The sequence below is a fragment of the Deinococcus carri genome, assembly GCF_039545055.1.
Classification (GTDB): Bacteria; Deinococcota; Deinococci; order Deinococcales; family Deinococcaceae; genus Deinococcus; species Deinococcus carri.
Map to the genome: position 1 here is coordinate 162,358 of NZ_BAABRP010000001.1, position 54,821 is coordinate 217,178.

Consider the following 54,821-nt stretch of genomic DNA (forward strand, 5'->3'; position numbering starts at 1 on the left):
GGGGTACGGGAACATGGTCAGGGCGTAGTGCTTGGTCTTGGTGGGGTCCTCGTGGAAGGTGTACAGCCCTTCGCGTTCCCACGTTTCCTGCCATTTCGGTTCGATGGCGTGCGGGTTGTAGCGTTCGGCGCGCGGTTCGGCAATCTCGGGTTTCGTCATATCCGTCACTCCTTGAAAAAGAAAAAGCCCCGGCCACACACAGCCGGGGACACACGCACGAGCTTCTGGAAGCTAGGCGAGGCGTCCCCGGGTGGTAAGCGCAGAGCGGATCACGGAAGACAGTATAGAGGAGTGAGGGGTCAGGCGTTAGGCATCAGGGCCAGGGTGCCGACGAGCAGCACGGCCAGGGGCGCACACCACGCCAGGCCGAAGGACGTGCAGAGGAACGCGCCCATCGCGGGAGCCAGGCCCGCCGCGAAGCGGAGCTGGCCCTGCGTGACCTGTCCACCCGGCGCGGCGGTGCCCAGCCAGCCCAGGCAACACAGCGCCGCCCAGGGCAGGAACAGGGCCACCAGCACGGCCACGGGCGAGGCGAGGCCGAATGCGGCGGCAACGCCAGACCCCAGCCCCAGCAACAGGCCCAGCGGTACCCCGCCCGGCAGCGTCCGCACGGCCCGCCGCGCCAGGCCGGTCAGCGGGAGGGCGGCCGGGACCGGCGGCGCGAGCAGCACCAGCAGCGGCTCCAGCACGAGCGCGAGCAGCAGCGGCGAGCCGACCGTCACGCTCAGGCCCAGCAGGGGCGCGGCCAGCAGACGCCAGGGATGCCGGGAGACGTGCAGCAGGCCTCGCCACACGCAAGCGGCGAAGGGGCCGGAACCGCGCAGCCGCGGCCGCCAGCGGCGGGGAAAGGGCAGACCGTCCGGGCCGACCTCCGGAACGGGCAGACCCAGCCGCCGCGCCCCCTGCCGCACGCCCTCGACCTGGGCGTGGAGGAGGGGGACCGCGTGAACCTCCCCTTCCCAGAAGCGCCGCCAGACCAGGAGCAGCCCGCCCAGCCCCAGCGCGCAGGCCACCGGCAGGGCGACAGGGTGCAGGCCCCCCAGCAGCGGCAGGACAGAGAGGGCCAGCGCCCCGTTCCGCGCCGTCTCCTGCCCGGTCAGCCGCGTGTCGTGCCCGAGCGTCTGAACGAGCGGGCGGCCTGCCCCGAGCAGCGGCAGCGCGAGCGCGAGCGGCCACCATGCCGGGAACCAGGCGAGGACGAGCAGGCCCAGGCCGATGCCCACGGCCAGCGGAAGGGCCAGCGTGTGGAGAAGCGGCCAGGCCAGCACGGCCCAGGGGGGGACGGGGGCGCGCAGAAGCCACTCGTCGGTGCTGTCCACCCCCAGCGTGGGACGGCGGACCAGCCACGCGGAGAGCCACCACACCGCACTCAACCCGGCGACCGGACCAGGGGCCAGCGGGGGCACCGGAAACCGGTACGTTTGCCACAGGCCCACCAGCACCAGCAGGGCAACGCCGCCCAGGTAGCCCGCCATCCAGAAGAGGCCCGAGTGCCGCCATGTCTGCCATGTCCGTCGCGCGGCCCGCTCCAGGGTGAGGCGGCGCAGCTTCCAGACCACCTCCGCACCGGACCTCACGCGGCTTCCCCCGCAGAAGGAACGTGCAGCACGCCGCCCTCCAGTTCCAACACACGCTGGGGCAGGGCGTCCAGCTCCTGACCGTGGGTGGTGACGATGACCGCGCCACCCTCCGCACACCGCTGGGCGATGGCTTCCCGCAGGACATCCCGTGAAGCCGTGTCCAGCGTGGCGAAGGGTTCGTCCAGCAGGGTCAGCGGCAGGCCCAGGCCCAGACCTAGAGCGAGCGCAACCTTCTGCCGGGTCCCGCGCGAGAGGGTCATGGGCCAGGCATCCAGCCACGCCCCCAGGCCGAAGTGTTCCGCGAGGGCCAGTAGGGGCGCTTCCGGCACACGCCACGCCGCCGCCAGGAAGGTCAGCCCCTCTGCCACTGTCAGGTCGTCCGGGAGGTCCGCGTCGGTCGGGACGAAGGCCGTCGCCTGGCGCGCACCCACCGAGCCGGGAGGATGGCCCTGCACGCGCGCCCTGCCTGTGTAGGGCAGCACGCCAACCAGCGCCCGCAGCAACGTCGTCTTGCCCGCGCCGTTCTTGCCGCGCAGGTGCAGCAGTTCACCCGGTCGCGCCTCCAGCGTTTCCACCCGCACCACCTCCCGGCCTCCCACGGCGACCCGCAGGCCAGAGAGACAGAGAGGGAACCCGTCGGCATGTGTCATGGTTAGCGGTACGGCTCCCGCCGGCCGGGCGTTCCCCGCAGGCGCATCATGCGCCCATGAACAACCTGCAATGGATAGCCCTCGGTCTGCTGGCCGCGCTCGGTGGGGCAGGGGTCACGGTGTTCGGGAAGCTGGGGCTGGAGGGCGTCAATTCCACCCTCGCCACCACGCTGCGGGCCGTCATCATGGCGCTGGTGATGCTCGCGGTCGCGCTGGGGACCGGGCAACTCGGGGCGCTTGCCAGTGGCAAGGTGCACCTCAGCGGGCGGGCGTGGCTGTTCATCACGCTGGCGGGCCTCAGCGGGGCGGGGTCGTGGCTGGCGTACTTCGCGGCGCTGCGGGTGGGGCCGACGGCGGGGGTGGCGGCGCTGGACCGGCTGAGCCTGGCCTTTATCTTCCTGTTCAGCGCGCTGGCCCTGCGCGAGCCGCATACCTGGCGCGGCTGGGTCGGGCTGCTGGTGCTGCTCGCGGGCGTGTACCTGCTGGCGAGCGACCGATAGATTCCCGAAAGGCTCGGCCTGCTACGTTGGTTTCCGGCGCACCCCGCGTCCGCACGCCCCCCAGCCATGCCGGATTATGTCCTCACCCCAATCATCACGCCTCTGCTGCTGGCACAAGTCGTGACGCTGCTGATGATCGGCACGGTCCTACCGCGGGTGGGCCAGCCGGTTCACCGCGCGTTTCTGGTGCTGCTGCTCGGCAACAGCGTGTGGCTGCTGGGCAACACCCTCACGAACATGGCGGCTCCCCCGGCCCTGAGGTGGCACTGGGGGTTGGTGGAGTTTTTCGGCATCCTCACCATGCCGGTCGCGTGGGTGGCGCTGGTCGAGCGGTATCTGCGCCCGCACCCCGAGCCGCTGCCCCCGCGCAGGCTGCTGGCGCTGCTGGTCGTGCCCGCCGTGACGCTGCTGCTGATGTGGACCAACGACGCCCACCGGCTGGTGTGGTCGTACACCACCGAGCTTCCGCAGTGGGGGATGGTGCGGCGCAACGTGGCGTACTGGCTGGGGGTGGTGGTGTATGCCAACGGGCTGCTGGTGTGGGGGGCGCTGCAGCTGCTGCTGGCCTGGCGCTCGGCGCGCGGGACGGATCGGGCGCAGCTTGCGGTGATGCTGCTCGCGGCGGTCGTGCCGTTCGTGACCAATACGTTGCACCTGCTCGGCTTCCAGCCTCTGCCCGGCATCAACTCCACCCCCGTCAGCTTTGCGCTCAGTCTCGTGCCGGTTGCCTGGGGCATGGTCCGTTATGGCCTGCTGCGCGTCGCGCCCCTCGCGCATCGGCAGGTCGTGGAGCAACTGGCAGACGCCGTGTTCGTGCTGGACACGCGGGGCCGCATCGTGGAGACCAACGTGCGGGCCGCACAACTGGCGGGGCGGCCACCTGCCGACCTGCGCGGCCGCCACCCCCGCGACCTGTTCCCGACCTGGCCGCTCCTGACCGAGCAGGCCCCCGCCGAATGGCGCTTCGGGAAAGAGGTCTGGGAGGTGCAACCGTCCACGGTGCACAACGCGCAGGGGGGCCGGGTCGGCCAGGCAGTCGTGGCCCGTGACGTGACCGCCCGCGCCCACGAGCACGCCCGCGTTCAGCGGCTCGCCCACGAGGACGCCCTGACCGGCCTGGGGAACCGCCGGGCCTTCGAGGCCGACCTGGGGCGGGAGCTGGCGCGGGCGGCCCGGCATGGCCTCTGCCTGGGCATCGTGATGATCGACCTCGACGGTCTCAAGAGCGTGAACGACCACCAGGGCCACGCCTCCGGGGACGAGCTGCTCGCGGCCTTCGGGCGTTCCCTGGCCGCGGCCTTCCGCTCCGGGGACCGCGCCTACCGGCTGGGCGGAGACGAGTTCGCGGTGCTACTCGCGCAGTCCACGCTGGCGGGCCAGCCCTCGGTGCAGGAGCGGGTCGCGCGCAGCGCCGCCGCCGTGCGCGACCGGGGCTTCCCCGGCATAGACGCCAGCGTGGGCATCGCGTACTTTCCCCGTGACGGCACAGGGGAAGACCTCGTGCGGCTGGCGGACCTGCGGATGTACGAGGACAAGGCGCAGCGCCGGGAGCGGCGCGACGGGCCTCCCGGCGTGGAGTCTTGACTGCCTGGTCATACCAGCTTGCGCCCTTTTGCGAGCATCGACTGGGTGGCCTGGCGCAGCTTTTCAGGAGAGCGGGAAGCAAGAAGGACCGGCTGGCGGCGAGGGGCCGCCCTTAAGCCTGAGGCTACGTGAACATCCGTTGCTTTCCCGTAAGGTCTGGAATCAGACGGTCTCAGCCCAGCAGATTCGCCACGCCGCCCACTGTCAGCGCGACCACCACCGTCCCGAACACGTAGGAGAGGGCCGCGTGCTGAAGCAGCAGCCAGCGCATCGGGCGCGAGTTGATGTTGGTGTCGCTGACCTGATACGTCATGCCGATGGTCAGGCCCAGGTACAGGAAGTCGCGGTAGTCGGGGTCTTTCAGCGTGCCGTCACCGTCCAGGAACAGCACGCCGCCGCCATCCGTGTAGTAGCGCCGCGCGTAGTGCAGGGTGTACTCGGTGTGTACCAGCAGCCACGACAGCACGGTGGTCAGGGCCGCGAGCGCGGTCAGGTCGAGCTGCCAGCCCTTCTGGAGATGGGCCAGGCCCAGGGTCCAGCCCACGCCCCCCAGGCTCATTAGGGACGCTGTCACGGTCAGCAGCAGCGCCAGCGCCCGCGTATCGTCCTCACGGGTGGCGAGGGCGCGTGTCTGCTCGGGCGTGGCGTTGAGCAGCGTCGGCCAGATGCGGCTCAGCACGACCACGCAAAAGGCACTCCAGCCCAGCAGCACCCGCGCGACCGGGGGCCAGTCCGCCGGGGCCAGCAGGCCCACCACCAGCCCCGCCGCGGTCCCCAGCACGAGTCTGCGGGCGGCGAGGTGGGGCTGGGGGCGCGAGACGGCCATAGGCGCAGGATAGAGGCTGCCAGGCCCTACACCCCCAGCCTTGCCACCATATCCACCCGGTCCAGCCCCGGACCGTAGCCGCCGGGCACGCGCCGCACCTCCCGGAAGCCGCAGCGGGCAAAAAAGGGCGCGCTGTGCTGGCTGGTGTCCAGATGAACCTCCCGCGCCCCCAGCGTCCGCAGCCGCGCCAGCCGGAAGGCCAGCAGCGCCGAGCCGTACCCCCGCCGCTGGGCGTCCCGCGCGACCATGCCCCAGCTCAGGCCCGCCGGACGTTCGCTGTTCCCCGCAGCCAGCCACACGCCGCCGCACGCCACGACCCTTCCGGCGTCCTCCAGCACAAAGTATTCGCCGGACTCGCCGGGGTCGAAGGGCTGACCCAGAAAGGCCGCGAACTCCGCCCGTTCCTCCGGCAGAAAGAACTCCGGCACGTTCGAATCGAAAAGGGCCAGGCAGGCGGCCCGGTCGGCGGGGCTGTAGGGGCGGATGGACATGAAAGCAGGATAGGGGTGCCCCCTCACCCCTTGCTCCGCAAGGCCCTCTCCCACCAGCGGAGAGGGCCGAACAAACGAAGCCACCTTTGACGACAAATGCCCTAAACCCTAATCCCTCACTCCCAACCCCTTCAGTACTGCCGCCCGAACAGCACCCGCTTGTCATACCCGCTCGGCTGGCCGCACTTCACGCACACGCCTTCCTCGCGCTCGCTGAAGAACTCGGCGTCGTCGAGGGGAATGTTGCGGGCGGTGGCCTTGGTGTCCTCCTTGATGCTGGCCTCGCACGCCGCGTCGCCGCAGTGGAAGGCGCGCACCCAGTTGCCCTGTTCGATGGCGTTCTTGAGGTCCTCGTAGTTGTCCACCGACACGGTGTGCGACAGCAGGAAGTCGGTGGCGCGGTTCAGCAGCCAGTCGTGGATGCCGTCCAGGCGGGCCGCCATGCCGCCGATGGCTTCCTCGCGCGCCAGTGTTTCCTTCTCCTGGGCGTTGCGGTTTTTCACCACCACCACGCCCTGCTCCAGGTCGCGGGGGCCGAGTTCGATGCGGACGGGCACGCCCTTGAGTTCCCAGTCGTTGTACTTGAAGCCGTTGGTGACGCCCTCGCGCCTGTCCACCTTGACGCGAATGCCCTGCGCGCGGAGTTCGGCGGCCAACTTCTCGCCTTCCGCGACCATCTCGTCAAAGTTCTCCTTGCGGCCCACCGGAATCACGACGACCTGAATGGGCGCGATGCGGGGCGGCATGATCAACCCGAAGTCGTCGCCGTGCGTCATGATGATCGCGCCGATGATGCGGCTGCTGATCGCCCAGCTGGTGGTGTAGGCGTACTCCTCGCGCTGCTCGCGGGTCTGGAACTTCACGTCGAAGGCTTTGGAGAAGTTCTGCCCCAGGTAGTGCGAGGTGCCCGATTGCAGCGCCTTGCCGTCGCGCATCATGCCCTCGATGGAGTAGGTAGCGACGGCCCCGGCGAAGCGCTCGCTGGCCGTCTTCTCGCCCCGCACCACCGGCAGCGCGAGGATGTCGCGGCAGAACTCGTGGTAGATGTCGAGCATCTGCCGCACCTCGGCGCGCGCCTCCTCCTCGCTGGCGTGGGCGGTGTGCCCCTCGTGCCAGTAGAACTCGGAGGTCCGCAGGAAGGCCTTGGTGCGCAGCTCGGCGCGGAACACGCTGCCCCACTGGTAGTGCAGGAAGGGCAGGTCACGGTAGCTGTTGAGCCACCCGCTCCACATGTGGCCGATGATGGTTTCGGAGGTGGGGCGCATCACGTACGGCTCGGCCAGTTTCTCGGTGCCGATCTTGTCCACCGTGAACAGCTCGGGCGCGAACCCCTCCACGTGGTCGGCTTCCTTGGTGATGAAGCCCATCGGGATCAGGGTGGGGAAGATCAGGCTCTCGTGCCCGGTGGCCTTGAAGCGGTCGTCCAGCCAGCGCTGGATGTTCTCCCACAGCGCCGTGCCGTAGGGCCGCACCACCATCGCGCCCGCCACGGGGCTGTTGTCGGCCAGGTCGGCCTTTTTCACGACCTCGTTGTACCAGTCGTTGAAATCCACGCTCTGGGGCGTCACCCCGTACTGCTGCGCCTTCTTGTCCTGCTTGCCGTCGCCCTTCGTCATGGGGGGCATCATAGCGGGGCCGGGTGGTGAACGAATCCGTTGCCCGTCCGCTTTGGCGTAGGCCAGGTGGCGGGCCGGCTACCGGGGGCCTCCAGGTGCAGTTGGCCGAGTACAGTCTGGCATGACGCCCGTTCCTGCCCTGGCCCGGACCATCGCCGCCCGCGCTGCCCGGATTCCCGGCGTGGTCGCCGTCGCCCTGGGCGGCTCCCACGCGCGCGGCACCGCCCGGCCCGACTCCGACCTCGACCTGGGCCTCTTCTACCGGGCAGACCTTCCCTTCGACCTGGGGGCGCTGAATGCCCTGTGCCGTGACCTCGACGACAGCGGGGCAGCTTCGGCCACTCCGCCCGGCGGCTGGGGGCCGTGGGTGGACGGTGGCGCGTGGCTCACCGTGGAGGGGCAGCGGGTGGATTTCATCTACCGCGAACTGGGCCGGTTGGCGCAGAGTGTGGAGGACGCGCTGGCCGGTCGGGTCACCCTGCACGCGCAGCCGGGGCACCCCCACGGCATTCACGGCCACCACTACGCGGCGGAACTGGCATGGGGCGTGCCGCTGCATGACCCGTCCGGGCATCTGGCAAGGCTGCGTGCCCGGCTGGGAGGGTATCCGGTATCATTGGCGCAGGCGCTCGAAACGCATTACGGCTGGCAGCCGGACTTCTGGCTGGACGCGGCGGAAAAGGGGCTGAAACGCGGGGACCGGCATTACGCGCAGGGCTGCGTTTATCAGGCCGTGATGGCGCTGGTGCAGACCCTCTGCGCCCGCGAACGCGCCTGGCTTCTGAACGAGAAAGGGGCGGTGGCGCTCGCCGGGGCGTTGCCGGGTGTCCCGCCGGACTTCGCCGTGCGGGTGAATGCCGCCCTTGCCACGCTCGATCTACCCGGCCTCCGGGCGCTGAGCGCGGAGGTGACGCAGGGGAGGCCAGATGGAGGTTCTCCCAATATTGGGTAATGGTTTTCTCCAGGGGGTTGTCATCGGCAGCGCGGGGGAGGCCCCGTAGGCTACCGGCATGACGCAGAACAACGGACAGAACGACCAGAACGCCGCCGACCAGATTGACAGCCGCATCCAGCAGGACCTCCGCGACCGCCTGAGCCGCGAGGGTGATCACATGCAGGTCAAGGACAAGAACGGCGACTACGTGGGCACCGTGGACCACATCGAGGGCGACCGGCTCAAGCTCACCAAGAGCGGCAGCGCCGACGGCCAGCACCACTACGTGCCCCTCTCCAGCGTCGAGAGCATGGATGACGTGGCGGTGTACCTGAACGTCACGCAGGACCAGATTCAGTAAACCCGGCGCGAGCTGGCACACGCTGGGGCGATGGGGGAGAACCTCACCGCCCCCTTGTCCTGCCCTGACTGGAAACGGTTCCAACTCCTCCTCCCACGCCGTATGCTATGAGGCGTGCTGACTTCCGAACTGGCGGCGCAGGTGCGGACCGCCTTCGATGACGACCGTGATGCGGATACCTTCCTGCTGCGGTTGCAACGCTACGGGGACGACCTCTGGGAGAGCCTGCGCGCGGTGTATGGGGACCGGGCGGACGCGCTGCGAGACCGGTTGCTGGAAGTCCTGCTCCATGCCCACCACGCCCGCCCCGCCGACCTGAAGCGGCTGGACGAGGCGCGGCTGCTGCGGCCCGACTGGCTGCAAGCCCCGGAGATGGTCGGCTACGTCGCCTACGCCGACCGTTTCGCCGGAACCCTGAAGGGTGTGGGCGAGCGCCTGGACTATCTGGAGGGTCTGGGGGTGAAGTACCTGCACCTGATGCCCCTCCTGAGGCCCCGCGAGGGCGAGAACGACGGCGGATACGCGGTGCAGGACTACCGCGCGGTGCGCCCCGACCTGGGCAGCATGGACGACCTCTCGGCGCTGGCGCGGGGGCTGCGGGGCCGGGGCATCAGCCTGGTGCTGGACCTCGTGCTGAACCACGTGGCACGCGAACACGAGTGGGCCGAGAAGGCCAGGGCGGGCGACCCCAGATACCGCGCCTACTTCCACCTCTTCCCCGACCGCCACGGGCCGGACGCCTTCGAGGCCACCCTCCCCGAAATCTTCCCCGACTTCGCGCCGGGTAACTTCACCTGGGACGAGGAGGCCGGTGAACAGGGCGAGGGGGGCTGGGTCTGGACTACCTTCAACCGCTACCAGTGGGACCTGAACTGGGCAAATCCGGACGTGTTTCTGGAGTTCGTGGACCTCATCCTGCACCTGGCGAACCGGGGGGTGGAGGTGTTCCGGCTGGACGCCATCGCCTTCATCTGGAAGCGGCTGGGCACCGACAGTCAGAACCAGCCAGAGGTGCATCACCTGACGCGGGCCTTGCGGGCCGCCACGCGCATCGTCGCGCCCGCCGTGGCCTTCAAGGCAGAGGCGATTGTCGCGCCCGCCGACCTGATTCATTACCTCGGCACCCGCGCCCACCACGGCAAGGTCAGCGACATGGCCTACCACAACAGCCTGATGGTGCAGGTGTGGAGCAGCCTCGCCAGCCGGGACACGCGGCTGTTCGAGGAGGCGCTGAAGGCCTTTCCCCCCAAGCCCACCAATACGACCTGGGGCATGTACGTCCGCTGCCACGACGACATCGGCTGGGCCATCAGCGACGAGGACGCGGCCCGCGCGGGGTTGAGCGGTCCCGGCCACCGGCACTTCCTGAGCGACTTCTACAGCGGCCAGTTTCCCGGCACCTTCGCGCGCGGGCTGGTCTTCCAGTACAACCCGGCCACCGGCGACCGGCGCATCAGCGGTTCGGCGGCCAGCCTCGCGGGACTGGAGGCGGCGCTGGAAACGGGGGACGCCGGGCAGACGGACGATGCGGTGCGCCGCCTGCTCCTCCTCCACACCGTCATGCTCGGCTTCGGCGGCGTGCCGCTGCTGTACATGGGCGACGAACTGGCGCTGCTCAACGACTACGCCTTCGAGGACGTGCCCGAACACGCGCCCGACAACCGCTGGGTGCATCGCCCGCGTATGGATTGGGCGCTGGCCGAGCGGGTGCAGCAGGAGCCGTCCTCGCCCGCCGGAAGGGTGAACCTGGGCTTACGTCACCTCCTGAGCGTGCGCCGCGAAACCCCGCACCTGCACGCCAGCATCGAGAGCCAGGTGCTGCCCAGCCCCGACCCGCGTGTGCTGCTGCTGCGCCGCGACCATCCCCTCGGCGTGATGGTGCAGGTCTACAATTTCAGTGAGGAGACGGTGATGCTGCCCGCCTCTGTCCTGCGGGACGTGCTGGGGGACCACGCCGAGGACCGGCTGAGCGGGAGCGTGTTTAGCCTCGACAGGCCTACCGTGCGGCTGGAAGACTACCGGGCGCTGTGGCTGGTGGCCGGAGAAAACGCCGTCTAGGCCGTCTGGCCTGCCTTCTCGCGGGGAGGGTGGGCGGGTAAGCTGCGGCCACCTTGCCCCCCTACAACATTCAGCCCGCGACCCCCGAAACCCTCGCCGACCTGTACGCCCTGCACGCGGACCCGGCCGACGTGGCAAAGCGCCTCCCAATGCTGCGGGAGAACATCGCGGCGGGCAGGGTCAGCCTCGACCGCATCCTGTTCCTCCGTTCTGACCGGGGCATGGAGGGAACGGTTCTCCTGCCTGGCCCGGTGCGGGTGCCTGCCTTCCCCTGTTTCCGCCCCGACGTTCCCGCCGACGCCATGACGGCTTTCGCGCGGGCCATCCGCGAGAAGGTGGAGCCTCAGCGCCTGCTGGTGCTGCAAGACGACCTCGCGCCCCTGAACGCCGCAGCGGTGGAGGCCGCCGGGTGGGTGCTGGACAGCCAGCACGTCATGTACGAAACCGACCTGCAAGCGCGGGCCTACCGCCGCGAACCGCAGGCGGTGGAAGGTGGCCCGGACTGGCTCGGCCGCCCCGAGGTGCGGGCGCTGCTGGAAGGGGGCGGGCACACGGACTACGAGCTGGCCGAGGAGGCTACGCTGGTCGCACTCGAAGAGGGCGGGCGACTGGCCGCTTTCGGCACGGTCGGTCCCAGTGGCCGCCCCGGTTACGCGAGCATCCACCTGATTGGGGTCCTCCCCGCAGCGCGTGGGCGGGGTCTGGGCACACGCCTGCACGCACACTTGCTCGCCCTCGCCGCCGCGCGGTCCACGCGGCACGCTGGCGGGACGGCTGCCGACAACGGGCCGATGCGCTGCATCTACGAGAAGAACGGCAGCCAGCTCCAGGCCACGCAGATGTATTTCAGGCAGCCCTGACCCCTTGCCCTGCCCCCGCCCCCTCGCGTATAGTTCTCTCTTGGTCAAGTGGGGCAGGGCGACCAACGGTTCAGCGCCGTGACAGGCGCGGGGAACGGCCCGCACCCCAGACAGGAGCCGCCAGAGGCGTGCGACTGGACTACGAAGGAGGGCATTCCATGCCTAAGATGAAGACCAAGAAGAGCATGACCCGCCGCGTGAAAGTCACGGCGACCGGCAAGGTCATGGCGTTCAAGAGTGGCAAGCGCCACCAGAACACCGGCAAGAGCGGCGACGAGATTCGCGGCAAGGGCAAGGGGTTCGTCCTCGCCAAGAGCGAGTGGGCACGCATGAAGCTCGGCCTCGTTGCTGGGAGGAAGTGATTTAGATGCCACGCGCCAAGACCGGGATTGTCCGCCGCCGCCGTCACAAGAAGGTGCTCAAGCGCGCCAAGGGCTTCTGGGGCAGCCGCTCCAAGCAGTACCGCAACGCCTTCCAGACGCTGCTGAACGCCGCCACCTACGAGTATCGCGACCGCCGCAACAAGAAGCGCGACTTCCGCCGCCTGTGGATTCAGCGCATCAACGCGGGCGCGCGCCTGCACGGCATGAACTACTCCACCTTCATCAACGGGCTTAAAAAGGCCGGGGTGGACCTCAACCGCAAGACGCTGGCCGACATCGCCGCCCGCGAACCCGAGGCCTTCCGTGCCCTGGTGGACGCCGCCAAGGGTGCCCGCAACCCGTAAGCCGCGAGCTTGCAGAGGCCGCCTCCCTGGTGGGGGCGGTCTTTTTTTAGCGGTCAGCCGTCAGCAATCAGCCAAAAAAGCTGAGCGCTGACGGCTGACCGCTGAAGGCTGTTACCCTGTCCCCCATGAGCGTGATCCTCGGCATCGACATCGGCGGGAGCGGCATCAAGGGGGCACCGGTGGACACGGACACCGGGAAGCTGGTGGCCGAGCGCTGGCGCATACCCACGCCGGAGGGCGCGCAGCCTGATGCGGTGAAGGACGTGGTGGCCGAGCTGGTGCGTCACTTCGGGCACGAGGGGCCGGTGGGCGTGACCTTTCCCGGCATCGTGCAGCACGGCAAGACGCTCAGCGCGGCGAACGTGGACAGGGGCTGGATCGGCCTGGACGCAGACGCCCTGTTTACCCAGGCGACCGGGCGCGACGTGCACCTCATCAACGATGCGGACGCGGCCGGGCTGGCCGAGGCGCGGTTCGGGGCAGGGGCGGGCGTGCCGGGCGTGGTGCTGGTGCTGACCTTTGGCACCGGTATTGGCAGCGCGTTGATTCATAACGGGGTGCTGGTGCCCAACACCGAGCTGGGGCACCTGTGGCTGCGCGGCGACCGGGAAGCCGAGGCCTGGGCCTCCGCCCGCGCCCGCGAGCAGGAAGATCTGAGCTGGAAGGACTGGGCCAAGCGTGCGAGCAAGTACCTCCAGCATCTCGAACTGCTGTTCAGCCCCGACCTCTTTATCATCGGCGGCGGTATCAGCAAGAAGGCTGACAAGTGGCAGCCCCACATCGAAACCGGGCGGACCCCGCTCGTCCCCGCCGCCCTCCAGAACGAGGCCGGGATCGTCGGGGCCGCGATGAATGCCGCTCGCCCCACGCAGGCAGGCTGACCCCGCAGGCCTCTAAGGCGGCAGAATGCGGCCCATGACGGCCCAGCCCTCCCCGGACCTCCTCACTCCCGAACTCCTCACCTGTGACGTGCTGTTTACCGGCGTCGGTGGGGGCCATGCGCCGGGCGGCGTGGTCGTGGCGAACGGCGTGATCGCGGCGCTCGGCGACCCCGCCACCCTGCGCGCCAGCTACCCCCAGGCCCGCGAGCGCCGCGCCGGGGCGGTGATTGCGCCCCCGCCCGTCAACGCCCACACGCACCTCGACATGAGCGCCTACGCCTTCCAGGCACTGCCGTACTTCCGCTGGCTGCCCGAGGTGGTGATCGCCCAGCGGGAGAAACGCGGGGTGGCGGGGGCGCAGGCCGGGGCCGACGAACTCGTCCGCCTGGGTTCGGGGGGCGTGGGCGACATCGTGTGGGCACCCGAGGTGATGGACGCCCTGCTGGCCCGCGAGGACCTGTCCGGCACCCTGTACTTCGAGGTGCTGGGGCCTTTTCCCGAACAGGCCGACGAGATTTTCCGGGTGGCCCGCGAGCGCCTGGAACGCTGGCGCAGGCTGGAGCGGCCCGGCGGCCCGCGCGTGGGCCTCTCGCCCCACACTCCCTTCACGGTCAGCCACCGCCTGATGCGCCTGCTCACTGAGTACGCGGCGGGCGAGGGTCTGCCGGTGCAGATTCACGTCGCGGAACACCCCGCCGAGGTGGAGCTGTTCCGCACGGGGGGCGGGCCGCTGTGGGCCAACCGAATGCCCGTGCTCTACCCGCCCACCTTCGCAGAGGTGATCGGCCGCTCGCCCGAACCCGAGCTGACCCCGGTGCGCTACCTGGACGAACTCGGGGCGCTGGCGGGGCGGCCAACTCTGGTCCACATGGTCAATGTCACCCCGGACGATATCGCCCGCACGGCCCGCGCCGGTTGCCCCGTCGTCACTTGCCCGCGTTCCAACCGGCATCTGGAGTGCGGCACCTTTCCCTGGGCGGCCTTTGCGGCGGCGGGTGTGGAGGTGGCCCTCGGTACCGACTCGGTCGCCAGCGGCGAGAGCCTCGACCTGCGCGAGGAGGTCGCCTTTGCCCGCGCGCTCTACCCGGCCCTCGACCCCCGGCTGCTGGTGCGTGCCGCCGTGAAGGGCGGGCACCGCGTGATAGGAACTCCCACACCGCTGCTGCGCCGGGGCGAGGCCTGGCAGGCGCGTTACGTCTGGTGATGTGCTATGATTTCAGGGTTGCCCGTCACGCACCGAGACGTGACGGAGGAGGCAGAACATGAAGAAAGACATCCACCCCAAGGCTGTGCCCACCAAGATCATCTACCAGGGCAAGGTCGTCATGGAAACCCTCAGCACCCGTCCCGAGATTCACGTGGACGTGTGGAGCGGCGTTCATCCCTTCTGGACCGGCGAGGAGCGCTTCGTGGACACCGAGGGCCGCGTCGACAAGTTCAACAAGCGCTTCGGCGACAGCTACCGCACCAAGAAGAAGTAAATCGCCTTGCCCTGACCGCCCTGCCTGCTGGTGGGGCGTTTTTCTTTGCGGATGGCAGATAGCAGATGGCAGAAGGCCATGGGGGCGGGAGCCTGGGCTTTTGCGGGGTGGCCCTCTGCCCTCTGCTTTCCGCCTTCTGCCATACTTCCCCCCGTGCTGAAGTCTCCCTACCACGGCGGGCATCTGGAAGTGATCGTCGGGCCGATGTTCAGCGGCAAGAGCGAGGAGCTGATTCGCCGGGTGACGCGCGCCCTGATTGCCCGCCAGCGGGTCGCCGTGTTCAAGCCGGCCATCGACGACCGTTACCACGCCACGCAGGTCGCCAGTCACGCGGGCCGCAGCATCGAGGCGGTCGCGGTGCGCGGCGCGGTGGATATCCGCGCGCACCTGGCGGGCGAGGGACCGCTGCTCTCCTCGCCGGAAGCCGAGCTGCCCGAGGTGGTGGGCATCGACGAGGCGCAGTTTTTCGGCTCCGACCTGGGGCCGCTGGTGCTGGACCTGGCGGAAGCGGGTGTGCGGGTGATCCTCGCTGGCCTGGACCTGGATTTCCGCGCCGAGCCGTTCGGTTGCATCCCCGACCTGCTGGCCCGCGCCGAGAGCGTCGAGAAGCTCACGGCCATCTGCACCGTCTGCGGCGCGCCCGCCACCCGCTCGCAGCGCCTGATTGGCGGCCAGCCCGCCCGCTTCGACGACCCCGTGGTGCTGGTCGGTGCCCAGGAAGCCTACGAGGCCCGCTGCCGCGTCCACCACGAAGTGCGGCGCTGAAGCACACCTGTCGATCCAGAGCAGGATTGGCGATCAAAAGAGTGTCGCAGGCACGAAAAAGCTCCTCCCCATTGCAGGGACGGGGACAGCCCACGCCATGGGAAGCCGGGTTGGCGTCAGCAGAGAGACGTAGATGGTCTTTTGGCGAGCAAATGATGAAAGCAGCTTCATCCTTTTCAGTGGGTAGAATAAGGCTCTCCCCGTCAACCGGTCATCCGCACATTCTTGTCCGCCCTCTGGTGCCGGCAGTTAAGATGGAAACAGCTCCAAGTCGTGGAGGGCCTTTGAAGACTCCGTCCCTGTCTCATATAAACCAGCTCCCGGATGCTGTCCCCTGGCTAGCCACGCAAAAGCGTATGTTCTTTGCCCTGGTCTGTCTGGGGATGGCGGCGGCAGTGCTGGCGCTGTGGATGCAGGCCCCCAACTTCGACCCGCTGGACCGGGTGGCGTTGCCGCTGCTGAGCGCCCTGCTGCTGGGCCTGCAATTCGCGTTGGGGCGGGGGTGGCTGTCGCTGCACGCGGCGGTGAGCGTCACGTATGCCGGGGCGTCCCTGTACTTCCTGCTGGCGCTGGGGCACCAGTTTCAGGTCTTCGCGCCGCAGATGCATATGCTCAGCGAGAGCGCGTACTGGTTCCCGGTGCTGTACGCGATTGCGTTTCTGCTGTATCCCCCCCGGCAGGCCCGGTGGCTGGCGGGCAGCACCTTCCTGCTGACCCTGCTGCTGTGTGTGTACCACCTGACCCTGGGGCCAGGGGCGGGGGACATGCAACTGGCCGGGGCCGCGCTCCAGTTTCTGCTGGTGAATGCCTTCATGATCATCTTGCAATCGACGTTTTCCAAGCAGCGGGTGCAACTGCTGGCCGCCCGTGAGGCCGCCTACCGTGACGCCCTGACGGGACTCGCCAACCGCCGCGCCGCCGAGGAACGGCTGACGGCATTCGCGCAGACGGGCGAGCGCTTCACGCTGGTGCTGTTCGACCTCGACCACTTCAAGGCCGTCAACGATGTCCACGGCCATGCCACCGGCGATCTGGTGCTGCGGGGGGTGGCGCAGGCTGTCCAGAGCCTCGTGCCGCGCGGCGGTGTGGCGGCCCGCTGGGGTGGGGAAGAGTTCCTGCTGATCCTGCCGGTGATGCCGGGGTGGCAGGTCCGGGAAGTGCTCGATACGCTGCGTGCCGAGCTTCTGGGCCAGCGTCACGGTGCCGTTACCGGCGTCACTGCCTGTTTCGGGGTGGCGACCGCCCGCGACGGTGAACACCCCGACGACGTGCTGGGGCGCGCAGACGCGGCCATGTACGCCGTGAAGCGCCAGGGCCGCAACGACGTTCTGCTCGCCGATGCCCGCCGCACCTTCTACACGCAGGTCGTTCCCGCCGAGCAGGTGGTCGGCCGCCGATAATCGCTGCCGCGACGCTTGCCGGCAGCGCCTGAAGTCCATCCAGGGGTCACCCCGGTGGCGTCGCTTGCCCTGGGGACGGCGTGGCTCAGGCCGTGTCGCGCACCACCAGCCGGGGTTCAAACCGGCGGGCGCGGGCCGGTCCCCGGTGGCCGCCCAGGCGGGTCAGCAGAAGCTGGGCGGCCTCGTAGCCCATCTGCTCGACCGGCTGGTGCAGGGTGGTCAGGCCGCGCGCGGCGGCCCAGGGCTGGTCGTCGAAGCCGATGACGCGCACGTCCTGGCCGGGCGTCAGGCCCCGCCCCCGCGCCTCGTCCAGCAGGGCACCCGCCAGCAGGTCGGCAGAGGCGAAGACCGTGCAGGGAAACTGGGCCGTGTCCAGCAGGGTCACGGCGGCGTTGCGGGCGGCCAGCGCGTCGAAACTGGCGGTGTACTCGGCACGCACCTGGCGGCCCGCCGCCTGCACCGCCCCCAGAAAGCCTGCCCGGCGCTCCTCGAAGACGCGGGTGGTGAAGAGCTGGTCGAGTTCCGTCTCGACCCAGACGGCGTACAGCTCGCCGGGCAGGGTGGCGGCATACTCGCCCGCCAGCCGTCCCCCCAGCACGTTGTCCATAAAGGCGCAGTCCACGCCCTCGGCATAGGCGTCGACCAGCACGGTCGGTTGCTGGTTGCGCAGGCGGCGCTCGTTGAACAGCTGCGTGAGGTTGTACGTCACCATGACCAGCCCGTCGGCCTGGTACGCCAGCGTATGCGACCCCAGGTAGCGTTCCAGGCGCGAGCGGTCGAGCAGCGGGAAGATCGCCACGTCGTACCGCGCCTCCTGAAAGGCACTTTCCAGCCCGTCGAGCAGGCGCACGTAGAACTCGGTGGTCACGACCGGCAGCAGCACGCTGATGGTGTAGCTCTTGCCACCCGCGATACGCCGGGCGTGGGGGTTGGGGGTGTAGTCGAGGTCCGCGATGGCCTTGAGGACCAGGTCACGGGTCGCGCCCTTCACGGCGGCGTGGTTGTTCAGCACGCGGGACACGGTGCCGACTCCCACCCCGGCCCGCTGGGCCACATCCTGAATCGTGGGTTTACGCATAACTTTTCGCCGCCCACCATACCCCGCGGCATGGAACCTGTTCCACAAGAGGTGGGGAGGAGGGGACCTCTCTCGACCGAGTTCAAGTGGCCCTGTCCGGCCTGCCGTGGCGGCGAAGGGGACAATCCGGCCCGGCCCGCGCGCCTAGACTCCGGGGAACCGGGCCAGACCGCCCTTCAAGGAGGCTCCCCATGACCACACCCACCCCGCTCCTGGCCGCCCTGGCGCTTGCCGCCGTTCTGCTTCCCGCCACCGCCCAGCATGCCGGAATGCATCAGCCTGCCCCCACAGCGCCCCAGTCAGCGCCTCAGCCCAGCCGCGCCCCCCTTCCCCTGACCGTGCAGAACGCGACCGTGGTGGCCGTGCCGCCGGGCGCGACCGAGACGAGCGCCTTCCTGACGCTGCGGAACACCGGCCAGGCCCCCGTGGTCCTCACGGGAGTCCAGACCGCCCTGGCCCGCCACGCCATGCTGATGACCACCCGCCGGGACGCGCGGGGCATGACCGGCATGAGCATGGTGCAGACCCTGACCGTTCCCGCCGGGGGAACCCTGCACCTGAGCGCGGGCGGCGACCACGTGATGCTGATGGACCTGACCCGCGCGCCGAAGGTGGGGGAGAAGGTGCGCCTGACGCTGACCACGCGGGATGGCCGCACGCTGAAGGTGGACGCTGTCGTCCGCAAGCCCTGATTCCGGCCCTGCTCCTGAGAGGAACTCTATGACCGACCTGCCCCTTCCTGCTCCTGCCCCTGCCGCGCGGCCCTGGTACGTGTCGGCCCTGCTGGCCCTGGTCGCGGTCGCGCTGCTGCTGGGGGGCGTGTGGGTGTTTGCGCGGGTCAGGAGTCCCTTTCCCTTCTACGGCACCGCCTACACGCCCCCGGTGGCGGCCGGAGCGTTCAGCGGCACGGACCAGAACGGGCAGCCCTGGACCTTTCATCCCGGAGGCACGGGCCGCACCACCGCCCTGTTTTTCGGCTTCACGCATTGCCCGAACATCTGTCCCCTGAGCCTGGCCTACCTGGACAAGGCCCGGCAGGCGCTCCCGCCGCAGGAACGCGCCCGTTTCGACATCGTGCTCGTCAGTGTGGACCCGGAGCGCGACACGCCCGCCCGGCTGAAGGAGTACGTGGAGTTTTTCGGCCAGGCGACCGGCGTGCAGGTGCCCGAGCCGGCGCTCTCGCAGGTGGCCCGCGACTACGGCGTCGCCTATCAGAAGGCGGACGTGAAGAGCGCTACCGATTACCAGATGAACCACACCACCGCCACCTACCTGATCGACGCCTCCGGGCATCTGCGCGTGCTGTGGGACTACACCCAGCTTCCGCAGGTGGACCGGGTCGTGCGCGACATCCGGCACGTTCTGGAGAACCCCGTCCCATGACTGCTCCTGTCTCCAACATTGCCCCCACCCTGAACCCTGGCCTGACCGACCTGCTGGCCCTGCACTTCGACCCGCTGGTGTGGCTGCCGGTGCTGGCCGTCACCGGCTTTTACCTGTGGCGCTTCGTCCGGGCGCGGCAGACTCCGGCGGGGCGGGCACGTTGGCCGGTCTGGAAGGCCGTGCTGTTTGGGCTGGGCATGGTGCTGCTGCTCCTGGCGACGCAATCTGCCGCGACCGCCTGGACCCTGAACAGCATGGCGCTGTACATGGGCCGCCTGATGGTCCTGGCGGAAGTCGTGCCGCCGCTGCTGGTCCTGGGCCTGCCGCGTGATATTCAGATTGACCCGCGCTGTCCGCTGGGCCGCCTGCTGGGTGTGCTGCTCGACCCCTGGGTGGCGCTGGCCGTCTGGGCCGCCGTCATCATCTTCTGGAACGTGCCCGCCGGATTCAACGCCTCGGTGGTCACGAACACCGCCGCCGCGCTGCTGCCCACGCTGTATCTCCTGAGCAGCCTGCTGGTCTGGGGCGTCGTGCTGCGGCCCCTGCCCAGCGTGCAGCCCGCCCATATCGGCTCGCGGGGCTGGTTCGGCCTGCTGGCGGCCTTCCCGATGATGGCCGTCGCCGCCGTGTGGCTGTACTCGCGGCAGGTGCTGTATACGCCTTACGTCTCGGCGCTGTGTCTGTGGGACCTGACGCCGCTGCAAAACCAGCAGATCAGCGGCTGGATCATGATGCTGGCGGGGCTTCCCGCGATGGCGCTGGCGTTGGTGCAGCTGATGGCGTGGCTGGTTCAGCTGGCCGATGGCGGGACGCAGCCTCCCCAGGCGAAGGGATAGCGGCTGCCTCAGCTTGCCTGGGTTGAAAGGAAAGATATTTGGGGGCAGGTTATCTTGTAGCGAGCTTCCCCCCGCCCCCCCAGCCCCCCTACCCCCCACCGGGGGACGTCTCCGCCGCACGGGGCGGCCCGCGCGTTGACGCCAGGCTTGTTGATGTGTCTCTCCTCTGGGTGGAGGGGGGAGCTTTTCGCTGCGCTCGGCAAGGGGGTTCCTTGCGGTGGAAGGGTTGCCAGGCTTCGCCCCGGTTTCCCACTGGTCGCCATGCCAGGCCCAGCCCGCCAGGCGGCCTCGGGCCCGGCGGCCCGAACGGCTCCTCTTCCAGGCCTGCCCGCTTGAGGGGTGGAACTTGGGCATCGGCTCCAAAGTTTGAAAAGACAGGGAGGCGAGAGCTTCTGCTTGTCGGGGTGACGCGGGAAGGGCGTTTGGGCAGGCTTATTGCTCCCCTGGGAAGTCTCCCACGAAGAAAAACGCCGTCTAGAACAACAAAAAAGCCCTTCCCCCTTGAGGGGGGAGGCCGGGTGGGGGTGAACAGGCCTGGCATCAGGGGCCACTGGAAAGGCGACTCAACCTGTGAAGGACTGGGACAGCCTGGCTCGCTTTGCCCTCACTGTGTCGTCATCCCCTACACCCCCTGCTCCCCATCCCCTTCCAGCACGGCCTCCTCCAGCACTTCCAGCGTCGCTTCCGGATGGGCCTCCGGTGCCTCGGGCGTCAGGCGGCTCTCGATGGCGCGGGCGTGGGCCTCCAGACCCTCGGCGCGGGCGAGGAGGGCGGCGGGGGGGCCGATGCGGCGCAGCGCTCCCTCGTTCACGCCGACCACACTGATGATGTTCTGGAAGTCGCGGACGTTGACCGGACTCATGAAGCGGGCGGTGCCGCCGGTGGGCATCACGTGGCTGGGTCCGGCCACATAGTCGCCCAGGGCCTCCATGCTCGCCTCGCCTACAAAGACGCCGCCCGCCCGCCGCACCTGCCCCAGCAGGCTCCAGGGGTCGCGGGTCAGCAGGCAGAGGTGTTCGGGGGCGTACAGGTTGGCGAGGTCCAGGGCCTCCGCGAGGTCGGCGGCCAGCACCACCTTCATGCGGCTCACCACGCTGTCGCGCGCCCAGGTGCGGTTGGGTTCGGGCAGGGCTTCGAGCTGGCCGTTCAGCCTGTTCTGTACCTCCACCAGCAGGTCGCGGCTGGTGGACACCAGCACGGGTTCGGCCCCCAGGTGTTCGGCCTGGGCGAGCAGATCGGCGGCCACAAAGCGGGGGTCGGCGCTGTCGTCGGCCACCACCAGCGTCTCGGTGGGGCCGGGGAGGCTCTCGATGCCCGCCACGCCGTACACCATCCGCTTGGCGATCACCACGAAGAGGTTGCCCGGCCCCGCGATCTTGTCCACGGCGGGAATGCTGGCCGTGCCGTAGGCCAGCGCGCCGATGGCCTGCGCCCCGCCTACCCGGAACACGCGGTCCACCCCGACCTCGCGCGCGGCGACCAGAATCGCCGGGTTCACGCTGCCGTCACGGGCGGGTGGGGTGGTGACGATGATTTCCGGCACCCCCGCCACCTGCGCCGGGACCGCGGTATGAATCAGCGTGCTGATGAGGGGCGCGAGGCCACCGGGCACGTAGACCCCGACCCGCCCGAGCGGGCGGACCAGTTGCCCCAGCGCCCCGTCGGGGCCGTGGTCCAGAAAGCCGTGCGCGGGCTGCTGCTCATAAAAGGCCCGGACGCGCGAGATGGCGAGGCGGATGGCGTCGTGCAGCGCCGGGTCGATCCGCGCCGCCGCGATGTCCTCCCGCGTGACTTCCAGCGCCTCGGGGCGGGTGCCGTCCAGCCGCTCCGTCCAGTCACGCAGCGCGTCGTCGCCGCGCGCCTGCACGTCTGCCAGGATGCGGGCGACCACTTCCTCCGGCGTGAGGGGTTCGCCGAAGGTGGCCTGGATGCGGGCGAGGACGCTTTCCGGCACGGGAATCTCGCCAAAGGAGCGGGTCAGGGCCGCGCGGGCGGCGTCACCTTGGAGGACTTGCATGGGTATCTCCGGGGAGCTGTCGGCTTTCAGCGATCAGCTTTCAGTTGGAAAGGGGGCGAGCAGAGGGCGACCGGCTGAGGGCTGACCGCTGACCGCTCAAGACGCCCGCCGCCGTCGCCGTTCGGGCTGCGGCTTGCGTGGGGGCTGCAACGCCCCCTCGATGGGGCCGAAGTCGGTGGGCTGAATCAGGCGCAGCAGGCGGTGCGGGGGGGCCTGCTCCACGTACACGTACGCCCCGCCGGGCCGCAGAAAGGAGGCGCGGGCGGGAACCCCGCCGACCTCGGTATCCGCCAGGCGCTGCACCAGGACGTGCCCCCCGGTCATCTGGGCCTGGGCGCGGTCCACCGCGCCAAAGGCGCGCAGCCACAGCAGCAGCGACACGGGGTCGTGGTACTCGGTGGTCAGGGGGGCCGTGGCCTCCTCCTTGCCCTGGCGCAGCGTGATCAGGCCCGCCTTGCGGTCGAAGGTCGTCTCGAAGCTGGCCCGGCCGCGCCCGTCGCCCTCGGCGTAGTGGAGGCTGGTCAGGAAGCGGGGGTGCAGGCGGCTGGTCTGCACCCGCCGCAGCTCCGGCAGCACGCCGCCGAAGTCAGTCTGCACCCGCGCCACCACCGCGCTGCGCTCGCCGTGAATGGCCCACTCCTGCTGCCCCGCGTAGCGCCCCCCCAGCGTCAGGGTCAGCGTGAAGGCCTCCGGCTGCGTGCGGAAGTCCAGCCCACCCGCGTTCAGCCCGCCTGCGTTCAGCTCAGCTGCTTCCAGAAGCTCTCACCCGGCCCCTGCCAGTCGGCCCCCAGCGCCTCGGCGGCGGTCGCGCCCACATCCGCGAAGGTGGCGCGCTCGCCCAGGTCCACCGCGCCCGTCAGCCCGGGGCGGTAGGCCAGCAGCAGTCCGTATTCGCGGGTATGGTCGGTGCCGGGCCAGGTGGGGTCGTTGCCGTGGTCGCTGATGACCAGCAGCGCGCCGTCTGCGGGAACCGCGGCCAGGAGGTCGGGCAGCGCGGCATCGAAGGCGGCCAGGGCGCTGCTGTACCCCTGCGGGTCGCGGCGGTGCCCGTACTTGGCGTCGAAGTCCACCAGGTTGGTGAAGATCAGGCCGCCTTCGCCTTCCGCCGCCGCCTGCCGCATCCGTGCCAGCGTCTTCTGGATGCCGTCGGCGTTGTTGTCGGTGTGGATCTCCTCGGTGAAGCCCCGGTGCGCGTAGATGTCGGGAATCTTGCCGATGCCGACCACCGCGCGGCCCCTTTCCCGCAGCGCGTCCAGCACGTTGTGCGGCGGCACCAGCGAGAAGTCCCGGCGGTGTTCGTTGGCCCGCTCGAAGGGGTATTCACCCCGGAAGGGCCGGGCAATCACGCGCGCCACCGCGTACTCGCCCTGCAGGATCTCGCGCGCCGCCTGGCACCATTCGTACAGCGTTTCCAGCGGCACCACGTCCTCGTGGGCGGCAATCTGGAACACGCTGTCGGCACTGGTGTACACGATGGGAAACCCGGTCCGCAGGTGCTCCTCACCGTAGTCGCGGATCACGTCCGTGCCGCTGTAGGGTTTGTTGCACAGGTGGCCGCGCCCGGTCGCCGCGTCGAAACGGTCCATCACGGCGGGGGGGAAGCCGTCCGGGAAGACCTGGAAGGGGTGCTGGAGCTGCACGCCCATGAACTCCCAGTGCCCGGTGCTGGTGTCCTTGCCGGGGCTGACCTCGCGCATCCGGCCGTAACCCCCCTGCACGTCTCCCGCCGGAACCGTCTGCGGGGAGGTCTGGAGGGTCGGGACCCGGCTCAGCCCCAGCCGGGCCAGGTGGGGCAGCGCCGCCGGGGCGGCCTCCAGCGTGTGGTTGAGGGTGTGCGCGCCCACGTCCCCGAAGTTGGCGGCGTCGGGCAGTGCCCCCGCCCCGACGGAATCCAGCACGATGATGGTCAAGAGCATGGGGGTAGTGTAAGGCGCTGAGCGCCCGTCTGAAGGTCTCACGGTCAAACCGTCTAGGGCGAGGGGAGAACCGTTCTCCTGGGACCCTCAGACGGTTTGACGGTCAGACGGCGGCCTCGGCCGCCTTTCGTCGCCTCTCTCACCCCCGCCAGCGGAGGCCCCGTGCTACGCTCGCTGGCGTGACTGCCCCCGCCGCCATGCCTCCTGTCACGCCGCCCACACGTCCCGAACTGTCCGCGCAGGGCCTCAGCAAGACCTACGGCCGCCGGGCGGTGGTGCGCGGGGTGGACTTCATGGTGCGGCCCGGCGAGATCGTGGCGCTGTTCGGGCCGAACGGGGCGGGGAAGACCACCACCTTCTACATGCTGGTCGGCTTTATCCGGCCGGGTGGGGGGCAGATTCAACTGGGCGAGCGCGACGTGACCCGGCTGCCCATGCACGAGCGGGCGCGGCTGGGCCTGGGGTATCTGCCGCAGGAGCCGAGCGCCTTTCGCAAGCTGACGGCGCGTGACAATCTGCTCGCCATCCTCGAATACCAGAACCTCCCGCGCGCCGAGCAGGAGGCCCGCGCCGACGCGCTGCTGGCCGAGTTCGGGCTGACGCATCTGGCAAATAGCCTCGCCTACCAGCTCTCGGGTGGGGAGCGCCGCCGCCTGGAGCTGGCCCGCGCGCTCACCACCGACCCCGATTACCTCCTCCTCGACGAGCCGTTTACTGGTGTGGACCCCAAGAGCATCCGCGAGATTCAGCGGCTGATCCGCGAGCTGCGCGACCGCCGGGGCATCGGCGTCTTTATCACTGACCACAACGTGCGCGAGACGATTGCCCTGACCGACCGGGTGTACCTGATGTTCGACGGGGAAGTGAAGTTTCAGGGCACGCCGCAGGAGTTCGCGGCCGACGAGGACGTGCGCCGCCACTACCTCGGCGACGACTTCGAACTGTAAGGAGGGAGGAGACCCCGGTGCTGTGGCTCTTTTTGCCGTTCGTGGTCGTCCTGGCGGGCGTCGTGGCCTATGCCGCCGACACCATTGCCCGCAAGGTGGGCCGCAAGCATCTGCGCCTGTTCGGGCTGCGGCCCAAGAGCACCGCTCTGCTGGTGGCGGTGCTGTCGGGGATGGGCATTAGCGCGGCCAGCCTGGCGGCCTTTTTGCTGCTCAACCGCAGCGCCGTGAACACCATCGCGCAGGCCGACCAGCTCCGGCCCCAGATCAACGCGCTGCGCGACGAGGTGCAGGCGGTGCAGGGCGACCTCCGGGGGGTGCAGCGCGAGCGCGACAGCGCCCGCCAGCAGGCCGGGCAGCTGCGCCAGGAGCAGGAGGCGGCGCGGGTCAGCCTCCAGAAGGCCAACGCCGAATTGCAGGCCGCCCAGGCTGGCCGCCGCACCGCCCAGGCCCAGCGCGAGGCGGCCCAGGCGCAGGCACAGGCCCTGCAACAGCGCGTGGCCGAACTCACGGCCCTGCGCGCCCGCCTGGAAAGCAGCGCTGAGGCCAGCCGCGCCCAGCTCAGCGCCTCGGAAGCGGCCCTGGCCGCCAGCCGCGCCCGCGCCCGTGACCTCGACGGCCGCGTGCGGGTGCTGAACGAGCAGGTGGGCACCCTCGATGCCCGCGCGGCCCAGGCCGAGGCCGAAGCCACCCAGGCGCAGAACCGCGCCCAGAACGCCCAGACCCGTGCCGAGCAGGCCCAGGCCCGCGCGGCGCAGCTCGACGCGCAGGTTCACGCGCTGGAGGTGTCGCGCCAGCAGGTGGAAGCCCAGCGCAACGGGCTGGCCCAGGAACGGGACACCGCCCGCGCGGCCCGTGACGCGGCGGTGGCGGCCAGCGCCCAGGCCCAGGCGCAGCGCCTCGCCGCGCAGCAGGCCCGCGACCGCCTGGCCGCCGAGCGCCAGGGCCTGCTGGCCGACCGCGACCGCCTCCGCCGCGAGCGCGACGCGGCGGCCCAGGCCCGTGACGCCGCAACCCAGGTCCGCGACGCGGCCGCCCGCGAGCGTGACCGGGTGCGCGCGGACCTCACGGCCCTGCGTGCCCAGCAGGCCGACCTGCGCGCCGCCAACGAGACGCTCGCCCGCGATCTGGCCTCCACCCGCGCCAGCCTGGGCCGCCTTCAGGACGAGTATTCCAGCGCCCGCACCGAACTCAGCGCCAGCCGCAACGCCGACCTGGCCTTTCCCAAGAACGACCTGGTATATGCGGGCGTGGTGCCCAGCGTGCGCAACCTCGACAGCTTCCTGCGCGAGGCCGCCGCCGCCGCGAGTAGCCGCGGTGCGAAGGGCAATCCCGCCGCCCGCCTGAGCACCCCCGCCCGCTCTGCCCTGGAAACCAAGCTGCGTGGCCTGAACGCCAGCACCTTCGTGCAGTGCCGCGCGGCGAACAATACGGCCGTCGGCTTTCCGGTGGACCTCACCTGCGAGGCCCGGCCCAACAGCGTCCTGTACCGGGGCGGGCAGCCCATCCGCCGCGCCACCATCACGCTGGGGGAGGATACCCGCGCCATCCAGAGCCAGATTCAGAATCTGGTGCAGGACGCGGTCGTGGACCTCACCACCCGCGGCGTGCCGGGCGAGTACATCACCAACCAGGGCCTCGACGTGAACGAGTTCGTGGAGTTGCTGACCCAGCTCAGCAGCCGCAGCGGCCCCAGCGCCAGCGTCGCCATCGCCGCCCGCGAGGATGTGCGGCCGGGGGGACGGGTGGACCTCTACCCGGTGCTGCCGTAGGGGCGGGAAGCTCGCGTCCCGCTCTATCCTCTGACCATGCGCCGCCTGCTGCTGCCCCTGTCCCTGCTGCTCGCCTCCGCCCAGGCTGCGCCCGTGCGCATCGAGTTCTGGCACGCGATGGACGGCGTGCAGAACACGGTCGCCGGGTATGCCCAGGCCTTTAACCGCTCCCAGTCGCAGTACGAGGTGGTGCCCCGCTCGCTGGGCAACTACCGTGAGCTGCTGCCGCAATTCCAGGCGGCGCTGAAGGCCGGGAACCCGCCCGCCCTGGTGCAGGTCGAGTTCACGCAGTTTCCCCGGCTGGTGGAAGGCGGCCAGCTGGCGGACCTCTCGCGCCTCACCGATGCCCTCCCCGCCGCCCTGACGCGCGACCTGTACGCGCCGGTCTGGCGGGCGGGCGAGGTGGGGGGCAAACGCTACGGCCTGCCCTGGAATGTCAGCGTGCCGGTGCTGATGTACAACGCGGGCGCACTCCGCAAGGCCGGAGTCAGCGCGCCGCAGACCTGGGCCGACCTGGAAGCGCTCAGCCGTCAGCTCGCGGTGGGGGGCCGCCGTCCCCTGGTCGCCGCCGCCGACGCCTGGACCTTCGAGGCGAACGTCACCTCGCGCGGCGGGCAACTGGTCGTGAACGGGCAACCTAACCTCAACGGCCCGGAGGCGGTGGAGGCCCTCACCCAGCTGGCCCGCATGAGTGCGGCAGGCCAGGCGCAGCCGCGCCGGTTGTCCGAGGCGACCCGCGCGGCCTTCGACTTCGCCCGCGGGCAGAATCTGTTCGTGCCCGCCAGCGTCGCCAACTGGACCGACGCGCGCAAACTGCCCTTCTTCCAGCTGGGGATTGCCCCCTTTCCCTGCGAGAAGGCTGGGGCCTGCACCGTGCCGCTGGGCGGGGCACATCTCGCCGTGCCGCGCGGGGCGAGTGCGGCCGAGCAGGCCGGGGCGGTCGCCTTCTGGCAGTTCCTGCTGGACCCTGCCCGCCTGGCCGACTGGGTCAAGACCACCGCTTACGCCCCGCCCCGCCGCAGCGTGACGCCCCTGCTGAATGACTGGTACGCGAAGAACCCACAGCTCCGCGCCGCCCACGCCCAGCTCGACCGCGCCGTGCCCCGCCCCACCGTCCCCGACTACGGCGAGTGGACCGCGTACCTCGAAGACGCCATCAGCCAAGCGACCACCGGCAAGCTGAGCGCGAAGGCCGCCCTGGACGAGGCGCAGCGGAGGGCGCAGCGGTAGCAAAGGAAACAGGACCGCTTCACCTGGAGCGGTCCCTGTCTGGGGTAATGAGCTATGAGCGTTGAGCTATGAACGGGCACCCGGAAGCATCTGCTGTGGCATCAGCCCTCTTGTTCATAGCTCATACCAAATTGCGATGATTCCTTTGAATCATCCGAGCGGAGCGAGTGGCAAAAAGGACGGGGTTGCGGCGATGGACGGACATCTGGCGCTTTCCCAGATGTCCGGGAATCAGAGCAATCCCGTATCAGAGCTTACCGCTCACCGCTTTTTTCAGCCCTTGACCGCCCCCGCCGTCAGGCCGGAGACGATGTTGCGCTGGAAGACCAGCACCAGGATGATCAGCGGAATGGTCACGATCACGCTGGCGGCCATGATCTGCCCGAAGGGGTTCTCGTAGATGGTCGCGCCGCTGAAGTTGGCGATGGCGACCGGCACGGTCTTGGCCGTGTTGTCGGACGTGAAGGTGAGGGCGAACAGGTACTCGTTCCAGGCGTTGATAAAGGCCAGCAGCCCGGTCGTGACCAGGGCGGGCGTCATCACCGGCAGCAGCACCTGAAACAGCGTCTGGAGGGGCGAGGCCCCGTCCACGTAGGCCGCCTCTTCCAGCTCGGTGGGAATCTCGCGCACAAAGGCCGTCAGCGTCCAGACCGTGAAGGGCAGCGTGAAGATCATGTACGAGAGGATCAGGCCGCCCCAGGTGTTGTACAGGCTGAAGGTCTTGATCATGGTGTACAGGCCCGACAGCACCGCGATCTGCGGAAACACGCTGACCGCCAGGATGATGTACATCAGGATGCTCTTGCCCTTGAAGCGGAACTTGCCCAGCGCGTAGGCGGCCAGCGCCGAGAGCAGCAGGCTGAGAATCACGGTGCCGCTGGCGACCACCACGCTGTTCAGCAGGTTGCGCCCGAAGGGCTGCCCGGCGAACACGTCGCGGAAGTTCTGCCAGGTCACGTGGGTGGGGAACCACGCCAGCGCCTCGCTCGAAAGCTGCGCCGGGCCGGTGAGACTGGTCTTGACCGCCCAGTAGAAGGGAAACAGCACGTAGAAGAGGACGATCAGCGCGACCACCCATAAGGCGATCTGGGTCAGGGTCCGGACGGTGGGATTCTTGGAATTCATGCCAGCCCCCTCAGTCGAACCTGACCCGCAGGCTGGTGACGTAGATCGCCGTGAACACCATGATGATCAGGAAGATCATCACGCTGATGGCGCTGCCGAAGCCGAACTGCGAGTTCAGAATCAGCTCCTGGCGGGCGTAGATGCTCATGGTGATCGTTTCGGGCGCGTTGCCCTTCACGATGTAGGGCATGTCGAACACCCGCAGCGCGTCCAGCGTGCGGAAGATCAGCGCGACCAGCAGCGCGGGCATCAGCAACGGCAGGGTCAGCCGCCAGAACTGGGTCCAGGGCGACGCGCCGTCCACGTCCGCGGCCTCGTACATGTCGCTGGGAATGGTCTGGAGGCCCGCCAGCAGCAGCAGCGCCATGAAGGGCGTGGTTTTCCACACGTCCACGGCGACCAGCGCGGCCATCGCCGTGTCGGGGTTGCTCAGGAACGACTCGCCGGTGTGCAGGAACCCCAACTTCTGCCCCCACTGCGAGATGATCCCGAACGAATCGTTGTACATCCAGTTCCACATCTGCGCGCTGACGACCGTGGGAATCGCCCAGGGCACCAGAATGGCGGTGCGCAGCAGCCCGCGCCCCCTGATCTTGGAGTTGATGATCAGCGCGAAGGCCAGGCCCAGCACGGTTTCGAGCAGGACGCTGCCCAGCGTGAACCGGACCGTGTTCCACACCGACTGCCACCACTCCGGCGTCTGGAGCACCCCCAGGCCCACGCCCTCGTCGGTGGTGAACCAGTAGTTGCCCAGGCCAATCCACTTGGGGGCGGGGTCTTGCAGGATGTTGTACTCGGTAAAGGACAGGTAGATGGTCCGCAGCAGGGGATACCCGGCGACGGCGGCCAGCACCAGCAGCATGGGCACCAGCAGCAGCAGCGCGACGCGGGTGCGGCTGGCTTGCAGGCCGCGCGTCCGCCGAACGGCCGGCCGGGAGGAGGTGGGGGTGGTGGTCATGCGGGGAAGCCTCCGGGGGAGAGAACAAAAAGTGCCCCCACATCCGGGGGCACCTGAAAGCAGCGGGCACAGCGCCAGAAGGGACGGCCGCCCCCGCGTTTACCAGCCGCGGCCCTTGATGCGCGAGAGCTGGCCTTCCAGCCCCTTGAGGGCCGGGCCGGGGGCGCTCTTGCCCGTCAGCACGCTGTAGACGGCGGTGCTGAAGGCGTCACTGACCTGGTTGTACTTGCCGCCGGTCACGGTGGCGGGGCGCGCGACGGCGTTGGTGAACACGCTGTACAGGCTTCCGAAGAAGGGCACGGCCTTGAGCACCGCCTGGTCCTTGTACAGGGAAGCGATGGTGGGATTGTAGCTCGCCTCGATGGCGCGGCGCTTCTGCTCCTGCGCGCTGGTCAGGTACTGCACCAGGCTGGCCGCTTCCTTGGGGGACTTGCTGTAGGCGTTCACCGCGAGCTGCCAGCCGCCCAGCGTCGCCGCGGGCTTGCCGCCGGGGCCAGCCGGGAGTGCCGCCACGCCCACCTTGCCCTTGATGGGGCTGCCGGGGTCCTGCGCCAGCGAGTAGGCGTAGGGCCAGTTGCGCATGAAGGCCGAGTTCCCGGCCTGCCACACGTTGCGCGCTTCCTCCTCGCCGTAGGTGGTCACGGCCTGGGGCGAGACCGGGCCGACCAGCCCCTGGATGGTCCGCAGGGCCTCCACCGCCTTGGGGTTGTTCACGGTGATCTTGCCGCTGGAATCCACGATGGTGCCGCCGCCGAAGGAGCTGATCCACTCCAGCGCGTCGCAGGTCAGGCCCTCGTAGTTTTTGCCCTGGAAGACGTAGCCCACGAACTTGGGGTTGCTCTTGCGCTCGCCCGCCTGAATCTTCTGCGCCATGGTGGCGAGTTCGTTCCAGGTCTTGGGGGGACCTGCGTAGCCGTACTTCTTCAGCAGGTCGGTGCGGTAGTACAGCACGCCCGCGTCGGTGAAGAAGGGCATCCCCACCAGCTTGCCGCCCACCGTGTTGTTCTGCACGATGGCGGGGAAGTGCTGGTTGATCTCCGCCTGCGGGATGTACTTCTTGAGGTCGAGGAGGTGCTGCCCGATCAGGCCCGGCCACACCACGTCGATCATGTACACGTCCACGTCGCCCGACCTGGCCCCCAGTTGCTGCTGGTAGAGCGCCAGGCGCTGGTCGGTTTCCTTGGGCACCTGCACCAGCTTGACCGTGTTGCCGGTCTGCTTGGCCCAGGCGTTGGCCCCCTTCTGGCACTCGTCGTAGCCCTGGCCCACGCTGTCACAGGCAAAGGTGAGGGTCACGGCCCCGCCGTGGCTGGCGGCAGCAAACGCGGCGGTGAGGCTGACGATGGCGAAGGCTTTCTTCATGCATCCCCCCTATGGCCCATGTTGGGCCTGTTTCAAGCTTGCGGAAGCGTTTCCACCACAAGTTAAAAATGGTGAACGCAGGCTACACCCGGCCCCCAGGCCTGTCAATCTGCGGCTGCCCGGCGGCTGTGGCGTGCGTTCCAGGGCTGGCGGCTGTTCTGTGAGGGCTACTGGCCTCGGGTTGGCGGTACAGCCTCAGATCGTCGTCAGCTCGTAGGCGGCGTCACGGGTGCCGGTGCCGCGTTTGACCAGGTGCCCTTCCAGCACCAGGCGGCGCAGCACCCGCCAGGCCTGCTGGGTGTTCAGGTCGCAGGCGTCCCGCAGCTCGCGGTTGCGGACCCGGCCCCGTTCGCGGGCCAGCGCCAGCGCGACCGCCCGCACCTCGGCGGGGGTGGGGCCGCTGGGGTCGGGTGCCGCGCGGGGGGCGCGGGGCTGGCGGGGAGGCGACTCGGGCCGGAGTGGTGCGGTCGGCTCGGCGGATTCGCTGCTGCGTTCCTGGGAACTGGTGTCCTGCCCCGTGGTAATAGGTGCGCTGCGGCCCAGTGCCCGCCGCACCTCCTGGGCGAGCGTGTAGGCGATGCCGCGCCCCACCCCCGAGCGGGCGATCAGGCCGTGGTCCTCCATGCCGCGCAGCAGCCGGGGCGTGCGGTCCTCGGGGAGTTGCAGGGCGCGGGCGAGGGCGGCGCGGGTGGCCTCCCCCTCGCGGGCCAGCAGCGACAGGACGATCAGCATGTCCAGCGAGAGGGTCTGCATCTCCTCCTGCTTGCGGGCCACGAAGCGCACGAAGTCGGCGTCGAAGCCCGGCGAGTGCAGCGCGAGCGTCACCGCGTCGGGGTAGGTTGTGTACTCGGGCGGTTCCTTGCCGCAGCGCAGCATCAGGCCGTACATCTTGTCCACGCCGACGCCCGCGCGCTCGACCAGCCCCAGGCGGGCCAGCACCTCCGCCAGCAGCGGATTGCGGCGCTTGGGCTGGTGCCGCAGGATGTTGCCCGGCGTGATGCCGCCCGGCAGCCCGCCCGGATTCATGATCTCCAGCCGGTCGGGGTAGTGGTGCACATGCACGGCGTCGCGCAGGGTGTAGTCGCGGTGCGTGAGGGCATTGAGCAGCGCCTCGCGGTACACCGCCTCGTCCTGATCCCACACCTCGATGCGGAAGAGGCCCACCTGCACCGGCGTGAAGCGGTTGCGGGCCTGAATCAGCTCGGCCAGCCGGGTGAGCAGCGCGGGGATGGGCCGCAGCAGGTCCTCCCGGAACTGGAACTCCACGTCGGGCGTCTGGTGGTGGTAGAAGCACACCTCCGCCTGGGGCACGTGCGCCCGCAGTGCCGCCGGGGTCCCGGCCAGCAGGATGCCCGCCAGCGTGGGCCGCAGCGCCCCGTTCGAGGGCAGCAGCAGCCCCAGCTCGCGCAGGAAGTCCAGGTCGGGCAGGTGGCCCATGCCGCCCCGCTGTCCCAGGCCGCGCAGCCGGGCCACCTCGTGTGGGTCGAGGTCGGCCAGCGAGGCGTCAGGCGGCACCACCGCCGTGTAGTCCTGCTGGGGCACCGGCTCGCTCTCGGCGGGCGTGACGGGCACGAGGTGCGCGCCGTCCCAGGCCAGCACCGCGCCGTCGGGGGCGGCCAGCACATAGGGGGCCTGCGGCACGAACACCGCCAGCACCTTCGCCCCGCCGGGCTGGCGGTGGTGCTGCACGTTCACGGTCAGCCGCCCGCCCGACAACTCGAAAATCGCGTGCGTGACCATCAGGGGGTGCAGCTCACCCGCGTCGCGCTCGCCCGTTCCCTCGGGTGCCCCCACCAGGATGGTGCCGCCCCGCGCATTCGCCAGGCCTACCGCGTACCGCGCCAGCTCCTGCGGCGTCACGTCCAGCGGCAGATGCACGCACGCCGGCCCCGGCGGGGGCAGTACCCCCAGTGGGGAAATCGCGTTGCCAGAATCGAGCGTCACAAGAGGGAAGTATAAGGGCAGCGGCCAGTTCTCAGTGGTCAGCTCTCAGCCGTCAGCCCCCGCTCCCACGACCCTCCCCGCCCAGAACCGCTCCAGCCCGGCGACCTTGCCCGCGCCGTCCAGCCACACCAGCGCGACCCGCGCGCCCGTGCCCCACAGCACCGCCGCTTGGCCGAAATCGTTTCCCCAGGCCACGGCCTGAGACAGCTGTGCGCCGGGAATCAGCAGGGCTTCCTCGCGCCACTGGCCCTCGCCGTTATGGGCGGGGAGGGGAGAGAAACCCCCGGCACGGACGCGGGCGAGCAGGTCGGCCGCGTCCTGGGCGTTGGTGGCCTGGAGTGCCCGCGCAGCCCCCGGATTCCAGGCGGTGACGATGGCCCACGGGCCACGCGCCCAGGAGGGAGCCGGCCTCCGCCGCTCCTTCAGCCGGAAGCGCTCCTGGGCGGTGCCGTAGGTGGTGCCCAGAAAGGCGGCGCGCAGCCCGGCGCTCACGGACGGGCGACGGTGGCGTCCACATTGAGCAGTTGCATGTCGCGGAAACGCAGGGTGATCTTCACGTGCTGTCCGGCGCGGAACTCGCCCGCGACGGCGATGCGGTAGGGCGTGTCGGCATTGACCAGCAGGGTGCCGGGCACCGGGATGGTGCTCACGCCCTCGCAGCGCGGCGTGCATTTCAGCAGGCGGGCGCGGCCCTGGCCGCTCCACACGCCGGTCAGCTCGTCGTCCACCCGGGCCAGGATGCGGCCTTCCAGCACCGCCCCCCCGAACGAGGGCCGCAGCCCCACCTGGGCGGCGGGCAGGCGGGCGGCCAGGGCGGCCCCCAGCAGGGCCAGCAGCGCCGCCGGTCCCGCCCACCTCATGCGGCCCCTCATCCGGCGTCCTCCCCGCTGTCTTCCGCACTGTCTTCCGTGCCCGCCGGAATGTCCACCTCCGTCTTCATCAGTTCCCGCAGGACGCTGGTGGCAAAGCTGCCCCTGGGGAGGGTAAAGGCCACGGTGTAGCCGTCCTCCTGGGGATGAACCTCCGTGTCCTCGGGAAACACGCGGGTCAGGCGGCGGTCGCCCCGGCGTGAGGCGAAGACCTCGGGCGAGAGGCCGAAGGCGGCCAGCGCCTCGCGTTCCAGTTCGCCCGCGTCCAGGGTCAGGGGGCGGGCCTTTTTGCCGAACAGCGTGCCGGTGGCGCTGACCTCGCCCCGCTCGGCGCGGGGGGACTCGGCGGCAGCGTCCTCGACCAGAAAGACGCCCCCCGTGTCGTGCTTTTTCGCCATGTCGCCCGCGAGCAGCCGGTCGAAGACGCCGCGTGCCAGGCGCAGGCTCAGAAACTGGTTGAACACCAGACTCTGCACGCTGGTGGTCAGGAAGCGGCGCACGCGCGGGTCGCGCAGGCCCGACTCGCCGCGCAGCACCCGCAGCCCCTCCTCGGCATTCAGGCCGTGCAGGCCGAAGCGCTGCGGCCCGAAGTAGTTCGGCACGCCATGCACGATCAGCAGGGCCAGCGTGGTCCGCGCCCCCTCCGCCGTCCCCGCCGCGTCCCGCACCCGCACCACGAAGCGGTTGCCGCGCAGGTGCCCCAGCCCCAGCTTGTTGCCGTGCCGCCGCGTGTCCAGCACCCGGACGCCATCCATACCGAAGGCGGCGAGGCGGGCCTCGTACTTCGCCGGCAGGCTGATCCATTGGGTCGTCACCGCGTGGCGGTCCTTCAGCCCGGCCACACCCACGTCCCGGTCGCGCACGCCGAGCTGGGCCGACAACTCGCGCAGCACATGGGCGGTGGTGTGCCCCGTCTTTTCCAGATGCACGAAAAGGTGTTCGCCCTCGCCCGAGAGGGGATAGGCGGGCACCTCCTCCACCCGGAAATCCTCCGGCGCGGCCCGCAGACGGCCCCCTGTGCCAGGGGTGTCCGTCAGCGCGGCGAGCGCCGACCAGTCAAAAACCAGACTCACGATGTGGCCCACCATACGCCAGCCCGTGCCGGACGGCGTGAGAGGGAAAAAAGCGGAGGGGCGACCTCCCCGGTGGAAGGTCGCCCCTGGAGGGGGAAAGCGGCTTAGCGGGTGGCCGGTTCCGGCGTGGTGGCCGGGGCGCTGCTGCCGGTCTGGCCGCTGCTCTGACCCGCGCCGGTGCTGCCCTGCTCCGCGCTGCCCTGCCCAGCGCCCCCCGGTGTGACCGGGTTCGCCGGAGCCGGGGTCTTGGGGGTGGCCGCCGCCACGCGCTTCTCCTGGGCGGCCAGCACCTTCTGGAGGTTGTTCACGGGCTTCAGGGCGGCGACTTCCTTCGCCAGGTAGGCGTGGCCGACCTCGCCGCGCTTCTGGGCCAGCACCTGCTCCCGAATCCGGTCACGGACCTCGGCCAGCGGCTGCACGGCGGCGCGCTTGAGGTCGGTCACGTAGGCGACCGAGTAGCGGTTGCCCACCTTCACCACGTCGCTGAGGCTGCCCTCACCGGCGGTGCGCAGGTCCTTGGCGGTGAACACGGCGGCTTCGAGGGCCGGATTGAGGGTGCCGGGGGCCTCGGGCGTGCCCGGCTGCACCTCGCCGCGCTCGCTGACGGTGCCGCCCGCCTTGGACGCCGCCGCCACGAAGTCGCCCTGGCCGTTCCAGCCCTGGCGGAAGGCGAGCGCGGCCGCACGGTCCGCGAAGCTGGCCTCGCTGACGGTGGCGCTGGCGGGCGTCTCGAACAGCTTGGCGTTCTGGAGGTAGAACTTCTGCACATCGGCGTCGCTGACTTTCACGTCACGCGCACCGTAGGCGGCCAGCGCGGCGGCGAGTTCCTGGCGGGTGCCCACCAGGGGCAGCTTCTTTTGCCCCACGATGGTGGGGGCCGCGTAGCCGTCGATCAGCTGCTCCACCACCTGCGGCTTGAGGATGCTGTTGGCGAGCTGCGCCACCTGCTCGGCGGGCACCTGCCCCATCAGGTTGGCGAACTGCTCGTTGCCCGCGACCTGCGCCACCACGTCCGAGTAGGGGACATTCTGGCCGGCCACGCTGGCGACCGCCGGGTTCTCGGTCTTCCAGTTGGGATCGATCACCTCGATCTTGGCCCCGCGCTCCAGGCCCGTCACCCACTGTTCCAGGGCGGCGTCCTTTTTCTGCTTGGTCACGGCGGTCACGGCGTCGGCCCTGGCCTGCGCGAAGGGCTTGGTAGCGGGCGGCAGGTACTTCTCGACCTTCACGATGTAGAACTTGCCGCCGCTGGGCACCACGTCGGTCACGCCGCCCTGGGTCAGGGCAAAGGCCGCCGTGCCGACCTCGCTGGGCAGGGCCACCTGCGCCACGGGGCGGGGGCTGCCGTTTTCGAGGGGACCGAGCGCGCCGCCGCGGTCCTTGAACTCGGTGCTGTTCTGGCCGGCCAGCTGCGCGAAGTCCGCGCCGCTCCGCACCTGCGCGAGCAGGCTCTTGGCCTTGGCCTCGTCGCTGACCACGATCTCGCGGCCCACGATGCGGGCGTCGGTCTGGAAGCCCTGGGGGTTCAGGTCGTAGTACATCCGCGCCTCGGCATCGGTGGCCGGCGGCACGGCCTTCTGGAGCGCCTCGATCTTGCGGTTCACGGCCAGTTGGTCGCGGGTCTGCTGCCGGAAGGCCGAATCGGTCAGGCCCGCCTGTTGCAGTGCGTCCGTCCAGGCCTTGTTGTCGGTGAGGTTGTTCTGCTCGCGGACCTTTTTGACCTCTGCGTTCACGTCGGCGCGGCTCACGTCGATGTCGGTCGCCGCCTGCGTGACCAGCGCCTGGCGCACCTTCTGCGCGACCACCAGGGTCTTGAAGTCGTCGGCCAGCAGGCCACTGTCGACGCTGCTCAGCACCGGGACGCTGCGGCGCACCGCCTCAAGTTCCTCGGCGGTCACGGTCTGGCCGTTGACCTTCAGCGCGGGCGTGCCCTTGGTCTGGCTGCCGAACATGGAGCCGAGATTGGGCGTGAACTGGTAGGCCATCCCGACCACCAGCAGCAGTGCGAGAACGCCCAGCAGGACGTTCACGGCCTTCTTGTTCTTCACTTGATCTCCTTCCGAGTGCGTGCTACGTTACCTGGGCTTTGCGCTCGTAGCTCAGGTGGATAGAGCGTTGGCCTCCGGAGCCAAAGGTCACTGGTTCGAGTCCAGTCGAGCGCGCCACCCACCCTCAAGACGCCACCCGGACGGGTGGTGTTTTTGTTGGCTGCGCCCATGCGGTCAGCACAGGCGCGGCGGGTGTGAGGGACCGGCTCTGAAGGCACACGCGGGCGATTCTAGCACGCGCCCCTGGGGCCGCATGAAGTCAAAAATAGCGTCCTGCGCGAGCTTTTCCGCCTCGTTCTCATCTTGGGCGTGCCGCCGCGCTACCCTGGGGACATGAACCTGCTTTCCCTTCTGGAAGAGCTGCCCGGCAGCTATGCGGGGCCGGTCCAGCCCGAACCCGGTCCCCACGGTCTGATCGGGGTGGGCGAGGGTGCCCTGGCCGCCCACCTGGCCGCCACGCTGGTGCCCGCCACCCTGGTGAGGGGCGGCACGCAGTTCGTGGTGTCGAGTGCCGACGCGGGGGACGCCGCGCGCGACTATGCGGACCTGGCCGAGGTGGCGGGCGCGGCCGTGCGCCGGGTCAGCACCGGCGGCAGCGCGGGGGAGGTGGACGTGCTGGTGCCGGGCGGCGTCACCGTGACGTACCACGCCGCGCAGTACCTCGCGCACGCGAGCGGGCACGCGGACCAGGCGGAGGAGGCCGAACGGCTGCTCGCTGCCCTCCGCGACCGCTGCGCCCCCCACCTCCTGGAAGGCAACCCCGCCCGCGACCTGGCCTGGACACTGTGGGGCCGCGTGCCGCTGCTGCTGGCCGCCGAGGGGGCCGAGGCCCTCCCACACGCCTGGCAGTCGCTGCTGGGGCGGGTGGGCAAGACGCTGGCCGTGCCGCTGCTGGGGGACCCGCTCGCGGTGGTCACCGGGGCCTTCGAGGCGCAGCACGAGAAGGGCGACGCCAAGGTGGCCCTGTTCCTGGGCGACACCGACCCCACGCTCGACGTCGCGCGCGAGGTCCTCGAAACGCGCATCGACGAGGTCCTGCACGTCCCCGCCCCGGAGGGCGGCAACCCCCAGCACCCCAACGGCTACGCCGCGCAGCTCGCCCTGTGGTATTTCGGCGCGTGGGTCGCCGCGTATCTGGCCGAGCGCTACGGCCTGGAGGCGGGCGACCCGCCCATGCTCGCCCGCGCCCAGGCGGCCCTGGCCGGGGACACCGGTCCCGACGCCCTCACGGCTCCCCTGGGAGGCGAGGACGTGCGCCGCACCGAGCTGGTGCGCGACTGGCGCGAGAACCGCCCGGACGAAGGTGAGGAGGAGGACTACGACGAGGACCTGGACGAGGACAACCCCGAGGAGGACTGACACGGGATGGCGTTGATTCCTGGGAACTGACCTAGCGAACTGGACAGCTCCGAGGGAGAGCGAGTGGTACTACCGGTGGCAGGACAGGCAAGCGGCCACCGCTGAGCCTCGGACTACATCAAATCCGGCGCTCTCCCGGATGTTCCGAAATCAGAGCAGGCTGGCGGGGAGGCCGCCGGGCTGCTGCGCTAGCGCCCGCGCCAGCCGGATAACTTCCGTCAGGGCCGCCCCGGAATGAACCGAGGCGAGAAACTGCTCACTCAGGCGCTGGCCCTCCCCGACGGTCCTGGCCTCCTCGGGCAGGCGGAGCAGGGCCTCCGCGACCTCGCGCCGTGCCTGACAGCGCAGCTCGAAGAGATCGGGAAGCGGTCGTTCGGCGGGCAACATCATGCCCTGATCATGCCGGCGAACAACTGACGCGCCTCTGACAGGCCGCGAGGCTCAGGTCAGGCTCAAGGCAGGGTGGCCCGGCATGAGAGACGGCAAGCGCCACACCGGCTCATACTGATTCCGATTGAAGGGGGTTGAGAACACCCGGAAATCCGACCAGAGGGAGAAGGAACAAGGGCGGATTTCGGGAGATGGATGAACAGGCGGTGCCCTCCCGACTGTTCAGGAATTGGACAGAATCCGTATCAGATGAGATTAAGTTGATTCGCTGATATTGAGATGACTTATCTGCCCCCTCTCCCCCTGCGGGAGAGGGCTGGGGAGAGGGGGCGACCGGGCAGCTTGCACGCTTCCCGGATGCCAAGGACTCATTTTAACTCCGTATCAGTCGTCCGCCGCGCTGACTTCCAGGCGCTCGGCCTGCGCCTGCGGCTCCCCCAGCCCCAGCAGGTGCCGGACGGCGGCATTCCACCCGGCGTCGTCCAGCACGCGGTACAGGTGCGCCCACTGCCAGAGGCGGTAGGCGTCGGCAGCCGCCTCCAGCCCGGCTTCCCCCGTCCCGGGGCGTATCTGCGGCGGCGGGGGGCCGAGGTGCTGGCTGGAGAGGCTGCCCTCCAGCTCGGCCAGTGTCTTCGGGCCGAAGGCAAAGGCCACCCGGCCCGCCTCCAGCCAGCGGGTCAGGTCGCTCTCGGCGGGCAGGGCGTACAGGATCAGCTCGCCGCCCGGGTGGGGTGCGCCGGGCGAGAGAAGCGTCAGGCCAGGCACCTGATCGCGCAGGTACGCGGCGACCGGCCCGTCGGCGTAGGCGCTGGCCCCGGCGCGCAGGTGGCTCATCGCCTCCCTGGGGTCCAGGCGGGGGAGGGCCGGGGCGGCCGTGAAGGGGGTGTCCAGGCCCAGGCGAGCGGGAGCGCGCAGGGCCTGCCCGTGCAGTTCCAGGCGGTTCTGTCCGCGCCACTCGCTGCGGACCAGATGGGTGGCGAGGTCCCGTTCGCCGGGGGCCGCGTCCTGCTCGCCGTGCTTGATACCGCGCAGCGCCCCGACCTGAAATTGCAGGCTGTCGCCCCGCTTGCCGACCAGCCGGGTGCCGGTCAGTGCCCCCCGCACATGCCACAGCGGCGGTGTGTGCCCGGTGCCATAGGGTTCGAAGGCCGCAGCCTCCGTGACCAGATCGAGCGTGGCCCCTGGCGTCGGCAGCGGCGCGTCCAGCCGCCAGGCGGGGACCGGGCGCGGAAACTGCCGGGCGTAGCTGTGCAGCCGCTCACGCAGGGCCGGGAAGTTCCCCTCCTCGACCGCGAAGCCCGCCGCGCCGGGGTGCCCGCCGTAGCGCCTCAGCAGGTCGTGGCTGTAGCGCAGACCCTCCACGGCGCTGATGCCGGGGGTGCTGCGCACCGACCCCTTGCCCTGCGCGACGATGTAGACGGGCTTGTAAAAGGCCTCGACCAGCTTGCTCGCCACGATACCCATCACGCCCGCGTGCCAGTCCGCCTTCGTGACCACGATGGCGGGTTCCTCCGGGTCGGCCAGCGCCAGCGCCTCCTCGTACATGCGGTCTTGCAGCACGCGCCGCTCCTGGTTGCGCGCTTCGAGATAGGTGGCGAGGGTGCGGGCCTCGTGGTCGCTGCCGGTGGTCAGCAGTTCCAGCGCCAGGTCGGCCTCGCCCAGCCGCCCGGCGGCGTTGACCAGCGGGGCCAGCAAAAAGGACACGTCCCGTGCCGTGGGGCGCTCGACCTTCTTGGCCCTCAGGAGGGCCTGGATGCCGGGCAGGGACGAGGTGGCCAGCGCGTCCAGCCCTGCCCGCACCAGCGCGCGGTTTTCCCCGATCAGGGGCGCGACGTCCGCGATGGTCCCTAGCGTCGCCACGCCCGTCAGGTCCAGCGGGGCGGGCAACCCCAGGTCCTCACGCACCGCCCAGAGCAGGTGGTAGGCCACCCCGGCCCCGGTCAGGTTGTGGAGGTCGGGGTCGTAGCCGGTGGTCAGGTGCGGGTGAACCACCAGGCAGTTTGGATAGTCCGGCCCCGGCGCGTGGTGGTCGGTCACGATAACCTCCACCCCGCGCGCGAGCAGCGACCGCACCTCCTCCAGGTTGGTCACGCCGCAGTCCACCGTCACCAGCAGGTCGCAGGCGGCGGCGTGTTCCTCCAGCTTGTCGGGGTGGATGCCGTAGCCCTCGTTCAGCCGGTGCGGAATGAAGCCGTGGACCTCGGCCCCCAGCTCGCGCAGCCCCAGGACCAGGGTGGCGGTGGCGCTCACGCCGTCGGCGTCGTAGTCGCCGTGAATGCGGATGCGCTTGCCCGCTCGCACCGCTGCCACGATGCGCCGCGCCGCCTCCCGCAGCGCTGGATTGGGCGTGAGGGTCAGCGGCGGGTCGAGGAGGGCGGGGGTCAGGCCGCGCCCGTGCAGCACCTGCGCCAGCGGCGGCGAGACGCCCCAGCCCCGCATGCTGTCCAGCAGCACCTCCCGGCTGGCCGGGGGGGCCAGCAGCCAGCGGGCCTCGGGCAGATCGGAGCGGGGGCGTTTCATGCGGACTCCGGAGGGGCGGGGGTCAGCTCGTTCGCCGGGGGCACCGGGGTGCCCAGCCGGGCCTGAAGGGCGGCGGTCAGGCGGCGTTCCAGCGCGGCACGTTCGCGCGCGGCCTGGCGGCGGCGGTGGCCGGCCAGCCACAGCGGGGGCAGCAGCAGCAGCCCGGCATACGCGGCTCCCAGGACCATGAACAGCGCGACCGCCTCGCCCACCGGCCATGCCAGTTCGCCCTGCCCGAATGGCAGGGGCAGCCGCACCAGCACAGGGTTCTCCAGCGCGACCAGCAGCAGATAGGTGCCCAGGGCGAGCAGCAGCAGCACCTGAACGAACTGCACGAGTCGCATGGGCACAGTCTAGAGCATTTGTCTGGGAGCGTCCTTCTTTTTGCCCGCACAGCAGGGAGAAAGGGGCCGCTGGGGTGTCTTACCGGCACAGCAAAAAAGGCCCCACGGTGGGGGCCTTGAGGGAGAGGTGAGGGTTTAGAAGTAGAACTTCAGGCCGGCCTTGACGGCGGGCACGAAGCCACGGTCCGTCGCGGTCGTGGAGTTGGTCAGCGCGCCGGTGCCCTTGTTGCTCAGGTAGTAGCGGCCGTTGCCTTCCACGAAGGCGGCGATGCTGTTGGTGACCTGGAAGTCCACGCCCACAAGACCGTTCACGTAGGTGTCGGTCACGTTGTTGGTGGTGTTGGGGGCGCGGTTGGTGCTGCTCGTGAGGCCCAGACCCACGCCCACGTAGGGCTGGATGTTGCTGCCCGTGTTCAGGCCGAAGGTGGCGTTCACGTCCGCCGAGATGGCGTTGCGGCCGGGCTTGTAGTCGGCGGCGATGCGCGCCCCGAGCGGCCCGACGATCTGCGTGCTGCCGATCATGCCGCCGAAGCTGGCGCAGTAGTTCACCGCACGGCCACCGCTGCCCAGCGTGCAGGTGGTGTTGCCCGCGCTGCTCGCGCCGACGTTCACGCCCGCGTACAGGTTGCCGCGGGTCACGCCGTTGGCGACGTTCGTGTTCGTGGTGTTGTCGATCACGACGGTGGTCGGGGTGGTGTCGGTGGTGACGGTCCCGGTGGTGGTCGTCGTGGTGCCGGTCGTGGTGGCACGCTGCTCCAGGGCGGCGATGCGCTGCTCCAGAGCCGCCGTGTTCGCCGCGGCACCCGCCGGGCCAGCGGGGCCGGCAGGACCCTGGGGACCGGCCGGGATGTTGCGCACGGCGGCTTCCAGCGCGTCGATGCGGGCGGTCAGGGCCGTCACGTCAGCGCCGGCGGCACCGGTGCCCAGCGCGGTGATGCGCTCTTCCAGGGCCGTGATGCGGGCCTGCTGGTCGGCGGACAGGCGCTCGAGGTCGGTCACGCGGGTGCTGATGGCGGCCAGCTCGGTGCTGACTTCCTGCATGCCGCGGGTGATGGTGGCGAGGTCGGTCTGCGACAGGCTGCCGCTGCTCAGTGCGCCGGTCTGGAGCAGGCGGTAGAAGATCAGGGCGGCCTGGTAGCGGGTCAGGTTCTCGTTGCCGCGGAAGGTGCCGTCGGGGAAGCCCTGGATCAGGCCGCGCTGCGTAATGACGTCCACGGCGTCCTTGGCCCAGTGGCCCGCGGGCACGTCCGTGAAGGTCGTGACCTGGGTGGCCGCGGTCGTGGTGGTCGCAGGCGTCGTGGTCGCGGGGGCCGTGGTGGGGGTCACGGGGGTGGGCGTCGTGGTCTGGGCGCTGGCGACGCCGAGGCTGAGGGCCAGAGTGGACGCGATCATCAGGGACTTGTGCATGAGGTTCTCCTTCTTTCCGCACAGGTACGGCAGACCGCCCCTGGTGCATGGGCACACCGTAGGCAGGCCGCGTGAGTGCCCTGTGAATCGTAACAGGAGAACCATCTCGCACAGTGCTGCTTTTTTCTCAACCTGACGCCCTTGCCCTATTAGTAAGGAGGCCATGAGAGGCTAGCGAAAGAAGATGAGGAAGAGAAACGGCCACCAACGCGGTATTTTCAAGCATAAGATGAGAAATCCTACCGAACCTTCAGCCTTCAGCTTCATGAGAAAACGCTCATGACCCCTCAGAAGGTGGAGGGAGCGTGTCAGGCGGGTGGAGCTGCGGGGCGGGGGCGACCGGTGTGGGGTTCCGGGGTGCGGCAGGTGGGGAACAGTCCCCGTATACTCGCGCCCATGAGTCAGATTCACGTTCGCGCCCAGCCCGGTGACGTGGCCGAGCATGTGCTGCTGCCCGGCGACCCTAACCGCGCCCGCCATATCGCCGAGACATATCTGGAGGGGGCGACGCTGTACACCGAGCACCGGCAGTTGCTGGGCTTCACGGGCACCTACCGGGGCGTGCGCGTGAGCGTGCAGACGACCGGCATGGGCTGCCCGAGCGCCGCCATCGTGGCCGAGGAACTGGCACGATTGGGAGCGCGCACGCTGCTCCGGGTGGGCACGCTGGGGGGCGCGACACCACGGGTCCAGCCCGCCGACCTGGTGATCGCCACCGCCGCCGTGCCGGGCGACGGCACCACCCGGCAACTGCTCGGCGGCGCGCCCTATGCCCCCGCCGCCGACTTCGAGGTGGTCGAGGCGGCCGTGCAGGCGGCGCGTGCCCAGGGGGTGCCCCACCACGTCGGGCTGGTCATGACGGAGGACGCCTTCTATGCCAGTACGCCCGAACACGCCCGCCTGTGGGCCGCACGCGGTGTGCTGGGCTTCGAGATGGAGGCGAGCGCCATCTTCCTGGTCGCCGCGCAGCATGGGTTGCGGGCCGGGTGCCTGACCGCGTGCAGCAACGACATAGGTGACCCCCAACTCGTGCCCGCCGAGGTGCTCGCCGGCGGGGTGGACCGCATGGTCCGGGTGGCGCTGGACGCGATTGTGGCCCTGGACGGGCGGTGAGGGCTGCCGGCGAAGATGCGGGCTTTCCCGCGTTCCGCCGCCGCCTTCCGTGTCAGGATTGACCCATGACGATGCTCGACGAACTCGAATTCCGCAACCTGCAACTCGACCAGCATGGTCCCCTCGCCGTGCTGACGGTCAACCGGTCCAAGGCGCTGAACGCCCTGAACGCCGACACCCTCAGCGAGATTTCGCAGGCGGTGGAACTGGTGATCGAGAACCCGGAAGTCGGCGCGCTGATCATCACCGGGGGCGGCGACCGCGCTTTTGTGGCGGGGGCCGACATTAGCGAACTCGCGCAACTCGGGGACGTGTACGCGGGGCGCGAGCTGTCGCTGGCCGGGCAGGACGTGATGCACCAGATCAGCAGCCTGCCCATCCCGGTGATCGCCGCCGTGAACGGCTTCGCGCTGGGCGGTGGCCTGGAACTCGCCCTGGCGTGCGACGTGCGCGTGGCGTCCCCTGGTGCGAAGCTCGGCCTGCCCGAAGTCACCCTGGGGCTGATTCCGGGCTTCGGCGGCACGCAGCGCCTCGCGCGCCTGATCGGGGCGGGGCGCGCGCTCGACCTGATGCTGACCGCCCGGCAGGTGGGCGCGGAGGAAGCCCTGGCCCTCGGCCTGGTGAACTACGTGGCCGACGACCCCCTCAGCAAGGCGCGCGAGGTGGCCGAAGCGATGCTGAAAAACGCGCCGATTGCCCTCTCGCTGGTCAAGGAGGCGGTGCGCCGGGGCCTGGACACCACGCTGGAGGCCGGGCTGGAGGTCGAGGCCGACCTGTTCGGCATGACGGTCGCCACCCAGGATTTCCGCGAGGGCACGGCGGCCTTCCTCGCCAAGCGCCGCGCGGCCTTCCGGGGAGAATAGGAGAGCCGCGGTGAGTGACGAGAGGCAGGAGGCCGGACAGAGCGGCGTGTCCGACGAACCCAAGTTCACCCTGAGCGTCGCGGACGGCAACGTGCAGGAGGTGGAGGGCCGCCGCCCCGACGCGGAGATGCCGCCCCCCCTGCTGGAAGCGAAGCGGACGGTGGAGTTCACCACGCCCCGCGCCAAGCTGATCGAGGAGGCGCACCGGGCGATTCACGGTGACCTGGCGGGCTATCCCCGCGCGCTGGCGGCCTACGAGGCCCTGCGCGCCGACCCCGAGGCGCTGGCGTCCTGGGACATGGCGAACTACGTGACCATGCGCAAGCTCGGATACAACGACCACGGGCGCGTGCATGCCTTTATCACGGGTGCGGCCAGCCTGGCGATCACCGAGCTGCTGCTGGAAGCCGGGGTCCGGCCCGACATCATGGAAAGCGGGGTCGGGGACGCCGACGACGTGTTCCTGGCCGTGATCCTGGGCACCATGCTGCACGACATCGGCAACCAGATTCACCGCGTCTCGCATGAGCAGCACGGCGTGATGCTGGCGCTGCCCATCGTGGACCGCATCATCACGCCCATCTATCCCGATCCCTTCAAGCGCACCAAGGTCCGCTCCTTCATCCTGGGGGCCATCGACTGCCACGACCTCAACCCGCCGCCCCTGACGCTGGAAGGCGGCATCACGGCGGTCGCGGACGGCACCGACATCACCAAGGGCCGGGGCCGCAAGGCCTTTGCGCTGGGCAGCGTGGACATCCACTCCATCAGCGCGCTGGCCGTCGATCAGGTCGTGATCGAGAAGGGCCGCGAGAAGCCGGTGCTGATCAGCGTGACCATGAACAACTCCGGCGGCATCTTCCAGGTGGAGGAGGTGCTGGCCCCCAAGGTGATCCGCTCGCCCATGCAGAAGTATGTGGAACTGCGCGCCACCACCCGCGAGGGGGGCGACGAGCAGATTCTGCGCCGCGTACGCCTGGAGGGCGACCACTTCGTGATGGACCTGGAGGACGGCGAGCGTGTCTCGGTCGAGGTGGAGGACCCGCAGAAGCAACTGGCCCAGGCCGCCCTGGAGAACCTGGGCCTGGGGGTCGAGCGCCGCTAGGCGCACCTGCCGGAAAGGCCCCCTCTCCCCTTGCTTCGCAAGGGGAGAGGGTCAAACAATGGGCCGTCTTTACGACCCGCACTCTGACCTCTCAGCAAGGCCCCTCCCCGCACCCTGTTTGACTGGCCGCTGGAGGCTGGGAGCTGGCCGCTCTCCTTCCCAGGAACGTTTCCCCAGCCTCACGCCGTCAAACTGTGCCCAGCCTTCACTTGCTGGCTGGTGAAGTTCCTTACACTGCCGGGTGATGAAGGTCTGGGTGTCTGGTCTGGCTGCCGCCGTCTTGCTCGGCGGCGCACTTGCGATGGGGGTTGCGGCCCAGGACGACGGCAAACTCGCGCCGGGCCTGCGGGTGGGGGGCGTGGAGGTGGGCGGCCTCACCCGCGAGGCGGCGCTCTCGGCCCTGGCGGCCCACGTCCCCACGCCGCCACGGGTGACGGTGACGGCGGGTGGCCGTTCCTGGACGGTGGGGGCGGACGCCCTGGGCTGGCAGGTCGACCCGCGCGCCAGCGTGGACGCCGCCCTGCGTGCAAGTGCCACACGCACCCTGATGGAGCGAATGGAGGGGATGCTCGGCCAGGCTGCCGTGCCAGAGGTCCCGTTCGTGACGCGGGTGGACCTCAACACGACCCTGGCGGGCCTCAAGGCCCTGACCGGCGACGTGAACAGCCAGCCGAAGAACGCGGCCATCCTCTTCGACAAGAACGCCCGCCGGTATGTGGTGACCCCCGACGCGCCGGGCCGCCGCCTGGACATGGCCGCCGCCGCCAACACCTATGCGGCCAGTCCCAACCTGACCACGCTGACCATCCCCGTGACCGAGTGGAAGGCGCAGTACACCGCCCAGGCCCTCCAGGCCCAGGCCGACCTGGGCAACAGGCTGATGCGCCCGCTGACCGTGGGGCTTCAGGGTACGGGGCGTGCCGGGTCCCTGACGCCCCTCCAGGTGGCCGACCTGTACTGGGTGCGCGAGACCGGCATCGTCCCCGACGAGAAGACCATCGCGCGGGCCTTTGCCCGCCTGACCGACGCGGTGGACCGCCCCGCGCAGAATGCCCGCTACGCCGTGGAGGGCGGCAAGCTGGTCAAGGTGAAGGAGCAGGCGGGGCGCGTGGCCGACCGGCAGGCGGCGCTGGCGGCCTTCCGCAAGGCGGTGCTGGACCCCGCCGCGCGCACGGTCACGCTGCCCAGCCGGGTCAGCCATCCCACCCTGACGGCGGCCAAACTCCCCGACCCGGCACAGATGGAGCTGATCGCCACCGGCACCAGCACCTACTACGGCAGCAGCCGTGAGCGCCGCATCAACGTCGCCAACGCGGCGGCCAAGATCAGCGGCGTGGTGGTGCCTGCCGGCGAGAACTTCAGCTTCCTGCAGGCGCTGGGCAGCATCACGCCCGACAACGGCTTCGTGGGGGGCCTGATCATCAGTGGCGGGCGCACTGTGGACGGCCTGGGCGGCGGCGTGTGCCAGGTGTCCACCACCACCTTCCGGGCGCTGTACCAGGCGGGCTTGCCGGTCGTGGAGCGCAACCAACACTCCTACCGCGTGAAGTACTACGAGCCGCAGGTGGGCTTCGAGGCTGCCGTGTACGACCCCGGCGTGGACCTCAAGATGAAGAACGACACCGGCGCGCCCATCTTCATCCGCACCGTCAACAACGACGCGAAAAGCAGGCTGGAGGTGCAGGTGTGGGGCGTGAAGCTCAGCCGGACCGTCACCGTCAGCCCCGCCACCATCCTCTCGCGCACCGCGCACCCGCCCGCCCAGTACGTGTTCAACCCTAACCTCCCCGCCGGGGCGATGCGGCAGGTGGACTGGGCACAGGACGGCTACAACCTCTACATCACCCGCACCATCAAGGACGCCCAGGGCACCCGCACCGACAAGGTCAGCACCGTCTACAAGCCCTGGCAGGCGGTGTACGAGACGGGGCCGCGCGGCTGAAGTCCTCCTGAAATCCCGGCCGGGCCATCCGCGCTGCTCACCTGCGCGTCATGCCCTGCGGGTACAACGGGAGATATGCAATTGCGATCGCTCTCTCCACTGCTGCTGCTGTCCGCCCTCGCGCTCGCGGGGAATGCCGGGGCGCAGACCCCCGCCCTGACGGGGACCGCCTGGACCCTGACGGGGTTGACCGAGGACGGCCGGACCCTCACGCCGGGCCGCAGCGTCCCGCGCCCCACGCTGCGGCTGGATGAGCGCATGGTCTCCGGCAGCACGGGCTGCAACGTTTACCGGGGGGCTTACGCCACACGCGGCGACCTCCTGCGCTTCGGGCCGCTCGCCACTACGCGGCGGGCCTGCCCCGACCGGGTGGACGGCCTGGAAGCCCGCTTCCTGAACCTGCTGCGGCAGGTGGGCCACTACCGGCTGAGCGGCGGCACCCTGACCCTCTTCTCGGGCAGCCAGGACCGCCTGGTTTTCACAGCGAGCAGCGCGGCCGCCGGCACTCCCAACCCCGGCAGTCCCACCCGCCCGGAGGCCCCGATGAACGCCCTGAACCTGGATGGCACCTGGACCCTGACGGGTGGCACGGCCCTGCGCCCAGCTTCGGGCAATGGCGGCCTGCCCGCCCTGACCTTCGCGGGCGGGCGCGTGAGTGGCACGACGGGCTGCAACCGCCTGACCGGTGACACCCGCCTGAGCGGCGACACCCTGACCTTCGGCCCGCTCGCCACGACGCGGATGCTCTGTGCGCCTGACATGAACGTGCAGGAACAGGCCTTCCTGGCCTTCCTGAGAACGCCCCTGAGGGTGCGCGTGCAGGGCCAGACCCTCACCCTGACGAATGCGGCGGGCCGAACGCTGGCGTTCACCCGGACGGGGACGGCCTCGGGGACGCCGCAGACGGGCGGACAGACCCAGGCGAACACCGCGGCTCTGGAGGGCAGGTACACACTCGCCACCGTGAACGGTGAAGCGGCCCCGCGCACCGCCCAGCCCATCACCCTGTTCTTTCAGGGGGGGCGCATCGGCGGGAGCGACGGCTGTAACGGCTTCGGCGGAGGCTATACGCTGGACGGCTCCCGCCTGCTGCTGGTCGGCCCCCTGGCCAGCACGCTGCGCGCCTGCCTCGACCCCGCGGAGACGGTGAACCTCCCGGCCCTCCTGAACGCCCGCCCCACCCTGAGCGTGTCCCCCGGCGGCCTGACCGTTGTGGCGAACGGCACCACCCTGGTCTTCACCCGTGATGCGGCGGCGCAGGGCCGGGTGCAGATGTGGACGGTGGCTCCCCAGCGGGTGCCCTGCACCGGGGTCGCGCCCATGTCCTGCCTGCGGGTGCAGCGTGACGGCGGCCCCTGGGAACTCTTTTACGGCGAGATCGAGGGCTTCACCTTCCAGCCCGGCGTGACCCAGGTTATCCGCGTGCGCGAGGAGGACCGTTCCGGCCCCGTGCCCGCCGACATCAGCAGCAAGCGGTACGTGCTGGTCGAGGTGGTGGAGAGGCGCTGAGGAGGCGGCCAGCGACCAGCTTCCAGCCCCCAGCAAGAGAGGGAAGGAGGAAGGACGGGGAGTTCACTCTTCCAGGCAGGTCCCTGGCGGCGGCTGGGGCATTACCCCCGCTGGGGGCTGGAAGCTGGCCGCTGGTCGCTCCCCTACGGTTCCCTCCCGGCCGTCAGCCACGCGGCCTCGAATTCCCCCTGGCTACCGGGCGCGTGTGCCCTGGCCCAGGCGGCAGCGGCTGCCACGTCATAGGGCGTGCGGCGGAACTCGGCGGCCCAGGTGCCGTTTCGCCGCGTCAGCAGCACCCAGCGGGCCAGCGGCAGCCCGTCCTTCTGGCGACTGACCGGCCCCGCGTTCACGACCGTCACGCCGTCCACCACCGCCAGCATCTCGTGGTGGGTGTGCCCCACGACGCACACGCGCCCGCCTGCCGCGTAGGTGAAATCGCCCAGCCTTTCTCGCACCTCGCGGAAGTGGGCGGGCCGGGTGGTGTCGTCCTCGCCTTCCTCCGTCAGCAGCAGATCTTCCCAGGGGCTGCGCGGGCTGCCGTGACAGACGCGCACCTCGCCGCCCGCCACATCCACGAAGGTTGGCAGTGCGGCCAGGAGGCCCGGAACCTGGGCCGGAAGCTGGGCGAGGAGCCAGTCTCGCATGGCCGCCTTGCCCTCGCGCAGGCCCGCCACGCGCTCGCCGGTGTTGCCGCGCACGTTGACAGGGGCGTGTTCGGCCTGGAGTGCCCAGGCCCCCGCCGGGTCCGCCGCGCCCCACACGCTGTCGCCCAGGTTCAGGAGCTGGTCGGGGGCGGCGGCGCGAATGTCGGCCAGCACGGCCTCCAGCGCGAAGCGGTTGCCGTGGACGTCGCCCAGGATGGCGAGCCTCATGTCATTGGCCCCCCGCCCTGGGTTTCCAGACGGCGGCGAAGAACAGTCCCATCAGGCCGCAGAAAAAGACGACGTTGAAGAGGGTCTGCCCGGCGCTGAAGGCTGGACTCAGGGCACGTTCGGTAAACTGCGTCACGGCGTAGGGGGCCGCGAACCCCAGCGCGAACAGGCCCGCGCGCGGGAGGTAGGTGCGGGCGGACATGGCCTGCGGAAACAGGCGCAGCGGCCCCAGCATGGCGGGAATCAGCAGCAGCTGGGACAGCCAGAACCACGCGGGCAGGCTGGCAAAGCCGTATTGCGTCCCGGCAAAGAGCACGTTGACGACGGCGAGCAGCAGACCCGTCACGAGCAGGGCGCGGGGAAGCGGTGCATTCACCCCGGCATCCTGCCACAGGCTGTCCGGTCTTGTGACCCGGGGCTGCCCCACGGCATCATGGGCGGATGACCGGTTCCGCCTCCAAAGACCCGCTGCACGGCGTCACCCTGGAACAGATGGTGGTGAGGCTGGCCGACCGTTACGGCTGGGAGGGCCTGGCGCGCCGGGTCCCTGTCCGCTGCTTCCAGCATGATCCCAGCGTGCCCTCCAGCCTCAAGTTCCTGCGCAGGACGCCCTGGGCAAGGGCGAAGGTGGAGGCGCTGTACGTGGCGCTGGTGCGCGACGAGCGGGAGACGTGAGCTATGGGCTGTGAAAAAGATGGCTCACGCCAAAAGCGAAAGCTTCCGGGGCTGGTTCACAGCTCATAGCTCAAGGCTCATAGCTTTAACGTGGCCTGCCGCTCAGCGTGATCAGCGTGTGGCCGTCCGGCTGGAGGTCCGCCACGTACTGCACCCGCTCGCCCGCCCGGCCCAGGAAGACGGCGAACTCGTCGCCATCGTCCTCCGCCCCGCCTTCGGGAACGAAGCCCGCCGCCTGGAAGGCCGGGAGCAGGGCGCGGGGGTGCCAGCCCGGCAGGCTGTACTGCTCGACCCGCGCAAAGCCCCCGCGGACCTCCTGCCGGTAGCTCCGGCTCTGCGGGCAGCCGGGGGTGAGGCCCGCGGGCACCGGGGCCAGGCCCCACACCTGCCCGGTCTGCCCTATGCAGTACAGCGGCCCCCGCCAGCGCGCCTCCCGCGCGCCCCAGACGGCCAGCGCGAGGAGGGCGAGGACGGGGAGCAGCAGGAGCAGGGGAGAGCGGCGCTTCACTCCTGGCTGGTGATAAAGGGCAGGTTGCGGTCGAACTGGGAGCGGTCCAGACCGTAGCCGTAGACGAAGGCGTCGGGGATGGTGAAGCCCAGGTACTCGACCGGCACCTCCACCCGGCGGCGGCTGGGCTTGCTCAGCAACGCGGCGACCTTGAGGCTGGCGGGGCCGCGGCCCTGGAGGTAGTGCAGCAGGTAGTTCATGGTGATGCCGGTGTCCACGATGTCCTCGACCAGCAGGACGTGCCGCCCGCTGATCGGGAATTGCAGGTCCTTGACCAGCTTGACCTCGCCGCTGGTCTGCTTGGCGTCGCCGTAGGAGCTGGCCTGGAGAAAGTCGATGGTGCAGGGCATGTTCAGGGCACGCACGAGATCGGCGTGAAACAGGAACGCGCCGTTAAGCACGCAGATCAGGTGCGGGTCCTTGCCCGCGTAGTCGGCGCGGATTTTCTGGCCGAGTTCGGAGATGCGGGCCTGGAGCTGGTCGGGCGTGATCTGCACGGGGCCGTTGCCGGGGGCGAGGCTCATATGCGGCCCAGGCTAACATGCCCTCCCCCCCTCTGGCTTCTCCCCCCCAGGTCTGCCCCCCCGTATACTCCGGCGCATGACGGGCCTGCCTGTGACCCACTTCGACCCCGTGCCCGGCGTGCTGGGCCGCATCGTGCGCGAGCGTGCCGGGGACTACGCGGCCGCGGACCCCGGCCTGGGGGCGGCGCGGCCGCGCACCGGGCGCTTCCGCTCGGCCCTCTCCGGCCCTGACCTCGCCCTGATCGCGGAGGTCAAGCGCGCCAGCCCCAGCGAGGGGGCCATCGCGCCGCTCGACCCCGCCCAGGCCGCGCGCGCCTACCAGGCGGGCGGGGCGGCGGCCATCAGCGTGTTGACCGAGCCGCGGCACTTCGGCGGCAACCCGGAGGCGCTGCGGGCCGTGGTGGGCGCGGTGGCCCTTCCCGCTCTCCGCAAGGACTTCGTGGTCCACCCGGCCATGCTGCGCGAGGCCGCCGACTGGGGAGCCTCCGCCGCCCTGCTGATGGTCAGCGTGCTGGGGGAGGCGGTGGGGCCATACCTGGAGGCGGCCCACCACCTCGGCCTCGACGCGCTGGTGGAGGTCCACGACGAGCGCGAACTGGATCTGGCGCTGGCCTGCGGGGCCGAGATCATCGGCGTGAACAACCGCGACCTCACCACGCTCGCCATCGACCTGGCCGTCAGCCCGCGCCTGATTCGCCGTGCGCGGGAGGCGGGCTTCACGGGTCTGCTCGTCGCGGAGAGCGGCTACCGGACCCCCGCCGACCTGGGGGGCGTGCGCGGCCTGGCCGACGCCGTGCTGGTGGGGACCAGCCTGGCGGCCAGCGGCGACCTGACCCGCGCCGCGCGCGAGCTGATGACCCCTTGACCCCCCCCACCCTCACCTTTCTGGGCACCGCCGACAGCAAGGGCGTGCCCCGGTTCTGGTGCGCCTGCCCCGTCTGCCGGGAGGCCCGCGCCGGGGGCGTGAACCGCCGCACCCGCAGCGCCGCGCTCGTGCGGGGTGGGCCAGAAGTTCTGCTGCTCGACTGCGGCCCCGACCTGCACGCCCAGCTCGCCACCCTGCCCGGCCCGCTGGTGCCCGACGCCGTGCTGATCTCGCACGCGCACAACGACCACCTGCTGGGGCTGGGCGACCTGCTGGACTACGTGCGGTACGCGGGGGGACGGCTGCGGCTCTACGCCCCCGCCGCCGTGATTCCCGAGATTCAGGACCGTTTCGGCTACTCCTTCCGCCGCGGCTCGCCGGTGCAGCCGCTCCCGGAAGGGGGGCTGGAGGTGGCGGGCGTGCGGGTGCGGGCCTTCCGGGTGCCGCACGGGGCCAACGGCCACAGCCACGCCTTCCTGCTGGACCGTCCCGGCTTCGCGGCGGCCTATGTCACGGACGCCATCGACATCCCGGAGGAAGTGGTGCGCGCGTGGCTGACGGACCTCGACCTGCTGATCCTGGGCACGTCCTTCGTGGAAGAGTCCGGCGTGCCCCACGCGGGACGCAGCGTGTACGACGTGCGCGAGGCCCTGGCGCTGCCCTGGGCGCGGGCGGCCCGCCGCGTCTGCCTCACCCACCTCTCGCATGACGTGGATGTGCGGACGCTCGCCCTTCCGGCAGGCTGGACCTGCGCCCGCGACGGCTTGACGCTGCGGCTGTAGCGGGTCCGGCCCGCCGGGGATACACTGCCCGCCATGTGGCCTGGCCTGTACCTGCTGTTCACGCTCGCGTTCGCGGCGGCGCTCCTGGTGCTGCTGTGGCGGCCCGGCGCGGCGCGGGCGCTGATGGTCTGGGGTCTGGCGGCGCTGCTGCCCCTGCTGGCAGCGCTCGCCGGGGCACTGGGCGGGCAGGCCCGCGCCAGCCGCACCCTGGCCGGGTACGTCCCGCAGCCCGTGTGGGTCACCTTCGTGAACGGCCCCGAGCTGCGGACCCTGCTGCTGGACGCGCGGGACGCCGCCTGCGTCGAGCGGGCCGTGCGCCTGCACACCCGCAGTGAACTGCTCACGCCCGAGGGCGACCCGGTGCGGCTGGAGGCCCAGACCCAGGTGCTGGGCACCCTGCCCCCGCAGCCGGTCGTGGAGGCGCTGGGCCTCCAGGGCACCCTGACCTGCCCCGACCTCCGCGCCCTGCCCGGGGAGGAGGAGCCAGGGCACTGAGCGGGGCCTCCTGAAAGCACCTCCCCACGCCCGGCCCCCGCCCAGCAAAGCAGCGTGGGGGAGACGGGAAGAAAGCCTGCCTCCGTTACTCGCCCAAATACCGCCGCAGCTCGTCCAGGCTGTGGCCGGTGCCGATCACGACCAGCTTGTCGTGGGGGCGCAGGTCGGCCTCGGCGCGGGGGGTCACTTCCACCCGGCCGGCGCGGTTGACGGCGATCACCTGCACGCCGAAGCGTCCGGTGAGGTTCAGGTCGCGCAGGGTGCCGCGCAGCCGCTCGT

General features: G+C 70.2%; 56 protein-coding genes and 1 tRNA gene (2 of these 57 only partly in view). 30 read left to right on the forward strand and 27 right to left on the reverse strand.

Features of this window, described 5'->3' with window-relative positions:
* From leuS to ABEA67_RS00885, 3 genes are all read right to left on the reverse strand, one after another.
* Positions 1-159: the 5' portion of a leucine--tRNA ligase gene (gene leuS, locus ABEA67_RS00875; protein WP_345459461.1), read on the reverse strand. 2,304 nt of this gene lie to the left of the window's left edge; only the first 159 of its 2,463 coding nucleotides appear in the window; it begins with the start codon at positions 157-159; the stop codon falls past the left edge of the window.
* A 140-nt stretch (positions 160-299) separates the two neighbouring features.
* Entirely contained in the window at positions 300-1,577 is a 1,278-nt protein-coding gene (locus ABEA67_RS00880; protein WP_345459464.1) for a hypothetical protein, read from the reverse strand.
* On the reverse strand, positions 1,574-2,230 hold the full coding sequence (locus ABEA67_RS00885; RefSeq protein WP_345459467.1) for an ABC transporter ATP-binding protein: 657 nt from the start codon (positions 2,228-2,230) through the stop codon (positions 1,574-1,576). Before ABEA67_RS00885 ends, ABEA67_RS00880 begins: the two co-directional genes overlap by 4 nt.
* Before the next feature lie 56 nt (positions 2,231-2,286).
* On the opposite strand from ABEA67_RS00885, the gene ABEA67_RS00890 reads away from it, so the two are divergent.
* Together ABEA67_RS00890 and ABEA67_RS00895 are read left to right on the forward strand one after the other, a co-directional pair.
* The gene (locus ABEA67_RS00890; protein WP_345459470.1) at positions 2,287-2,730 is read left to right on the forward strand and encodes an EamA family transporter; all 444 of its coding nucleotides are present in this window, start codon (positions 2,287-2,289) and stop codon (positions 2,728-2,730) included.
* Positions 2,731-2,796: 66 nt separating this feature from the next.
* Positions 2,797-4,314, forward strand: a complete 1,518-nt coding sequence (locus ABEA67_RS00895) for a histidine kinase N-terminal 7TM domain-containing diguanylate cyclase (protein WP_345459473.1) — start codon at positions 2,797-2,799, stop codon at positions 4,312-4,314.
* Between the two features lie 172 nt (positions 4,315-4,486).
* Here the strand turns inward: ABEA67_RS00895 and ABEA67_RS00900 are convergent, their stop codons facing one another.
* The 3 genes from ABEA67_RS00900 to proS form a co-directional block, all read right to left on the reverse strand.
* The gene (locus tag ABEA67_RS00900) at positions 4,487-5,140 is read right to left on the reverse strand and encodes a DUF1345 domain-containing protein (RefSeq protein WP_345459476.1); all 654 of its coding nucleotides are present in this window, start codon (positions 5,138-5,140) and stop codon (positions 4,487-4,489) included.
* Positions 5,141-5,166: 26 nt separating this feature from the next.
* Positions 5,167-5,631: a GNAT family N-acetyltransferase gene (locus tag ABEA67_RS00905; RefSeq protein ID WP_345459479.1), complete on the reverse strand. Its 465-nt coding sequence runs from the start codon at positions 5,629-5,631 to the stop codon at positions 5,167-5,169.
* 131 nt (positions 5,632-5,762) lie between these two features.
* Positions 5,763-7,247: a proline--tRNA ligase gene (proS, locus tag ABEA67_RS00910; protein ID WP_345459482.1), complete on the reverse strand. Its 1,485-nt coding sequence runs from the start codon at positions 7,245-7,247 to the stop codon at positions 5,763-5,765.
* Between the two features lie 121 nt (positions 7,248-7,368).
* On the opposite strand from proS, the gene ABEA67_RS00915 reads away from it, so the two are divergent.
* The 11 genes from ABEA67_RS00915 to ABEA67_RS00965 all read left to right on the forward strand — a co-directional run bounded on the left by ABEA67_RS00915 (position 7,369) and on the right by ABEA67_RS00965 (position 16,714).
* Positions 7,369-8,199, forward strand: coding sequence for a nucleotidyltransferase domain-containing protein (locus ABEA67_RS00915; protein WP_345459486.1), 831 nt, complete (start codon positions 7,369-7,371; stop codon positions 8,197-8,199).
* A 58-nt stretch (positions 8,200-8,257) separates the two neighbouring features.
* The gene (locus ABEA67_RS00920) at positions 8,258-8,542 is read left to right on the forward strand and encodes a DUF2171 domain-containing protein (RefSeq protein WP_345459489.1); all 285 of its coding nucleotides are present in this window, start codon (positions 8,258-8,260) and stop codon (positions 8,540-8,542) included.
* 114 nt (positions 8,543-8,656) lie between these two features.
* Positions 8,657-10,600, forward strand: a complete 1,944-nt coding sequence (locus ABEA67_RS00925; protein ID WP_345459492.1) for an alpha-amylase family protein — start codon at positions 8,657-8,659, stop codon at positions 10,598-10,600.
* A gap of 53 nt (positions 10,601-10,653) precedes the next feature.
* The gene (locus tag ABEA67_RS00930; RefSeq protein WP_345459495.1) at positions 10,654-11,460 is read left to right on the forward strand and encodes a GNAT family N-acetyltransferase; all 807 of its coding nucleotides are present in this window, start codon (positions 10,654-10,656) and stop codon (positions 11,458-11,460) included.
* Positions 11,461-11,618: 158 nt separating this feature from the next.
* Positions 11,619-11,822 carry a 50S ribosomal protein L35 gene (gene rpmI, locus ABEA67_RS00935; protein WP_152868064.1) on the forward strand — a complete coding sequence of 68 codons (204 nt, stop codon included), beginning with the start codon at positions 11,619-11,621 and terminating at the stop codon, positions 11,820-11,822.
* A 5-nt stretch (positions 11,823-11,827) separates the two neighbouring features.
* Positions 11,828-12,187: a 50S ribosomal protein L20 gene (gene rplT, locus ABEA67_RS00940; RefSeq protein ID WP_345459503.1), complete on the forward strand. Its 360-nt coding sequence runs from the start codon at positions 11,828-11,830 to the stop codon at positions 12,185-12,187.
* 125 nt (positions 12,188-12,312) lie between these two features.
* Positions 12,313-13,068, forward strand: a complete 756-nt coding sequence (gene ppgK / locus ABEA67_RS00945) for a polyphosphate--glucose phosphotransferase (protein WP_345459506.1) — start codon at positions 12,313-12,315, stop codon at positions 13,066-13,068.
* Between the two features lie 34 nt (positions 13,069-13,102).
* Entirely contained in the window at positions 13,103-14,272 is a 1,170-nt protein-coding gene (locus ABEA67_RS00950) for an amidohydrolase family protein (protein WP_345459508.1), read from the forward strand.
* 58 nt (positions 14,273-14,330) lie between these two features.
* Positions 14,331-14,549, forward strand: a complete 219-nt coding sequence (gene rpmE / locus ABEA67_RS00955) for a 50S ribosomal protein L31 (RefSeq protein WP_034354998.1) — start codon at positions 14,331-14,333, stop codon at positions 14,547-14,549.
* Positions 14,550-14,702: 153 nt separating this feature from the next.
* Positions 14,703-15,314: a thymidine kinase gene (locus tag ABEA67_RS00960; protein ID WP_345459513.1), complete on the forward strand. Its 612-nt coding sequence runs from the start codon at positions 14,703-14,705 to the stop codon at positions 15,312-15,314.
* A gap of 356 nt (positions 15,315-15,670) precedes the next feature.
* Positions 15,671-16,714, forward strand: coding sequence for a GGDEF domain-containing protein (locus ABEA67_RS00965; protein ID WP_345459516.1), 1,044 nt, complete (start codon positions 15,671-15,673; stop codon positions 16,712-16,714).
* Positions 16,715-16,799: 85 nt separating this feature from the next.
* On the opposite strand, the gene ABEA67_RS00970 is transcribed toward ABEA67_RS00965, so the two are convergent.
* Positions 16,800-17,792: a substrate-binding domain-containing protein gene (locus tag ABEA67_RS00970; RefSeq protein ID WP_345459519.1), complete on the reverse strand. Its 993-nt coding sequence runs from the start codon at positions 17,790-17,792 to the stop codon at positions 16,800-16,802.
* Between the two features lie 191 nt (positions 17,793-17,983).
* On the opposite strand from ABEA67_RS00970, the gene ABEA67_RS00975 reads away from it, so the two are divergent.
* Genes ABEA67_RS00975 through ABEA67_RS00985 form a run of 3 tightly spaced genes read left to right on the forward strand, consistent with a single transcriptional unit; the run spans position 17,984 to position 20,011 of the window.
* Complete coding sequence (locus ABEA67_RS00975; protein WP_345459522.1) at positions 17,984-18,484, forward strand: copper chaperone PCu(A)C; 501 nt, start codon at positions 17,984-17,986, stop codon at positions 18,482-18,484.
* Between the two features lie 28 nt (positions 18,485-18,512).
* Positions 18,513-19,175: an SCO family protein gene (locus tag ABEA67_RS00980; protein WP_345459525.1), complete on the forward strand. Its 663-nt coding sequence runs from the start codon at positions 18,513-18,515 to the stop codon at positions 19,173-19,175.
* Complete coding sequence (locus ABEA67_RS00985) at positions 19,172-20,011, forward strand: cytochrome c oxidase assembly protein (protein WP_345459528.1); 840 nt, start codon at positions 19,172-19,174, stop codon at positions 20,009-20,011. Before ABEA67_RS00980 ends, ABEA67_RS00985 begins: the two co-directional genes overlap by 4 nt.
* Before the next feature lie 622 nt (positions 20,012-20,633).
* Here ABEA67_RS00985 and hisD read toward each other — a convergent pair.
* The 3 genes from hisD to ABEA67_RS01000 all read right to left on the reverse strand — a co-directional run bounded on the left by hisD (position 20,634) and on the right by ABEA67_RS01000 (position 23,944).
* Entirely contained in the window at positions 20,634-22,028 is a 1,395-nt protein-coding gene (gene hisD, locus ABEA67_RS00990; RefSeq protein ID WP_345459531.1) for a histidinol dehydrogenase, read from the reverse strand.
* Between the two features lie 96 nt (positions 22,029-22,124).
* Positions 22,125-22,625 (reverse strand): hypothetical protein, encoded by a 501-nt coding sequence (locus ABEA67_RS00995; RefSeq protein WP_425557132.1) that lies wholly within the window; start codon positions 22,623-22,625, stop codon positions 22,125-22,127.
* Positions 22,626-22,765: 140 nt separating this feature from the next.
* A complete protein-coding gene (locus ABEA67_RS01000; protein ID WP_345459535.1) occupies positions 22,766-23,944 on the reverse strand; it encodes a phosphopentomutase in 1,179 nt (392 codons plus the stop codon).
* A gap of 179 nt (positions 23,945-24,123) precedes the next feature.
* Between ABEA67_RS01000 and lptB the strand changes: the two genes are divergently transcribed.
* The 3 genes from lptB to ABEA67_RS01015 are packed head-to-tail and all read left to right on the forward strand — an operon-like array spanning position 24,124 to position 27,890.
* On the forward strand, positions 24,124-24,891 hold the full coding sequence (gene lptB, locus ABEA67_RS01005) for an LPS export ABC transporter ATP-binding protein (RefSeq protein WP_425557133.1): 768 nt from the start codon (positions 24,124-24,126) through the stop codon (positions 24,889-24,891).
* A 17-nt stretch (positions 24,892-24,908) separates the two neighbouring features.
* Positions 24,909-26,660, forward strand: coding sequence for a DUF3084 domain-containing protein (locus ABEA67_RS01010; protein ID WP_345459538.1), 1,752 nt, complete (start codon positions 24,909-24,911; stop codon positions 26,658-26,660).
* A 36-nt stretch (positions 26,661-26,696) separates the two neighbouring features.
* Positions 26,697-27,890: an ABC transporter substrate-binding protein gene (locus ABEA67_RS01015; RefSeq protein WP_345459541.1), complete on the forward strand. Its 1,194-nt coding sequence runs from the start codon at positions 26,697-26,699 to the stop codon at positions 27,888-27,890.
* A gap of 273 nt (positions 27,891-28,163) precedes the next feature.
* On the opposite strand, the gene ABEA67_RS01020 is transcribed toward ABEA67_RS01015, so the two are convergent.
* From ABEA67_RS01020 to ABEA67_RS01055, 8 genes are all read right to left on the reverse strand, one after another.
* Complete coding sequence (locus tag ABEA67_RS01020) at positions 28,164-29,015, reverse strand: carbohydrate ABC transporter permease (RefSeq protein ID WP_345459544.1); 852 nt, start codon at positions 29,013-29,015, stop codon at positions 28,164-28,166.
* Positions 29,016-29,025: 10 nt separating this feature from the next.
* Entirely contained in the window at positions 29,026-29,973 is a 948-nt protein-coding gene (locus ABEA67_RS01025; protein WP_345459547.1) for a carbohydrate ABC transporter permease, read from the reverse strand.
* Between the two features lie 99 nt (positions 29,974-30,072).
* On the reverse strand, positions 30,073-31,335 hold the full coding sequence (locus ABEA67_RS01030; protein ID WP_345459550.1) for an ABC transporter substrate-binding protein: 1,263 nt from the start codon (positions 31,333-31,335) through the stop codon (positions 30,073-30,075).
* Between the two features lie 195 nt (positions 31,336-31,530).
* Positions 31,531-33,279, reverse strand: a complete 1,749-nt coding sequence (locus ABEA67_RS01035) for an ATP-binding protein (protein ID WP_345459553.1) — start codon at positions 33,277-33,279, stop codon at positions 31,531-31,533.
* 45 nt (positions 33,280-33,324) lie between these two features.
* Positions 33,325-33,771: a DUF3293 domain-containing protein gene (locus tag ABEA67_RS01040; RefSeq protein ID WP_345459556.1), complete on the reverse strand. Its 447-nt coding sequence runs from the start codon at positions 33,769-33,771 to the stop codon at positions 33,325-33,327.
* Positions 33,768-34,139, reverse strand: a complete 372-nt coding sequence (locus tag ABEA67_RS01045; protein ID WP_345459559.1) for a hypothetical protein — start codon at positions 34,137-34,139, stop codon at positions 33,768-33,770. Before ABEA67_RS01045 ends, ABEA67_RS01040 begins: the two co-directional genes overlap by 4 nt.
* 8 nt (positions 34,140-34,147) lie before the next feature.
* Positions 34,148-35,236, reverse strand: a complete 1,089-nt coding sequence (gene truD / locus ABEA67_RS01050) for a tRNA pseudouridine(13) synthase TruD (RefSeq protein ID WP_345459562.1) — start codon at positions 35,234-35,236, stop codon at positions 34,148-34,150.
* An 89-nt stretch (positions 35,237-35,325) separates the two neighbouring features.
* A complete protein-coding gene (locus ABEA67_RS01055) occupies positions 35,326-37,269 on the reverse strand; it encodes a peptidylprolyl isomerase (protein WP_345459565.1) in 1,944 nt (647 codons plus the stop codon).
* Positions 37,270-37,309: 40 nt separating this feature from the next.
* On the opposite strand from ABEA67_RS01055, the gene ABEA67_RS01060 reads away from it, so the two are divergent.
* Positions 37,310-37,386, forward strand: a tRNA-Arg gene (locus tag ABEA67_RS01060).
* 216 nt (positions 37,387-37,602) lie between these two features.
* The gene (locus tag ABEA67_RS01065) at positions 37,603-38,628 is read left to right on the forward strand and encodes an SIS domain-containing protein (RefSeq protein ID WP_345459568.1); all 1,026 of its coding nucleotides are present in this window, start codon (positions 37,603-37,605) and stop codon (positions 38,626-38,628) included.
* Between the two features lie 150 nt (positions 38,629-38,778).
* Here the strand turns inward: ABEA67_RS01065 and ABEA67_RS01070 are convergent, their stop codons facing one another.
* The 4 genes from ABEA67_RS01070 to ABEA67_RS01085 all read right to left on the reverse strand — a co-directional run bounded on the left by ABEA67_RS01070 (position 38,779) and on the right by ABEA67_RS01085 (position 43,289).
* Positions 38,779-39,018 carry a hypothetical protein gene (locus tag ABEA67_RS01070; protein ID WP_345459571.1) on the reverse strand — a complete coding sequence of 80 codons (240 nt, stop codon included), beginning with the start codon at positions 39,016-39,018 and terminating at the stop codon, positions 38,779-38,781.
* A 384-nt stretch (positions 39,019-39,402) separates the two neighbouring features.
* Positions 39,403-41,538: a single-stranded-DNA-specific exonuclease RecJ gene (locus ABEA67_RS01075; protein ID WP_345459574.1), complete on the reverse strand. Its 2,136-nt coding sequence runs from the start codon at positions 41,536-41,538 to the stop codon at positions 39,403-39,405.
* Entirely contained in the window at positions 41,535-41,882 is a 348-nt protein-coding gene (locus ABEA67_RS01080; RefSeq protein ID WP_345459576.1) for a hypothetical protein, read from the reverse strand. Before ABEA67_RS01080 ends, ABEA67_RS01075 begins: the two co-directional genes overlap by 4 nt.
* A 135-nt stretch (positions 41,883-42,017) precedes the next feature.
* Complete coding sequence (locus ABEA67_RS01085; RefSeq protein WP_345459578.1) at positions 42,018-43,289, reverse strand: S-layer homology domain-containing protein; 1,272 nt, start codon at positions 43,287-43,289, stop codon at positions 42,018-42,020.
* 396 nt (positions 43,290-43,685) lie between these two features.
* On the opposite strand from ABEA67_RS01085, the gene ABEA67_RS01090 reads away from it, so the two are divergent.
* The 5 genes from ABEA67_RS01090 to ABEA67_RS01110 all read left to right on the forward strand — a co-directional run bounded on the left by ABEA67_RS01090 (position 43,686) and on the right by ABEA67_RS01110 (position 49,821).
* On the forward strand, positions 43,686-44,402 hold the full coding sequence (locus tag ABEA67_RS01090; RefSeq protein ID WP_345459581.1) for a phosphorylase family protein: 717 nt from the start codon (positions 43,686-43,688) through the stop codon (positions 44,400-44,402).
* A 65-nt stretch (positions 44,403-44,467) separates the two neighbouring features.
* Positions 44,468-45,265 (forward strand): enoyl-CoA hydratase-related protein, encoded by a 798-nt coding sequence (locus ABEA67_RS01095; protein WP_345459584.1) that lies wholly within the window; start codon positions 44,468-44,470, stop codon positions 45,263-45,265.
* Between the two features lie 10 nt (positions 45,266-45,275).
* Positions 45,276-46,370: a phosphohydrolase gene (locus ABEA67_RS01100; protein WP_345459587.1), complete on the forward strand. Its 1,095-nt coding sequence runs from the start codon at positions 45,276-45,278 to the stop codon at positions 46,368-46,370.
* A 244-nt stretch (positions 46,371-46,614) separates the two neighbouring features.
* Positions 46,615-48,312 (forward strand): VanW family protein, encoded by a 1,698-nt coding sequence (locus tag ABEA67_RS01105; RefSeq protein ID WP_345459590.1) that lies wholly within the window; start codon positions 46,615-46,617, stop codon positions 48,310-48,312.
* A 75-nt stretch (positions 48,313-48,387) separates the two neighbouring features.
* Entirely contained in the window at positions 48,388-49,821 is a 1,434-nt protein-coding gene (locus ABEA67_RS01110; protein WP_345459592.1) for an META domain-containing protein, read from the forward strand.
* Positions 49,822-49,964: 143 nt separating this feature from the next.
* Here the strand turns inward: ABEA67_RS01110 and ABEA67_RS01115 are convergent, their stop codons facing one another.
* On the reverse strand, positions 49,965-50,693 hold the full coding sequence (locus tag ABEA67_RS01115; RefSeq protein WP_345459595.1) for a metallophosphoesterase family protein: 729 nt from the start codon (positions 50,691-50,693) through the stop codon (positions 49,965-49,967).
* A gap of 1 nt (position 50,694) precedes the next feature.
* Entirely contained in the window at positions 50,695-51,069 is a 375-nt protein-coding gene (locus tag ABEA67_RS01120) for a hypothetical protein (protein WP_345459598.1), read from the reverse strand.
* 65 nt (positions 51,070-51,134) lie between these two features.
* Between ABEA67_RS01120 and ABEA67_RS01125 the strand changes: the two genes are divergently transcribed.
* Positions 51,135-51,368, forward strand: coding sequence for a VF530 family protein (locus ABEA67_RS01125; RefSeq protein ID WP_345459601.1), 234 nt, complete (start codon positions 51,135-51,137; stop codon positions 51,366-51,368).
* A gap of 85 nt (positions 51,369-51,453) precedes the next feature.
* Here ABEA67_RS01125 and ABEA67_RS01130 read toward each other — a convergent pair whose 3' ends face one another.
* Both ABEA67_RS01130 and hpt read right to left on the reverse strand, forming a co-directional pair.
* Complete coding sequence (locus tag ABEA67_RS01130) at positions 51,454-51,876, reverse strand: hypothetical protein (RefSeq protein WP_345459604.1); 423 nt, start codon at positions 51,874-51,876, stop codon at positions 51,454-51,456.
* Positions 51,873-52,400 (reverse strand): hypoxanthine phosphoribosyltransferase, encoded by a 528-nt coding sequence (hpt, locus tag ABEA67_RS01135; protein WP_345459606.1) that lies wholly within the window; start codon positions 52,398-52,400, stop codon positions 51,873-51,875. The genes ABEA67_RS01130 and hpt overlap by 4 nt, the downstream gene beginning before the upstream one ends.
* Positions 52,401-52,476: 76 nt before the next feature.
* On the opposite strand from hpt, the gene trpC reads away from it, so the two are divergent.
* Genes trpC through ABEA67_RS01150 form a run of 3 tightly spaced genes read left to right on the forward strand, consistent with a single transcriptional unit; the run spans position 52,477 to position 54,542 of the window.
* Positions 52,477-53,265, forward strand: a complete 789-nt coding sequence (trpC, locus tag ABEA67_RS01140) for an indole-3-glycerol phosphate synthase TrpC (protein WP_345459608.1) — start codon at positions 52,477-52,479, stop codon at positions 53,263-53,265.
* Complete coding sequence (locus tag ABEA67_RS01145) at positions 53,262-54,047, forward strand: MBL fold metallo-hydrolase (RefSeq protein ID WP_345459611.1); 786 nt, start codon at positions 53,262-53,264, stop codon at positions 54,045-54,047. Before trpC ends, ABEA67_RS01145 begins: the two co-directional genes overlap by 4 nt.
* Positions 54,048-54,080: 33 nt before the next feature.
* Positions 54,081-54,542, forward strand: coding sequence for a hypothetical protein (locus ABEA67_RS01150; RefSeq protein ID WP_345459614.1), 462 nt, complete (start codon positions 54,081-54,083; stop codon positions 54,540-54,542).
* An 85-nt stretch (positions 54,543-54,627) separates the two neighbouring features.
* Here ABEA67_RS01150 and ABEA67_RS01155 read toward each other — a convergent pair whose 3' ends face one another.
* Positions 54,628-54,821: the 3' end of a potassium channel family protein gene (locus ABEA67_RS01155; protein ID WP_345459617.1), read on the reverse strand. Its footprint extends 466 nt past the window's final position; only the last 194 of its 660 coding nucleotides appear in the window; its start codon lies beyond the right edge, outside the window; the stop codon is at positions 54,628-54,630.

Bases quoted from the DNA above. Each gene is read 5' to 3' on its own strand.
- ABEA67_RS00885 (WP_345459467.1), bottom strand. From the start codon at position 2,230: ATGACACATGCCGACGGGTTCCCTCTCTGTCTCTCTGGCCTGCGGGTC.
- ABEA67_RS00890 (WP_345459470.1), top strand. From the start codon at position 2,287: ATGAACAACCTGCAATGGATAGCCCTCGGTCTGCTGGCCGCGCTCGGT.
- ABEA67_RS00895 (WP_345459473.1), top strand. From the start codon at position 2,797: ATGCCGGATTATGTCCTCACCCCAATCATCACGCCTCTGCTGCTGGCA.
- ABEA67_RS00900 (WP_345459476.1), bottom strand. From the start codon at position 5,140: ATGGCCGTCTCGCGCCCCCAGCCCCACCTCGCCGCCCGCAGACTCGTG.
- ABEA67_RS00905 (WP_345459479.1), bottom strand. From the start codon at position 5,631: ATGTCCATCCGCCCCTACAGCCCCGCCGACCGGGCCGCCTGCCTGGCC.
- proS (WP_345459482.1), bottom strand. From the start codon at position 7,247: ATGACGAAGGGCGACGGCAAGCAGGACAAGAAGGCGCAGCAGTACGGG.
- ABEA67_RS00915 (WP_345459486.1), top strand. From the start codon at position 7,369: ATGACGCCCGTTCCTGCCCTGGCCCGGACCATCGCCGCCCGCGCTGCC.
- ABEA67_RS00920 (WP_345459489.1), top strand. From the start codon at position 8,258: ATGACGCAGAACAACGGACAGAACGACCAGAACGCCGCCGACCAGATT.
- rpmI (WP_152868064.1), top strand. From the start codon at position 11,619: ATGCCTAAGATGAAGACCAAGAAGAGCATGACCCGCCGCGTGAAAGTC.
- rplT (WP_345459503.1), top strand. From the start codon at position 11,828: ATGCCACGCGCCAAGACCGGGATTGTCCGCCGCCGCCGTCACAAGAAG.
- ppgK (WP_345459506.1), top strand. From the start codon at position 12,313: ATGAGCGTGATCCTCGGCATCGACATCGGCGGGAGCGGCATCAAGGGG.
- ABEA67_RS00950 (WP_345459508.1), top strand. From the start codon at position 13,103: ATGACGGCCCAGCCCTCCCCGGACCTCCTCACTCCCGAACTCCTCACC.
- rpmE (WP_034354998.1), top strand. From the start codon at position 14,331: ATGAAGAAAGACATCCACCCCAAGGCTGTGCCCACCAAGATCATCTAC.
- ABEA67_RS00965 (WP_345459516.1), top strand. From the start codon at position 15,671: ATGTTCTTTGCCCTGGTCTGTCTGGGGATGGCGGCGGCAGTGCTGGCG.
- ABEA67_RS00970 (WP_345459519.1), bottom strand. From the start codon at position 17,792: ATGCGTAAACCCACGATTCAGGATGTGGCCCAGCGGGCCGGGGTGGGA.
- ABEA67_RS00975 (WP_345459522.1), top strand. From the start codon at position 17,984: ATGACCACACCCACCCCGCTCCTGGCCGCCCTGGCGCTTGCCGCCGTT.
- ABEA67_RS00980 (WP_345459525.1), top strand. From the start codon at position 18,513: ATGACCGACCTGCCCCTTCCTGCTCCTGCCCCTGCCGCGCGGCCCTGG.
- ABEA67_RS00985 (WP_345459528.1), top strand. From the start codon at position 19,172: ATGACTGCTCCTGTCTCCAACATTGCCCCCACCCTGAACCCTGGCCTG.
- hisD (WP_345459531.1), bottom strand. From the start codon at position 22,028: ATGCAAGTCCTCCAAGGTGACGCCGCCCGCGCGGCCCTGACCCGCTCC.
- ABEA67_RS01000 (WP_345459535.1), bottom strand. From the start codon at position 23,944: ATGCTCTTGACCATCATCGTGCTGGATTCCGTCGGGGCGGGGGCACTG.
- ABEA67_RS01015 (WP_345459541.1), top strand. From the start codon at position 26,697: ATGCGCCGCCTGCTGCTGCCCCTGTCCCTGCTGCTCGCCTCCGCCCAG.
- ABEA67_RS01020 (WP_345459544.1), bottom strand. From the start codon at position 29,015: ATGAATTCCAAGAATCCCACCGTCCGGACCCTGACCCAGATCGCCTTA.
- ABEA67_RS01025 (WP_345459547.1), bottom strand. From the start codon at position 29,973: ATGACCACCACCCCCACCTCCTCCCGGCCGGCCGTTCGGCGGACGCGC.
- ABEA67_RS01030 (WP_345459550.1), bottom strand. From the start codon at position 31,335: ATGAAGAAAGCCTTCGCCATCGTCAGCCTCACCGCCGCGTTTGCTGCC.
- ABEA67_RS01045 (WP_345459559.1), bottom strand. From the start codon at position 34,139: ATGAGGTGGGCGGGACCGGCGGCGCTGCTGGCCCTGCTGGGGGCCGCC.
- truD (WP_345459562.1), bottom strand. From the start codon at position 35,236: ATGGTGGGCCACATCGTGAGTCTGGTTTTTGACTGGTCGGCGCTCGCC.
- ABEA67_RS01065 (WP_345459568.1), top strand. From the start codon at position 37,603: ATGAACCTGCTTTCCCTTCTGGAAGAGCTGCCCGGCAGCTATGCGGGG.
- ABEA67_RS01070 (WP_345459571.1), bottom strand. From the start codon at position 39,018: ATGATGTTGCCCGCCGAACGACCGCTTCCCGATCTCTTCGAGCTGCGC.
- ABEA67_RS01075 (WP_345459574.1), bottom strand. From the start codon at position 41,538: ATGAAACGCCCCCGCTCCGATCTGCCCGAGGCCCGCTGGCTGCTGGCC.
- ABEA67_RS01080 (WP_345459576.1), bottom strand. From the start codon at position 41,882: ATGCGACTCGTGCAGTTCGTTCAGGTGCTGCTGCTGCTCGCCCTGGGC.
- ABEA67_RS01085 (WP_345459578.1), bottom strand. From the start codon at position 43,289: ATGCACAAGTCCCTGATGATCGCGTCCACTCTGGCCCTCAGCCTCGGC.
- ABEA67_RS01090 (WP_345459581.1), top strand. From the start codon at position 43,686: ATGAGTCAGATTCACGTTCGCGCCCAGCCCGGTGACGTGGCCGAGCAT.
- ABEA67_RS01095 (WP_345459584.1), top strand. From the start codon at position 44,468: ATGACGATGCTCGACGAACTCGAATTCCGCAACCTGCAACTCGACCAG.
- ABEA67_RS01105 (WP_345459590.1), top strand. From the start codon at position 46,615: ATGAAGGTCTGGGTGTCTGGTCTGGCTGCCGCCGTCTTGCTCGGCGGC.
- ABEA67_RS01110 (WP_345459592.1), top strand. From the start codon at position 48,388: ATGCAATTGCGATCGCTCTCTCCACTGCTGCTGCTGTCCGCCCTCGCG.
- ABEA67_RS01115 (WP_345459595.1), bottom strand. From the start codon at position 50,693: ATGAGGCTCGCCATCCTGGGCGACGTCCACGGCAACCGCTTCGCGCTG.
- ABEA67_RS01125 (WP_345459601.1), top strand. From the start codon at position 51,135: ATGACCGGTTCCGCCTCCAAAGACCCGCTGCACGGCGTCACCCTGGAA.
- hpt (WP_345459606.1), bottom strand. From the start codon at position 52,400: ATGAGCCTCGCCCCCGGCAACGGCCCCGTGCAGATCACGCCCGACCAG.
- trpC (WP_345459608.1), top strand. From the start codon at position 52,477: ATGACGGGCCTGCCTGTGACCCACTTCGACCCCGTGCCCGGCGTGCTG.
- ABEA67_RS01150 (WP_345459614.1), top strand. From the start codon at position 54,081: ATGTGGCCTGGCCTGTACCTGCTGTTCACGCTCGCGTTCGCGGCGGCG.